Source organism: Pararhizobium sp. DWP3-4 (assembly GCF_049898205.1).
Taxonomy (GTDB): Bacteria; Pseudomonadota; Alphaproteobacteria; order Rhizobiales; family Rhizobiaceae; genus Pararhizobium.
In genome coordinates this window covers 111383-169053 of the sequence record NZ_JAFCXF010000007.1, presented here as the reverse complement: position 1 = coordinate 169053, position 57671 = coordinate 111383, and the positions used below count along the sequence as shown (strand labels likewise).

Genomic DNA, 57671 nt, shown 5'->3' with positions numbered 1-57671 from the left:
CAAGCGTCGGTGAAACACGGACCTGCTCGCCGTAGGATTTGCGCAGGCGTTCCAGCTGGTCGGCCGAGAAGTTGTAGGCGAGGTCCATTTCCTTGGCTTCGAAGCGGCGGACGGAGGCTGCCTGGTCGTCGATCGGGTAGAAGATCACCTTGTCGATCTTGACGTTGGCCGCGTCCCAATAGGACGGGTTCTTTTCGGTCGTCAGGCTGTCGTTCGGCGTATGGGCGACAAGCTTGTAGGCTCCATTCGACACCATCACGCCCGGCTTGACGAAATCGGCGCCGTTCTTTTCGAAGCTGGCTTTGGAAACCGGCAGGGCGGTCTGGTGGGCGAGAAGCTCAAGGAAGAACGGAGTCGGGCGCTCAAGAGTGATTTCCAGCGTCTTGTCATCGATGGCCTTCAGGCCCAGCTGATCGACGGGCACTTCGCCCTTATTGACCTTTTCGGCGTTCTTGATCGGGAAAAGGATGTTGGCATAACCGGCAGCCGTCTTTGGATCTTCAACGCGCTGGAGCGAGAAAACGAAGTCCCCGGCTGTGACCGGAGAGCCATCCGACCACTTGGCGTCGGCGCGAAGCTTGAAGGTGTAGACGAGATTATCGTCTGACAGATCCCAGGTTTCGGCGGCACCGGGAACGACCTTGCCGGCTGCATCATAGATCGTCAGGCCTTCATAGAGGTCCTTCAGAATAAATTCTTCGATGTTGATCGAGGTATGCGCCTGGTCGAGCGTCTGCGGTTCGCCGGCATTGCCGCGATGCAGAACGGTTTCTGCAAGCGCAGGGCTGGCGCCGATGAGAATTGATCCAAGCAACATCGCTGCGCGGAGGTTGATTTTTGCCAGTGTCATTTTGTTATCCGTCCCCTTTTTTTAGGTTGTGAGGCGGCGATAGAATGCCAAATCTTTTCCAGTGGCAAGGCTCTTTATGTCGCCCATGGTGGCGCCATGTCGCTCGCTGACAGGTAATACTAGCGCCGTGGTTGCATTTCAATCTCGCCATTTTCTAATTAAGTTGTGTTGTGTGGTGTTGTTCCCGAAGGTCTCCCGGCAGCGTCCGCGCAAGCTTCCCAATTATTTCCGGCGGTTTACGTAATATGCGTGCGTGAGAGGCCGTCTTGCGAAAGTGATTGTGCACAACACCATCTTTGAGGGTGCGACCGCTGGTCGAGGATCACGCACGCATGACCCGCGTGCGACGATTCTATTTCAATCTCAGATTGCTTTGTTCGGTTCAGCAAAAAAATACAGGATAAATTGTCCGCAGCACTCGACCTGTAACGTTTCCGGATGCTCAACAATCGCATTTCCGCCGCTACAGCGGTTGCCAAACCCGGATCATCAATTATGGTGCCCTGGAAAATCCACCCTCATTCGCCAGGAGGCCTGGTCGCGATACCAGTTGGCTTTTGTGGGGAGCACTTCTGCTCACGCGGAGAATAAGGTGCGCATATCGTCCTCAGGAACGATGCGCTGAGACAATGGGAGACTTCTGACTATGGCATTGATCACCTTGCGGCAGCTATTGGACCACGCCGCTGAAAACAATTACGCGCTGCCCGCGTTCAATGTGAACAATCTGGAATATATCCAGGCCGTGATGCGCGCGGCCGATGCCACGGATTCACCGGTCATCCTGCAGGCAAGCCGTGGCGCTCGCGCCTATGCCGGCGACGCTTTCCTGCGTCATCTGATCCTCGGGGCCACCGAAGAATATCCGCATATCCCGGTCTGCCTGCATCTCGACCATGGCGACCAGCCCTCCACCTGCATCTCGGCAATCACCAACGGTTTTACCTCGGTGATGATGGACGGCTCGCTTCTGGCAGACGGCAAGTCGATCGCGTCCTATGAATACAATGTCGGCGTCACCGCCGAAGTCGTGAAGATCGCCCATGCCGCCGGCGTTTCCGTCGAAGGTGAACTCGGCTGTCTCGGCAACCTGGAAACGGGCGCCGGCGAAAAGGAAGACGGCCACGGCTTCGAAGGCAAGCTGTCGCGGGAGGAACTGTTGACCGATCCGGAACAGGCCTTCGACTTCGTCGAAAAGACCGGCGTCGATGCGCTCGCGGTCGCCATCGGCACCAGCCACGGCGCCTATAAGTTTACCCGTGCACCGGACGGTGAAATCCTGTCGATCGACACCATTGCCCGAATCCACAAGCGCCTGCCGAACACCCATATGGTCATGCACGGTTCGTCCACCGTTCCGCAGGATCTGCAGGACCTGTTCAACGAGTTCGGCGGCCAGATGAAGCAGACCTGGGGCGTCCCGCTCTCCGAAATCCAGAAGGCCATTCCGCTGGGGGTCCGCAAGGTCAATATCGACACCGACCTGCGCCTCGCCTTTACCGGTGAAATCCGCAAGCATCACCTGCAGAACCCGGACAATTTCGACCCGCGCAATTACCTGAAGCCGGCGACGGCCCGCATGGTCGATGTCTGCAAGGAGCGCTTCATTGCCTTCAACACAGCCGGCCAGGCATCGAAAATTCGCGTCAAACGCCTGCCCGATATGGCAAAGGCCTATTCAAAGGTCGCCTGAAGACGCATTGTGGCGGAAGCTTCTTCCGCCACATCCCGCTTCGAGGGCAATCGCATGAGCTTTCCGCTGTTTGACCTGGCCGGCCGGCGCGCACTGATCACCGGCTCCAGCCAGGGTATCGGTTTTGCCCTGGCGGAGGGCCTTGCGGCCCACGGCGCCGAGATCGTCGTCAACGGCCGTGATATCGACAAGGTCGAAGCGGCAGTCTCCGCTCTCAGGGACAGCGGCCATGTTGCCAATGCCGCCGCCTTCGACGTGACCAGCAGGGACGCCGCTGCCGAGGCTGTTGCCATCGTCGAGAGCGAAATCGGCGCAATCGATATCCTGATCAACAATGCCGGCATGCAGTTCCGTTCGCCGCTGGAAGATTTTCCGGCGGACAAATGGGAGCAGTTGCTGGCAACGAATATTTCCAGCGTCTTCTATGTCAGCCAGGCCGTTGCCCGTTTCATGATCGGCCGGGGGCGGGGCAAGATCGTCAATATCGCCTCGGTCCAGAGCGAACTCGCCCGGCCTGGGATTGCGCCCTACACGGCGACCAAGGGCGCGGTCAGAAACCTGACGCGCGGCATGTGTGCCGACTGGGCCCGGCACGGATTGCAGATCAATGCGATCGCGCCAGGTTATTTCCGGACACCACTCAATCAGGCGCTGGTCGATAATCCGGAGTTTTCAGACTGGCTGGAAAAGCGTACACCCGCAGCGCGCTGGGGAAATGTCGAAGAGCTGGTCGGCTCCGCGGTTTTCCTGGCCAGCAACGCTTCTTCTTTCGTGAACGGACACACGCTCTATGTCGATGGCGGCATCACAACCTCTCTCTGAAAACCCGGGCCTGCCGGTAATCGTCATGGGTGTCAGCGGCTGCGGCAAGACCTCGGTCGGCGAGCGGCTGGCACAAGCGCTGAACTGCCGGTTCATCGAGGGCGACAGCCTGCATCCGGCTGCCAATATCGGGAAAATGTCGGCCGGCATTCCCCTTGGAGATGACGACCGCTGGCCGTGGCTCGATATCATCGGCGGCCTGATCGGCGAGAGTGTCGCGCAGGGCGAGCGGGTCATCGTTTCGTGTTCGGCGCTGAAGAAAGCCTATCGTGACCGGTTGCGGACTGAAGCCGGTGGCCGTCTGGCCTTCGTTTTCCTGGAGGGATCGCGCGCCGTTTTCGACAAGCGCATGCAGGCCCGCGCCGGTCATTTCATGCCGGCATCGCTGCTGGACAGCCAGTTCGCGACGCTGGAGCCACCAACCGGCGAGCGCGATGTGGTGACCGTCGACGTTGACCTGACCGTCGATGAGATCGTCACGAAAGCCGTGGCCGGACTACAAGATTTGCTGACGCGCTGAGGTCAGTCCAGGGGCAAAAGCACTTTACATCGCCGCCTGCCTTTGATCTGTCAGACGGCAAGATTGTCTGGATTTCAAGGGAAGAGGAAAGATGAAACTTTTGCGCTACGGGCCGTTTGGGTCTGAAAAGCCGGGCGTCCTCGACAAGGACGGCCAGATTCGCGACTTGAGCGGCATCATCGCCGATATCGGCGGCGACGCGATCAGCGACATGGGCTGGGCGAAGGATCTCGATATCGACAGCCTGCCGGTGGTTGGCGGCAGTCCGCGTCTCGGCGCTTGCGTTACGGGCACCGGAAAATTCATCTGCATCGGCCTGAACTATGCCGACCACGCCGCCGAAACCGGTGCCACGGTGCCGCCGGAGCCGGTGATCTTCATGAAGGCGACCTCGGCGATCGTCGGCCCGAACGATGACGTCCTCATCCCGCGTGGTTCGGAAGCGACCGACTGGGAAGTCGAGCTGGGTGTGATCATTGGCAAAAAGGCCAAATATGTTTCCGAAGCGGATGCACTGGAGCATGTCGCCGGCTATTGCGTCATCAATGACGTTTCCGAACGCGATTTCCAGACCAAGCGTTCCGGCCAGTGGACCAAGGGCAAATCCTGCGACACGTTTGGCCCGACCGGCCCGTGGCTCGTGACCAAGGACGAGGTTATGGATCCGCAGAACCTGAAGATGTGGCTGACGGTCAATGGCGTCAGCAAGCAGAACGGGTCATCCAAGACCATGGTCTATGGCGTCGCGCATGTGGTCAGCTATCTCAGCCAGTTCATGACGCTGCATCCCGGCGATATCATCTCGACGGGAACGCCGCCCGGCGTCGGCATGGGCTTCAAGCCGCCGCAATATCTGAAGGCCGGCGATGTCGTCGAGCTGGGCATCGAGGGCCTGGGCACGCAGAAGCAGACCTTCGTCGCCGACGTCTGATTGCTGTCATACATTAGGGGAGGGCGCGTGCTGCGGCATCGCGCCCTTTTTCGTACCGTCAGGTTTCGAGCTTCAGCTTGACGCGGTCGGCGGCAAAACGGGTGCGGGAAAACTGCACAGGAACCCCGTCCGGATCGGCATTGATCGCCGTTGCGGCGATGACGATGGCGCCGGGCGAAAGCCGGAGCAGCGCCAACTCGTCGGCATCGGCGTGGCGGGCGACAAGCTCGGTTGAGACCCGCACGTAGTCGGCCAGGCCCTGCGCTGCGAAAGCCTTGGTGATCGAGCCGAGCCTTTCGAACTGTTCGGCCATCTGCCCGAAGCGTTCCATCGGGAAATAGCTGGTCGAGCAGGATACCGGGCGTCCATCGGCGCTGCTGACGAGATCCAGCTGAACACAGGCCGTTCCCGCCGCGATCTGCAATCCGGCCGCGACGTCTCCTGAAGCTGGCAAGGTGGCGTGGGCGAGCAATTTGGCTTCGATATCGCGCGCCTGATCGCCAAGCCCTTGCGAAAAGCGGGTACGCCGCGAAATCGGAAAACTCAGCCTCTCCTTCCGCTGGATGATCGTGCCGCGGCCCTGGATGGCTTGAACAAGGCCTTCATCGGCAAGAGCGGCAAGGGCGCTGCGCACCGTGTGACGGTTGACGCCGAACTGCGCGGCCAGCACAGTTTCGGGGGGAACCATGCCTGTCTGGTCGTGATCGCCATTGCTGATCGACAGCCGTATCAGATCGGCGATCTGCCGCCAAAGTGCGACACCGGTCTGCCGTTCGACTGTCTTTTTCGCATTCATGTCACAAGCCCGTCACGTTGTGGTTCTAGAAGAAAACATCAGATGTATGGTTGTCTAGCGTAATAGACATTTCGGACGGAAGCAATGGACGCGATCAAACAAAATACCGGCGCGGCGGTGAACGGGCGCAAACGGATCATGGGCCTTCTGGCCCGAGCCTCCGGCGAGGAACTGCAAGCGGGCTGGCTGGCCATCGAGCCAAAGCCGGATGTGCATTCGGTGCGTGGTCCCGAAACCGGCCTCGTCATGGTGCGTGGACGCGTCGGGGGCGGCGGCGATCCGTTCAATCTCGGAGAGGCGACCGTCAGCCGCGCCACAGTGCGGCTTGGCTCCGGCGAAATCGGCCATGGCCAACTGCTCGGCAATGACCGGGAGAAGGCGCGTCTCGCCGCCATCTTCGATGCGCTTCACCAGCGGGTGGAACATCGCGGTACCATCGATCGGCTGATCGATGCGGTGGAAAGCCGCATCGAAGCCGAAGACCGCAAGCATGCCGAACAGACCGCAGCAACACGGGTCGATTTCTTTACCATGGTCCGGGGAGACAACTGATGGGTGCTCACACCGAAATCCACGCCAGCGCCTATGCCGGCGCGTTCACCGATCCGGTTTTCCAGTCGCAGTCGGTTTTCCGCGCACTGATGGATGCCATGGCCCGGCCGGGCACGATCATGCCGCTCGGCGCCTCTGCCACGCCGCCTGCACCGCTCGGGGCCGGTGCTGGTGCGATTGCCCTCACGCTCTGCGATGACGGTACGCCCGTATGGCTGACGAGTGCGCTCGCTCAATCCTCCGTTCCCGCCTGGCTGTCGTTCCATACCAGCGCACCGGTGACGAGCGTCAAGCCGGAGGCCCGCTTCGTTTTCATCGAGGTTGGCGGCATTGTCCCCGGTTTCGATCAGTTCGCGCTCGGGACGCAGGAATATCCCGACCGCTCGGCGACGCTGGTGATCGAGATCGCTTCGCTTAACGGCGGACCAGAATTCGTGGCCGCCGGCCCGGGCATCAAGGACGAGATCGTCGTTGCCCCTCAAGGCCTGCCGGACATTTTCCTGACTCTTTGGACCGAAAACCGGGGTCTGTTTCCCCGTGGCGTCGATCTGATCCTGGTTGCCGGCACGGACGTCCTGTGCCTGCCGCGCACCACAAAACTTCGCCGCCGGGAGGTCTGATCCATGTATGTTGCTGTCAAAGGCGGCGAAGCCGCTATCGCCAATGCGCACCAGCTCCTCGCCGATCGCCGCCGCGGTGACAGGTCACTGCCGGCCATCTCGATCGACCAGATCGTCGCCCAGCTCGGCCTGGCGGTCGATCGGGTCATGGCGGAAGCCTCGCTCTACGATCGGGAACTCGCAGCCCTTGCCGTTCGCCAGGCGCGCGGCGACATGATCGAGGCGATCTTCATCTTGCGTGCCTATCGAACCACCCTGCCGCGTTTCGGCATGTCGGTTCCGGTCGATACTGTGAAGATGAAGATCGAACGCCGCATTTCGGCGACCTACAAGGACCTGCCGGGCGGCCAGCTACTCGGCCCGACCTTCGACTATACCCACCGCCTGCTCGATCCGTCGCTGCTGACCGACGAGCCGGTTGCCGAGCCGCTGCGCCGGACGGCAGATGAAAGCTCGATGATGCGGGTCTCCGACATCCTCGCCGGCGAAGGCCTGATCGAGGGTGACGGCCAGATGCCGGAGGATCATGTGCCGGGCGACCTGACCCGCGAGCCACTGGAATTTCCGCTGAACCGCGATCTGCGTCTGCAGGCCTTGGCGCGGGGCGACGAAGGCTTCCTGCTGGCGCTCGCCTATTCCACCCAGCGCGGCTATGCCCGCACCCATCCTTTCGTCGGTGAAGTGCGCATCGGCGAGGTCGAAGTGGAGCTCGATATTCCCGAGCTTGGTTTTTCGGTGTCGCTCGGCCCCATCCAGGTGACCGAATGCCAGATGGTCAACCAGTTCCAGGGTTCGGCCAAGAACCCGCCGCAGTTTACCCGTGGTTATGGCCTGGTCTTTGGCCAGAGCGAGCGCAAGGCGATGGCGATGTCGCTGGTTGACCGGGCGTTGCGTGCCGAGGAATTCGGCGAAGATATCGTCGCACCGGCGCAGGACGAGGAATTCGTCATTTCGCATTCCGACAACGTCCAGGCGACCGGCTTCGTCGAGCATTTGAAGCTGCCGCACTATGTCGACTTCCAGGCCGAGCTCGATCTCGTCCGTCGCATGCGCGCCGAATATGATGCACGGAACGGAGTGGAGAAAAACGACGCCATTCGGGACGCGGCCGAATGATCGAGGACCTCTCCCATATCACCTTCGTCGTCAGCGACCTTGAGCGGATGACCGACATTCTGCAGACGGTCTTCGGCGCGAAGCAGGTCTATGCCAGCGACGAGATGCAGTTTTCGCGTACGGCGGAAAAGTTCTTCACGATCGGTGACCTGTGGATCGCCATCATGCAAGGCGAGAGTCTGAGCGAGCGCACCTACAACCACGTCGCGTTCAAGATCCGCGACGAGGATGTCGACATCTATCTGGAGCGCATCCAGTCGCTGGGCCTCGACCTCATGCCGCCGCGTCCGCGCGTCGAAGGCGAGGGCCGCTCGATCTACTTTCACGATGCCGACAACCACCTGTTCGAGCTTCATACCGGCACCCTTGCCGAGCGGCTCAAAACCTATTCCCGTTTGAAGGAGGCAGCCGAATGACGGACCTTGCCACATACAACTTCGCTTATCTCGACGAGCAGACCAAGCGGATGATCCGCCGGGCAATCCTCAAGGCTATTTCGATACCCGGCTATCAGGTTCCCTTCGCTTCGCGCGAAATGCCGATGCCCTATGGCTGGGGCACCGGCGGCGTTCAGGTGACGGCGGCGATCCTCGGACCCAAGGATGTGCTGAAGGTCATCGACCAGGGCGCTGACGACACGACCAATGCCGTGTCGATCCGCGCCTTCTTCCAGAAGGTCGCCAATGTCGCTGTTACCACCAAGACCCGCGAAGCGACGATCATCCAGACGCGACACCGCATTCCGGAGGAGGCGCTGACCGCCGGTCAGACGCTGGTCTATCAGGTACCGATCCCCGAACCCCTGCGCTTCCTCGAGCCGCGCGAGACCGAAACGCGAAAAATGCATGCGCTGGAAGAATACGGCCTGATGCATGTGAAGCTCTACGAGGATATCGCCCGCAACGGCCATATCGCCACGACCTATGCCTATCCGGTCAAGGTCGAGGGCCGCTACGTCATGGACCCGTCGCCGACCCCAAAATTCGACAATCCGAAAATGCACATGTCGGAAGCGCTGCAGCTGTTCGGTGCCGGCCGTGAAAAGCGCATCTACGCGGTGCCGCCCTATACCGACGTCGTCAGCCTCGATTTCGAGGATCATCCGTTCGAGATCCAGCACTTCGACAAGCCCTGCGCGCTGTGCGGTGCCGAGCACGTTTATCTCGATGAAGTCGTTCTCGACGACAAGGGCGGACGCATGTTCGTCTGCTCGGATACCGACCATTGCGAAGATCGCCGCGAGCATGGGCATGCGGGCGAGATGCTGGCACGGCAGGAGGCGGCGGAATGAGCGGTCTGGCAGATAGCCTTACCCTCCCCTTGAGGGGGAGGGTCGGACCGCAGGTCCGGGGTGGGGTGATCCTTTTTCCGTCCCTGACCATCACCCCCACCCGCCGCTTTGCGGCGACCTCCCCCCTCAAGGGGGAGGTAGATGCGAGCCCGCAGCCATTTTTAAACATGGAAACCGCCCCATGACCCAGACACCGCTTCTCAAAGTCAACGACGTCTCGAAATTCTACGGCAGCCGTATCGGATGCCGCAATGTGTCCTTCGAGCTGTGGCCAGGCGAAGTGCTTGCCATCGTCGGCGAATCCGGCTCCGGCAAGACGACGTTGCTGTCCTGTCTCTCCACTCGGTTGATGCCCAGTTCGGGCGTTGTCGAATACCACATGCGCGACGGCCAGTACCGCGATCTGGCCCGCCTGGGTGAAGCCGAGCGTCGCTTCCTGATGCGCACCGACTGGGGTTTCGTGCACCAGAACCCGGCCGATGGCCTGCGCATGACGGTGTCGGCCGGCGCCAATGTCGGTGAACGGCTGATGGCGGTCGGCGACCGGCATTATGGCAATATCCGCGCCACGGCAGCCGACTGGTTGCGCCGTGTCGAGATCGAGGAAGACCGCATCGACGATCAGCCGCGCGCCTTTTCCGGCGGCATGCGCCAGCGCCTGCAGATCGCCCGCAATCTGGTTACGTCCCCGCGTCTCGTGTTCATGGACGAGCCGACCGGCGGTCTCGATGTGTCGGTTCAGGCCCGTCTGCTCGATCTGGTGCGCGGCCTTGTCCATGACCTCGGCCTGTCGGCGATCATCGTTACCCACGATCTTGCCGTCGCCCGGCTTCTGTCGCACCGGATGATGGTGATGAAAGACGGTCTGGTGATCGAGCATGGGCTGACCGACCGGGTTCTCGACGATCCGCGCGAGCCCTACACCCAGCTCCTCGTTTCCTCGATCCTTCAGGTGTAACCATGGCCACTCCCCTCGTTGTTTCCGAAGTCGCCAAGAGCTTCACCATGCACCTGCGCGACGGTATCCGGTTGCCGGTCGTCAATGGCGTGTCGTTCTCCGTCAAGAAGGGTGAATGCGTCGTGCTCGGCGGTCCGTCCGGGGTCGGCAAGAGTTCGATCCTGAAGATGCTCTACGGCAATTACGGCGTCGATGCCGGCCAGATCCTGATCGAGCATCAAGGCCATCTGGTCGATCTCGCCAAGGCAGCACCCCGCGCGGTGCTGGAAGTCCGGCGCGATACGCTGGGTTATGTCAGCCAGTTCCTGCGCGTCGTTCCGCGCGTGTCGGCGCTCGATGTCGTTGCCGAGCCGCTTCTGGCGCGCGGGGTCGATCAGGCTGTCGCGCGTGAAAAGGCGGCTGAGCTGCTGGCGAAACTCAATCTGCCGCGCGAACTCTGGCAGTTGCCGCCGGCCACTTTCTCGGGTGGCGAGCAGCAGCGCGTCAACATCGCCCGCGGTTTCATTACCGACCATGCAATCCTTCTGCTCGACGAACCGACGGCGTCGCTGGATGCGACGAACCGCCGGGTGGTGGTCGAGATGATCGCCTCCAAGAAGGCTGAAGGGGTTGCCCTGCTCGGGATTTTCCACGACGAGGAAGTCCGCGATGCCGTCGCCGACCGCATCCTCGACGTCTCCGCCTTTTCGCCGCGAAAGGCTGCCGCATGAGCCAGAAACTGAGTGTGGAACCGACGATCCACCCGACCGCCACCGTCAATCAATCGACCCTTGGGCGGTATACGGAAGTGGGCGATCGTTGCCGCCTCGACGAGGTCGAGTTCGGCGACTATTCCTATATCGAGCGCGACGGGATGATCTGGTGTGCGACGATCGGAAAATTCGCCAATCTGGCGGCATCCGTTCGCATCAACGCCACCAACCATCCGACCTGGCGGGCAACGCTTCACCATTTCACCTATCGCGCTTCGAACTACTGGCCGGATGCCGATGTGGAGCAGGACTTCTTTGCCTGGCGGCGTGAAAACCGGGTCGTCATTGGGCACGATGTCTGGATCGGCCACGGGGCGACGGTGCTGCCCGGTGTCACGATCGGCAACGGCGCGGTCGTCGGCTCCGGGGCGGTCGTCTCCAAGGATGTGGCGCCCTACACCATCGTCGGCGGCGTTCCGGCCAAGCTGATCCGCGAACGTTTCGGCAAGGAGATTGCCGGCCGTTTCGAGAAGCTGGCCTGGTGGGATTGGGATCACGCCAAGCTGCGCGAGGCCCTCGACGACTTCAGAATGCTCGATGCAGACGCATTCCTTGCCCGTCACAATGCCTGAGTTTTGGCACGCCAATCCCCGCCTTTGCGGGGATTGTGGACTGTAACAAAAACAACATCAAACTGACATTCCCCTTTCATCAACCGCCATTATGGCAAGGGCATACCGGTAACCGGTGCCACTGCCAGAGGACGACTGCCCATGTTTCAGCTGAAGAATGTAACCCGTCAGTTCGGCAAGAAGATTGCCGTCAACTCGGTTACTTTCAACATCCCGCAGGGCCAGATGGTCGGCATCATCGGCCGGTCCGGTGCGGGCAAGTCGACGTTGCTCAGGATGATCAATCGTCTCAACGATGTTTCGTCGGGCTCCATCCATTTCGGTGATCTCGAAGTATCGTCGCTGCGCGGTGCAGCCCTTCGCAACTGGCAGCGCGATTGCGCCATGATCTTCCAGCAGTTCAATCTTGTGCCGCGTCTCGACGTTTTGACCAACGTGCTGCTCGGCCGCCTCAATCACCGCTCGACGGTTCTCAGTATCCTCAACATGTTCACCCGCGAAGAGCGGATCATGGCGATCGGCGCGCTGGAACGTCTGGGTATCGAACAGACGGCGCTGCAGCCGGCCGGCACCCTGTCCGGCGGCCAGCAGCAGCGTGTCGCGATTGCCCGCGCCCTGATGCAGCAGCCGAAGATGCTGCTCGCCGACGAGCCGATCGCTTCGCTCGACCCGCTGAATGCCAAGATCGTCATGGACGCTCTGCGCGATATCAACGAGCGCGACGGCATCACTGTCGTCACCAACCTGCACACGCTGGATACGGCGCGCAATTACTGCGAGCGCATCATCGGCATGGCGCATGGAAGCGTTGTTTTCGATGGGCCGCCGCAGGAACTGACCGCGGCAGCGGTTGCCGAAATCTACGGTTCGGGCGCCGAGCTTGATGAATCGATGACGTCGACCAGCATCAATATTCCGGCTGCGCAGGACAACACGAAATCCGCCGGCGTCAAGCCGCTGGCACTGGCCGGGCTCTAGAGAGCGAGCCGGGATCGAAAGCCCGCGTCAAGGGCAGACGCTTTGCAACCGAATGTGAACCGGCGCCGCCGGGATAACAGGAGAAGACCCTTATGTTGAAGAAAGCACTTTTGAGCGCTGTTGCGCTCTTTGCCCTCGTTGGCCACGTTCAGGCTGAAGACCTCAAGGAATTCCGCGTCGGCATCATCGGTGGCGAAAACGAAGCCGACCGCCTGCGCAACTACCAGTGCCTCGGCGATCACCTGAAGACGGCGCTGAATGTCGAGAAGGTTTCCTTCTTCCCGGCCGCCGACTATGACGGCGTTATCCAGGGCCTGCTCGGCGGCACGCTCGATTATGCCGAACTCGGCGCGTCCGGTTATGCCAAGATCTTTCTCGCCAAGGCTGACGCCGTCGAGCCGATCCTGACGACCGAACAGTCCGACGGCTCGACCGGCTACTACTCGATCATGGTTGCCCGCAAGGACAAGGGCTATGCCAGCGTCGCCGACCTCAAAGGCAAGAAGCTCGGCTTTGCTGATCCGGACTCGACTTCGGGCTACCTGATCCCGAGCGTGACGCTGCCGGAGACGATCGGCATGCCGGTCAAGGAATTCTTCGCTGAAACCGGTTTCGGCGGCGGCCATGAAAACCTCGTTCTCGAAGTGCTCAAGGGCACTTTCGATGCGGGCACGACCTTCGGCTCGGGCATCGGCGAGTTCAAGGACGGTTACACGTCCGGCAACCTGCACAAGATGGTCGAAAAGGGCGTTCTCGACATGAACGACCTGGTCGAACTGTGGCGCTCGCCGCTGATCCCGAACGGCCCGATCGTCGTTCGCACCTCGATGAACAATGACATGAAGGCCAAGTTCAAGCAGTTCATGCTCGATCTGCCGAAGACCGATGCAGCCTGCTTTGCCGGCGTCATGGGCGGCGACTTCAAGGGCTTCGTCGAAGTCAACTCCGACTTCTACAAGCCGATCATCGACGCCCGCAAGTCGACCATCGGCGGCTGATATCGTCAAAATTCAAAGCGCTGGCCGGCCATTCCGACCAGCGCTTCCTTGTTTAAGCAGTCTCGGGGCATGACGCCCAGCGAGGCCTCGTGTTTGCCGGAGACTTCATGGCCACGTCAGCGCTTCCCACGACCTTGAGCGACAATGGCGCCGTGGTCGAACGCCACTGGCAGGAGCTCAATCTCCGCCGCCGCACCTACACGTTTCTTGGTCTTGCGCTCTTGGCCGTGGCTCTGTCCGGATCGCTGTGGTTTGCCAATGCGACCAATGCCGGCAAGTTCTTCGATCGCCTGCCCTATTTCTTCGATTTCGTCGGCGACCTCGTGCCCCGCGACGGTGCGGAAATCGGCCGGGCGATGTTCGATCTGCCCTCGCCCTATGACGACGGCAGCCTGAAATACAATTATCCCGAAGGCCGGATGTATCTGACCGACAGCATTTACGTGCCCGAATATTTCTACAAGATGCTGGAAACGCTGAATATCGCCATCTTCTCGACCATCTTCGGCATGTTCTTCGGCTTCATTCTCTGCTTCTTTGCCGCCCGCAACCTGATGCCCAACCCGTGGGTTCGCGGCTTGGCCCGGCGTGTGATGGAAATCCTGCGAGCCTTTCCGGAAGTGGTGATCGCCGGCTTTTTTCTCGCGATCCTTTCCCTAGGACCGATCCCGGCGATGATCGCCGTGTCGATCCATACGGTCGGTGCGCTCGGCAAGCTGTTCTTCGAGGTCGTCGAAAATGCCGACATGAGGCCGGACGAGGGTCTTCGGGCTGCCGGCGGCAACTGGTTCGAGCGGGTCTGGTTCGGCATCGTGCCGCAGGTGCTGCCGAATTTCATGAGCTATTTCCTGCTGCGTCTTGAAATCAACGTACGCGCCTCGACCATCATCGGAGCCGTCGGCGGCGGCGGTATCGGCGAGCCGTTGCGGCTGTCGATCAGCCAGGGGCATGAGGCTAAGACCTTGGCGATCATCATCCTGTTGTTTTCGACGATCATCGCCGTCGATCAGTTTTCCGCATGGCTGCGCCGCCGTCTCGTCGGCGACCAAGCCTTCCAGCTGGCGCAATAGGAGGCGGACCATGACCGTGAACACGATGATGAACACCGCGCAGATGGACGCGATCGCTGCCCGTCACCCGCACCTACTGCAGGGCTCGACCAGCAAGCGCATCCGGTCCATCCTGATCTTCGCCGGTATCGCCCTCTATATGATCTACAGCTGGTGGTTTTTCTCGATCGGCCAGGTTCTGGTCAATGCCAATTGGGGCATTGCCGGCACCTACCTGGCCGACTGGGTGTCCTACGAGGTCCGGCCCGACATCAAGATCGCCACCGACGGCACGATGCAGGTCGTTTATCCGCGTTATTCGCCGCTCGGTCCCGATGCCAAGCCTGAATGGGTGAAGATCGAGACGAAGATGGTGGCTCGCACCATCGATGTCCCGGCCGTGACGCAGCAGGCGGCTCCGAAAAAGAGTTCGAGCTTCAGCTTCATGGCGCCGAACTCGGCTGTTGGCAGCAGCGCCGAGGCGGGTGCCCGCACGGAGACGCGGACGGAGGAAGTCGTCAGCCGCGCCACCGTCAATTTCAACAGCACGACCAGCATCGCCGTTGCCGACGGCAAGGTCTCTGCCACCCATGCCGGTGAAACCCTGCTGATCGATCTCGAAAATTCCGCAGGCGTGACGCCGGAGGGTACCCTGCCGAAATGGGCGACACAGAAGCGGGTGGGCGAAAAGATCACGCTTGCCTTCGGCAGGACCGGCTGGGCCGATGTCGACAAGGAAAAGGTCAGCATCCACAACCGTTTTCCCGGCTGGGCCAACTTCATCTTCGATACCAATTCGCCCTTCTTCAACAAGTCGCTCAGTGAGGTCGCAAACCTGATTACCAGCGGCGACCGTCTCGATCCGAGCCGCTCCAACCTGTCGCTCGCCTGGAACAACATCCTCTACAATTCCGAATGGCAGCATCTCGATGTCTGGACCAAGCTGCTGCAGACCATCGTCATGGCCTTCGTCGGCACGCTGTTTGCCTCGATCATCGCCTTTCCGCTGTGCTTCCTTGCCGCGCGCAACATCACCCGCAATGGTGTGCTCAACCAGGTCATAAAGCGGTTCTTCGATTTCTTGCGCTCGGTCGATATGCTGATCTGGGCGCTGTTCTTCACCCGCGCCTTCGGCCCTGGGCCGCTCGCAGGCATGTCGGCGATCTTCTTTACCGATACCGGTACGCTCGGAAAGCTCTATGCCGAAGCGCTGGAGAATATCGACGACAAGCAGCGCGAGGGTGTGAAATCGGTCGGTGCCGCGCCGCTTGCGGTGCAACGCTTCGGTGTCCTGCCGCAGGTCCTGCCGGTGTTTGCCAGCCAGGCGCTGTATTTCTGGGAATCCAATACCCGCTCGGCGACCATCATCGGCGCCGTCGGCGCCGGCGGCATCGGCTTGAAACTCTGGGAAGCGATGCGGACGAATTCCGATTGGGAAAACGTCTGCTATATGGTTATCCTGATCCTCATCGTCGTCTTTATTTTCGACAGTGCCTCCAATTTTCTGCGCTCACGTTTGATGGGCCAGAAAACACATTGAACTATGCTGGTGGATCACCACCACGATCACGATAATGTCACGAAGAGCGCGTAGCGACAGCGTCAGTTCGGCTGTCCCAACCGCTCCAGCGGCATTTCTGCAGGGAATGACCAGTGCGCTACGCATTCTATATTTCGCCCGATGAAGACGATCCGCTGACGGCTGCTGCGGAGCGGTGGCTCGGAGCGAACCCGTTTACCGGTGGAACCCGCGACCTTAAGCCGGCCGGTGATTTCAGTGCTGCGGAACTGACGGCCCTGACGGCAGACCCGCGCCGCTACGGCTTTCATGGAACCCTGAAAGCGCCATTCACGCTTGCCCCCGCCGTCAGCGAATCGCAGCTTCTCGATGCGTTCACCACCTTTACCGAAGAGCGTGTTTCGTTCGACATCCCAAAAATGGTCCTTGGCCAGCTGGGGCCGTTCTTCGCACTGGTGCCGGCTGCCGATTGTCCGCAATTGCAGGATTTGGCTGATGAGACGGTGCGGCGCTTCTCAGCCTTCCGGGCGCCTTTGTCCGACGCCGATATCGCCCGCCGCAAACCTGAAACGCTCGGCTCCGTGATGCGAAGCAACCTGTTGGAATGGGGATATCCCTATGTCTTCGAGAGCTTCCGTTTTCACATGACGCTCACGGGTCCAGTCCCCGTGGACCGTCAGCCTGCCATGAAGGCTCTGCTGGAGCAGGCCTTTGCGCCGTTTATCGGCAAGCCGTTTCCGGTGACATCGCTGGCGCTGTTCACCGAGCCAGAACGCGGCGCGCCCTTTACAATTCACTCGCTTTTGCCGCTCGGCGGCACGTCCAAACGAAAGATGGCATGACATGACCGTTGAAACCGTTCTCTCAAACGCCCGAGTCGTCCTTGAGGACCAAATTCTTCACGGCTCGGTCCTCATCCGCGACGGCAAGATCGCCGACATTTCGGAAGGTGCCAGCCGTACCGGCGAGGATTTCGAAGGCGATTACCTGATCCCCGGCCTGGTCGAGCTGCACACCGATCATCTGGAAGCCCATTACTCACCGCGCCCCGGCGTTCGCTGGTTGAAGATGGCGGCGATCCAGGCGCATGACGCACAGATCGTCACGTCGGGCATCACCACCGTCTTCGACTGCCTGCGCATGGGCTCGGACGAGGATGGCGGTTTCGAGCAGGGCGAGATGCGCGACATGGCAAACGCGCTGGCCCAAGCGGCTAAGGAAAATCGCCTGCGCGCCGATCATCGCATTCATCTGCGCTGCGAGGTCTCGACCGACAACGTGCTTGATCATTTTCTGGAATTCGAAAACGACCCGCAGGTCGGTCTCGTTTCCCTGATGGATCATGCGCCGGGTCAGCGCCAGTTCCAGACGATGGAGCAGTACACGCTCTATTACAAGAAAAAGCGTGGCTTGTCCGACGAGGCTTTTGCCGCATTCTGCGCCCGTCAGCAGGCGTTGTCGGCCAAATATGCCGGACCGCATCGCACCGAGATCGCCAGGGCCTGTGCCGAGCGCGGCATCGCAATTGCCAGTCATGACGACGCCACTTTGGCGCATGTCGAGGAATCGGTTGGTTTTGGCATTCGTCTTGCGGAGTTCCCGACCAGTTTCGAGGCGGCCGAAGCCTCGCATGCGGCTGGCCTCAGCGTGCTCATGGGTGCGCCCAACATCGTCCGCGGCAAGTCGCATTCCGGCAATATCGCCGCGAAGGACCTTGCAGAGCGAGGCGTCCTCGACGTGCTGTCGTCCGATTATGTTCCGTTCAGCCTGATCCAGGCGCCGTTCGTTCTGTCCGATGAGCTGGAGAGCGTTAGCCTGCCCCAGGCGCTCGCCATGGTCACCGCGACCCCCGCCCGCACCGTCGGTCTTAACGATCGCGGCCGCATTGCCACCGGCCTGCGTGCGGACATCGTCCGGGTTCAGCGCCAGGACGGTATCCCGATCGTTCGTTCGGTCTGGCGCGAAGGCAGGCGGGTCGCCTGATGCACGGACAGGGCCAGACGGGCGCGATCATCGTGGTGGTCGGCCCCAGCGGTGCAGGCAAGGACAGCGTCATCGGTTTCGTGGCACAGCACTTTGCCGATCGCGCCGATATCGATTTCGTCCGCCGGGTCATCACCCGGCCGTCCGATGCCGGTGGTGAGGATCACGAAAGCATTTCCGGCGATGTTTTCGATAGCCGACTATCAGCCGGGGATTTCGCCGTTGCCTGGCAGGCGCATGGGTTGAAATACGGAATTCCCAAGGACGCGCTTGAAAAGGTTCGGGCCGGCCGGATTCTGATCGCCAATGGCAGCCGGGCGGTGCTCGGTCAGTTCCGGCAGGCCTTTCCGAGGGTGGCCATCGTCAACATCACCGCCTCGCCGCAGGTTCTAGCGAGCCGCCTCGTCGCCCGAGGCCGCGAGAGCGAGCAGGATATTCTCAACAGGCTGAAGCGGCAGGTGCCGGATATTTTCGATGAGCCCGATGTGACGACGATCGACAATAGCGGGCCGCTCGAGATTGCGGGGTCGCGATTTGCCGCGCTTGTCACTGAGTTGCATGGAACAACGCCCGCCGCCGGTTAGGCGTCATAGCGCGCTGTCGAGAAAATACCATTGGTCGAGATGGGCGCGGGTGATGGGTTCGATGATCGAGTTCAACAGAACTATGTCATCGATTATGCCGTCGTCAGTATTCTCCCTGGGCGGAAGAACAAGCGAGGGGAGGGCGAAAGCCTCGAAGTTCGCCCCGCTCGTGCGCAGGATGTACCCGGGGCAGATCGTTGCCCCTGTCATCCTGGCGAGACGCACGACAACTGCCAAATTGCCTTCCAGATGCGGAGGCCGACCCAGGAAGGGACCGCGAATTTTTCCGGCAAACCCTTCGTCGCAGAAGATCGAGATCACGCCGCCATTCCTCAGAATTTTGATCGCCGGACGTATTCCGTCCTTGCCCGGTGGCATCAGGCGGTATCCCAATTTCACCCGGAGGCGGTCGGCGATCCAGGCGCGCGCGCGTCCACTCGGCGGCGTATAGTTGGCGGATGGTTCAAAGCCGAGTTCCACCAGTTTTGGACCCAGGACCTCCCAGTTTCCCAGATGCAGTCCGACCATGATGACCGGGCCATTCTTCTTGGCGTCGATAACCCTCTCCAGATTGTGCCAGACAACACGCTTGGACAGCCGGCCGATGATCGAAAACTCGGTCATGATACGGCCCTGGCTCTGCCAGTTGCGCCTGAGGACGGCCTCGCGTTCTGCTTCGGTTGCGTCTGGAAGCAGTTGCAGCAGATTTTGCCGTGCCTTGCAGACTGCTCCCTTGTGCCAGCGCGGAATGGCAAAGGTGCCAAGCCAAGCGCCGATGTTCGAGCAGGTGTCGATCGGGAATGCTTTCAGTCCGAAATGGACGGCAAGATCCAGCGCGTTCTGGATGTTTCCGGTGACATGATAGCGAAAGGCTATGCGCCGGCGCTCGGCACCCGCAAACAGATCCCACAGGGGTGGCGAGGGCGGTCTCTGATAAATCCAGGCTTGGCGCTTCTTCGGTTCAACTTGCTGCTCGGCCATGCCATCATATCCTTTCGCGCCGGTGAAGCGTCACCGGCAGGCCGCCGCGCGGCCGCAGCGTTAGCCGGCTCTGCGGTTCAACTTTGGTCCCGTCGGCCACCCGCACCTTGAAGCGCTGGGCAAGGATCGCCAGGCACAGGATCGCCTCCTGGAGCCCGAATTGCAGGCCGGGGCAGACGCGGGGGCCGCTGGCGAAGGGGATGTAGCTGTAGGGTATGGCCTTGCCGCCGTTCATGAACCGCTCGGGCTTGAAGAGGTGGGCGTCCTTGAAGAAGGCTTCCGTCCTGTGCAGAAGCCAAGGCACGATCAGGACGAGTGACGCCGGCTTGACGTCGATATCGCCGATCCTGTCCGCTTCCTTCGCCTGGCGGGCAAGGATCGGCACCGGCGGATAGAGACGCAGCGTCTCCTCGATCACAGCACGGCACCAGTCCAGTTGCGGAATGTCGTCGAGCGTCGGGACGCGATTACCGCAAACCTGGGCGATTTCCTCATGCAGCGATTTTTCCACCCATTGCGCCCGTGACAGCAGATACCAGGCCCAGGTCAATGTCGCTGCAGTAGTCTCGTGGCCGGCCATGAAGATGGTGGCAGCCTCGTTGCGGAGCGCGACTACATCGAGCTTCAGTTCCGGATTGCGCTTCTGGCGGCGAACCAGAAGCTCGACCATCGAATTGTCGTCGCCGCGCCCGGCCAGATGGTCTTCGACCACCTTGTCGATGATCTGATGGATACGTGAGACCGACCGGCGCAGCTTGGCTGTCCGCAACACGGGCAGGCCGTCGTCGAAGCCGAGGAAATAGCCGATATTCACCGAATCGATCAGTGACTGGTAGCTCTCGAAACCCTCGCTGACACTCTTTGCACCCTCTTCGCCCAGATCGTTGCCGAACACGGCGCGGGAAATGATTTCCGCTGTCAGACCGGCCATTTCGAACAGCGCGTTGACAGGCGCACCGTCGGGAAGGGATTCCCAGCGGCGCACCAGTTCGGCCGTGGTGTTTTCCATGATCTTGCCGAAGGCCGGCACGCGGTTCTTATGGACGATGTCGTTGACCAGCGGGCGGCGCTGTTTCCAGGTTTCGCCGTCGGAAATGAACAGCCCGTCGCCAAGCAAGAATTCCAGCGCGCGCCGCATCTGCGGCGTCTTGCGCTCGAAATTTTCGTGGCGCTTGGCAACGACGTAGCGGATCGCGTCCGGTGAATTGACCACGACGATCTGCCGGCCGAAGATTTTCGTGACGTTTACCCGGTCGGCATAGTCGCCTTTGCGCCAGACCGAGAGAAAGTCTTGGCGGGCTTTCAGAATGAGACTGAGCGGGCGGCCGGGCTTGCCCTGGTAATAGTCGGCATGGGCGGGTTCGAATGAATTCTCCCGCAGCTTTTCAATGATATCCGTCGATTGCCGTAAACTGGAGAACATGCGCCGGCTGCCCCTGTCTTTATCCGGTGACGGCACCATGAGTGCTGTTGGTTGCAATTACCGGATAGCAGCAATTTCGGGCGCCGCAAAATTCTTTCGGCAGAGAAAACCCCGCCGTCGCAAACGGCAGGGCTGACCTTCATCGTGACTTTAACAGAAGGATCGAGGGGCTTTACCGCAAAGCGGCGCAAGCCTTGGCAATTCGCTCCAACGCTTCGCGCAATTCCGCTTCGGACGTCGCATAGGAGATGCGGAAAAACGGTGACAGACCGAAGGCTGACCCCGGCACGACGGCGACGTGGGCATCGTCGAGAAGATAGGCGCAGAAGTCTACATCGGTCTCGATCCGTTTGCCGCCGGGCGTGGTCTTGCCGAGTACGCCGGCACACCCGGAAAAGGTATAGAAGGCGCCCTCGGGTGTGCGGCAATCCAGACCATCGATGGCGTTGAGCGCGGTGACGACCAGATCGCGGCGATGCTGGAAGCTGGCGGTGCGTTCTTTCAGGAAATCCTGCGGGCCGTTCAGCGCGGCGACCGAGGCGGCCTGGCTGATCGAGGAGGGGCAGGAGGTTGCCTGGCTTTGCACCACGGCCATCGCCTTGATCAGCTCGCGCGGGCCGCCGGCATAGCCGATGCGCCAGCCGGTCATGGCATAAGCTTTGGAGACGCCGTTGACGGTCAGGGTCCGGTTCTTCAGGGCCGGCTCAAGCGCTGCCGGAGTGACGAACTTGAAGCCGTGATAAACGATGTGCTCGTACATGTCATCGACCAGCAGCCAGACATGCGGATGCTTTAGAAGCACGTCGAGCAGCGGGCGATAATCGTCAGCGCTATAGGCGGCGCCCGACGGGTTCGATGGCGAGTTCAGCATCACCCAGCGGGTCTTCGGCGTGATCGCCGCTTCCAGCTGCGCGGCCTTCAAGCGAAAGCCGGCTTCGGCATCGCAGGCGATCAGGACCGGCTTGCCTTCTGCGATTTCAACGATATCGGAATAGGAGGTCCAGTAGGGCGTCGGGATGATCACTTCGTCGCCGGGATTCAGCGTCGCCATCATGGCGTTGAAGAGGATCTGCTTGGCGCCGGTTGCCACCGTGATTTCGTCGAGTTCGTAGGAAACGCCATTTTCGCGAGAGAACTTGTCCCGGATCGCCTGCTTCAGCTCGGGCGTACCGTCGAGTGCGGTATATTTGGTCTTGCCGCTCTGGATCGCCTCGCAGGCGGCCTGCTTGATGTGATCGGGCGTGTCGAAATCCGGCTCGCCGGCGCCCAGAATGATCACCGGCTTGCCGTCGCGTTTCATAGCCTGTGCTCGAGCTCCGATCTTCAGGATCTGCGAGACGCCGATCGTGGAGATCCGCGAGGCGGGCGCAAAGCCCGCCTCCTCAACCTTGGTATTGATGGTCATGACCGATCCTATCAATTATTCGATGTCGAAAGAGACGCCCTGAGCCAGCGGCAGGGCCTTCGAATAGTTGATCGTGTTGGTGGCGCGGCGCATGTAGGCGCGCCATGCGTCCGAGCCGGATTCGCGGCCGCCGCCGGTTTCCTTTTCGCCGCCGAACGCGCCGCCGATTTCAGCGCCGGATGTACCGATATTGACGTTGGCGATGCCGCAATCGGAACCGTCAGGCGACAGGAAGCGCTCGGCTTCCTGCAGGTCGAGCGTGAAGATCGACGAGGAGAGGCCGGCGCCGACAGCGTTGTGATCGGCAACGGCAGCGTCGAAATCGCTGTACTTCATGACGTAAAGGATCGGTGCGAAGGTTTCTTCGGTAACCGGGCCATCCTGCTTCGGCATTTCAACGAGAGCCGGCTTGACGTAGTAGCTGTTGGCATGGCCGAGGTCGACACGTTCGCCACCGGTGACGGAGCCGCCGTGGGCTTTGGCCTCGCCAAGTGCCTTCTGCATGTTGTCGAAGGCGGGCTTGTCGACCAGCGGGCCAACGAGGGCGGTGGATTCCAGCGGATTGCCGACCGAAACGCTCGAATAGGCCTTCTTGAGGCGCGGAACGAGCTGGTCGTAGACGCTTTCATGGACGAACAGGCGGCGCAGGGTCGTGCAACGCTGGCCGGCCGTGCCCATGGCACCGAAGGCGATGGCGCGCAGCGCCATGTCAAGATCGGCAGACGGGCAGACGATGCCGCCATTGTTGCCGCCGAGTTCGAGGATGGCGCGGGCAAAACGCTTGGCAAGGCGCGGGCCGACATCGCGGCCCATACGGGTGGAACCGGTCGCCGAAACCAGCGGGACCTTCGGGTGATCGACCATGACTTCGCCGATGGTGCGGTCGCCGATCAGGACGTGCGTCAGGCCTTTCGGTGCATCGCCGAAGCGAGCGATAGCGCGATCAAGGATCGCCTGGCTTGCAAGTGCGGTGAGCGGGGTCTTTTCCGACGGCTTCCAGACGACGGCATTGCCGCAAACGAGAGCAAGTGCCGAGTTCCAGGCCCAGACGGCAACCGGGAAGTTGAAGGCGGAGATGACGCCGATAACGCCGAGCGGATGCCAGGTTTCCATCATGCGGTGGCCGGGGCGTTCGGTGGCGATGGTCAGACCGTAGAGCTGGCGGGAGAGACCGACGGCGAAATCGCAGATGTCGATCATTTCCTGGACTTCGCCGAGGCCTTCCGAAGTGATCTTGCCGGCTTCGATCGACACCAGACGGCCGAGATCGGCCTTGCTGGCGCGCAGTTCTTCGCCGAGCAGGCGGATCAGTTCGCCGCGTTTGGGTGCCGGCACCAGGCGCCAGGCGCGAAACGCTGCATCGGCCTTTTCGATCTTGGCGGCGGCTTCAGCGGCGGAGACCGTCTTCAGGCTGGCAATCTGTTCGCCGGTGACCGGCGAGAAGGAGGCCATGTCGCCGCCCGTGTAGAGATCCTTGGAGACGCCGAGCTTCTCCAGAAGGGCGGCCGTTTCCTGAACGACATTCACCGACTTCGTTGCAATGTTCATGATGAGCAAACTCCCGTTTTCTTGGTCAAAGGACTATCCGAAGCGCACCGCACCGAGTTCTCCCGGCGAGGTGATGGCTTTGAGGCCTTGGGCCATGTCCTTGATTTTCTGTTGCGTATAAAGGTCGTAATAGGCCTGGTTCTTGCGGCCGATGGCATGTTCGGCACTGAAACTGCCATTGAAATCCTGGACGGCGATGGCAAACACCCAGTCGCGCAGCCGCCGCTCGAAATTCGCGTCGGACGCCGAAGCGCTGTCCTTCGGCACGACGAGATTGAAATGCACACCGCCATCGCCGATATGACCGAAATCGCAGATCGTCACCTCCGGAAAGGCTTGCGGCATATCGGCCTTCATGCGGTCGCAGAAGGCCATGATATCACCTCTGCGGAAGGAAAGATCGAAGGCGATCAGTTTTCCCGAGTGCTTGACGCCTTCCGATAGGGCATGACGCAGCGACCACATTTCATGGGCAGGACCGACGAAGGCATCGGCAAGCGGCGCTTCTTCCGTTTCCCAGATATCGGCAAGCACCGTTTCCAGCACCGCATCGAGCGACTGCTCACCCTCGCGCGGTTCCCAGGTGCGGGAAATCTCGGCGAGGATCACATAGTCCGGCACATTGCCGCCCTGGAAGGGATTTTTCAGCGACGGCACATGATCGAGCGCCGCTGCAATGGAGTTTTTCGAGATGCCCTCGAAGGCAGAGAGGTAAGCGCCGAGCTTGTCTTCCATGGCCCGCAGCAGCGGCATGACATGGGCGCCGGTGGTGGGCACCAAATAGGCGGTTGCCACCTGCTTGGGTAGCGGCTCTAGATTAACAACGCATTCGGTAATGATGCCGAAGGCGCCTGATGTGCCGATGAAGATCTGCTTCCAGTCGATGCCGGTGTTGTTCTTGCGTAGTTCAGATGTCAGGTCGAGGATCGTGCCCTCCTCGTCGGCCAGAACCACCTTGATGCCCAGCGTGTTGCGGCGCACGTCGCCATATTTCAGGAAGCGCGAACCGCCGGTATTGGTGGCCAGCATCCCGCCGAGACGTGGATCGGCACCAAGGTCGATCGGGAAGAAAAGGCCGTGTTTTTCGAGCTTCTGGTTTACGTCGGAGAGGCGGAAACCGGCATCGGCACGCAGCGATCGGTTGTCGAGGTCGAGATCGAAGCGCTTCGTCATCCGGTCGAGGCTGAGGACCGCCTGCGAGCCTGTCGTATCCGGGGTCGAGCCGGAAACAAGACCGGTGTTTCCGGATTGCGGAATGACAACGATGCCGTTCTTCACGCAATAGGAAACCGCCGCCGAGACCTCTTCGGTGGTCTGCGGACGCAGGACGATGGCGGCGCGGCCCTGGTCATAGCGCGCGCCGGTCTGGTAGGTCGCCACATCACTGCCTTCGGTGACAATGCCCTTGTCACCGAGGAGTGCGGTCAATGCTGCGACGTGGTTCTGGTCGATCATCGTTTCAGCTTTACTCCGCTGCCTGCGCAGACGAAAGCATCTGTCTGATATCGGCGATCGAAGCCTGTTCTATACCGGCATAGTGATCGAACTCGTTCAGCACCCTGGCACCGAGATCAAGCTCGAACCGCTGCTGGTTGGGGCTTGCAACGAATTCCTGGGCAGCGTCGTCGCCGAGATTGGACTGGAAGATGCCGGCGGCGCTGACGGGCAGGAAGTCTTCGTAGACGATCGGGTCGAACTGAACGAGGCCGTCAGCGATCAGGCTGTCGAGGCTCCTGGACGTGTCGGCCTTTGCCTTGCGGCCCCTGGCGGTCAGCGAATAGGCGAAATAACCGAGGCCTTCGGCACGGATGCCTGCCCATGTATCGGGGAAGGGGATGAAGGCATCCGAAAGCGCCTTTTCGTATTCCGCCGCATTCGAGCCGTCGGCCGCCGGGCGGACGATCTTGCGCGACGCGTTGAGCAGGTCGTCGTAGAGCGTCCGGCCCTTCGGGGTCAGGGCAATGCCGCGCTGTTCGATCTCGCCGAAACGGGCGGTATGCGAGCCCTCATGCCAGCTGCCATCGGCAGCCTGGAAGGAAACCGGTTCTTCCAGCGCCTTGAACGAGGTCTGGCGCAGAAGCATGGCGCATTTGCGGGTCGGCGGGCCTTCGATCGTCGCCTTCGGGGCGATCGCGTAATCGGGCATGCGGGCCTGGACGGCATCGATATCCAGCGTGCGCGGCGTCAGATGGTTGATATGCGGGCCCTTGAACGAGACGACATCGGCGATCAGCCGGTGAGCGTCATGCAGCCGGTGGTACATGTCGGGGCTGACATTGGCCTTGTCGTGCCAACGGAAGGTTTCCAAGGCCTCGGCTACGAAACGCTCGGCATCGGCCTTATCAAGGCCGCCCTGCTTTTCCGCCTTCTCCGTCAGCGCGATGGCGCCGTCGGTGAAAATCTGGCGCCGAGACAAAATCTGTTCGGCTTCATTGCGCAAAGCTGCATCGGCGATCAGATCAAGCCGCAGCAGCGATGTGAAGACGCGAAAAGGGTTTTTCTTCAAGGCGGCATCGCCGACCGGGCGGAAGGCCGTCGAATGGACCGGCACGCCGGCGGTCGACAGATCGTAATAGCCGACCGGCAGCATGCCCATGATGGCAAAGACGCGGCGCATCATCGACAGCTCGGCAGGCGTGCCGAGCCGGATTGCGCCGTGGCGCTCTTCGGAGATGCGTTCCAGCGAATCCGTGTCGTCGAGACGGGCCTGTAAATCCGGGTCGGCAGTCAGCGTTTCGGCGTTCACCTTGCCCACCAGTTCCATCAATGTGCCATAGGCCGGCACCTCTGTGCGGTACATGGCCGACATCGCCGCGGAAAAGGCCGAGCGGATAAGGTCGGTGGATACGAAACTATTCTCTTTCACGGCAACGCGCCTCGCAGTATGGAAGGGATAATGGTGATCATTCTCATTTCGTATCATATATGGTGCGAAGGGGCATTGATTGCGACGGTTATGACTATGATCATGCGAGGCTGGAATGAAGTTGAGCAGAAGACTGGTCCCGGACGTCACCACGCTGCAAGCATTCGAATGTGCTGCGCGTCACGGCAGTTTTACGCAGGCCGCCGCAGAGCTGAACCTGACCCAGAGCGCCGTCAGCCGCCAAATCAAGGACCTCGAAAGCCAGATCGGCGTGCTCCTGTTCGAGCGCATCCGCCAGCGGGTCATTCTATCCGATGCCGGCCAGAAATTCCTGCCCGAGGTGCGCCGGCTGCTGACCCAGTCAGAAGAACTGATGGTGCGCGCCATGGCCTCTGCCCGCTCCGAATCCACCCTCTCCGTCGCATCGCTGCCGACCTTCGGCAGCCGCTGGCTGACACCGCGCCTGCCGGACTTTCTCAACCAGCATCCCGGCACGGTGATCAATATCGCCTCGCGATCGCAACCATTCGACTTCGAAGAACAGAATTTCGATCTCGCCATTCACTACGGCCAGCCGGTCTGGGCGCATGCCACCTGCAGCTATCTCTGCAGCGAGATCATCGTGCCGGTGGCAAGCCCGGCGCTTCTGTCCCTTAACCCGATGCAGGAGCCGGGCGAACTGGAGCACAAGCCGCTGCTCCACCTCGCCACCCGGCCGAAGATGTGGGCGCAATGGTTCGAGAGCAATGGTGGCGAGATGAAATCGGCTTATCGCGGCAATCGGTTCGATCAGTTCTCCATGGTCATCGAAGCCGCCATCGTTGGTCTCGGCTTTGCACTGTTGCCGCGTTATCTGATCGAGCAAGAGTTAGCGGCCGACCGGCTGCGTGTCGTCTTCGACCGGCCGATGCAGACGGAAAACAGCTATTATCTTGTGGTGCCGGAGGGAAAGCTGGAAAATCCGATCAGTCAGGCGTTCCGGGCCTGGATCGTCAGCCAAGTTGGTTGACGCGAGCGGGCGACGCCTTGCTGCAATGCAATATGAAGGCTGGAACATTTTCCGGCCGGATGCGTTGCGATCTGGATGAAAAGCCTCAAAGACACAGTTGCGAATGATTTCCCGGCATTGATTGAGACGAAAAAAGTGTATGCTGCGCTTTCATTTGCGCGGCACACGCGAATTCGCCCCGAACGTTGGCCGCGCTTCTTGCAACATATTGGCACTACGGCTAAAAAATGCCAATTTCTTGCACCACGCAGCCTTGTTAGCGAAGCGACTGTCGTCTTCACACCTTCCAAAGCCCGTCCGGGCAATGCCAAACTCTTCGGTTTCCCGTGCGCGCGAGACCCAGCGGCTTTCGGCAGAGCGCAAACGGACAGCTAGGATCGTGGCAGCGCAGAACCACAAATCAGGGCAGCAGCCCATCCGGCACGACCACCGGACCCTTTAACACCGCCTGGATCCAGAACCCGTACCCATGCCCCTTCATAACACGCCGTCCACGCCTCCGCACGAAGCCGAGATCAAGCCGATCGATTACAACGATTCGATCCGCTCGACCTATTTCACCATCGACGAGCTTCATGAATGCGGTGCAGCGCTCGCCCGTGACGGCGTTTCGTCCCTTCCGGGGTTCTTTCCTTTCGAGTTTCGCCAGCGCCATCGGGAAAATGAAGACGAGATTTTCCGCGTCTACAAGGTAACGGCCACCGATGTCGAAGCCGGCGCGTCGATCACGCCTGCTGCCGAATGGCTGCTCGATAATCACTATCTGGTCGAGGAATCGATCCAGGAAGTGCGGCGCGATTTTCCGCGCAAATTCTATCGTCAGCTGCCCACCCTGCCGGTGGCGGGCGCAACGATCCCGCGCACGATGGCGCTTGCCTGGCTGTATATAGCCCATACCCACAGCACGGTTTCGCGTGAAAGCCTGACGGCCATGGTTGCCGGCTTCCAGGAGCATGAGACCTTAAAGATCGGCGAATTGTGGGCGCTGCCGTCGATCGTCCGGTTCGTGCTGATCGAAAACCTGCGGCGCATCGCCATTCGCGTCGACCGGTCGCGCAACATGCGCAACAAGGCGAACGACGTTGCCGACCAGATCGTCCGTCTCGGGTCGCCTGAGAAATTCAAAGCGGTGCTGGCGGAAGCAGAGCAGCTCTGTGCGGACAACACCTTCGCCGCCCAGCTGCTGTACAGGCTGCGTGACGGATCGCAGACCTCCGGCTTCGTCATCACCTGGCTGGAAGACCAGCTGGAAAAGCGCGGCAGCGACGTCGAGGAGGCTTTGGTCGCGGAGCAGAACCGGCTGTCGTCGGGCAATGCGACGATGAGCAACATCATCCGCAGCCTGCGTGAAATCGACGACAATGACTGGGCCGTCTGGTTCGAAAGCGTCAGCAAGCTGGACGGCGCTTTACGTGAGGGGTCGGATTATTCCGCCCTCGATTTCGGATCGCGCAACAAATATCGCAACACCATCGAGCGGCTTGCCCGCCGCTCCGGCAGTTCCGAGCTTGAAGTCACGCAGATCGCGCTTGCAATGGTCAAGGCCGATGCCAGCACGATCGATATGCCGCATGAGCCGAATGTCGGGGGCTTTCTCGTCGGCAAGCAGCGCCGCCTGCTCGAGGAAAAGATCGGCTATCGTCCGTCCGTCCTGCAGACCATTATACGCCTTGGCCGCAAGCTCGACTGGCTTGCCATTGCCGGTCCGAATATCTTCCTGACCATCCTTGCGATGATCGCCGTCTACGTTTTCGTCAGCCCGATGGCGATTCCGACGGGTGCCAAGCTGATCATGCTGTTGTTGTTCGCTCTTCCCGCCTCGGAAGGTGCTGCCGGCCTCTTCAACACGCTGGTCACGCTCTTCGTGACGCCGTCGCGGCTGGTCGGTTACGAGTTCCTCGAGGGGATACCGGAGGATGCGCGAACGCTCGTCGTCGTCCCCTGTCTGATTTCCAAACGCGACCATGTCGATGAACTGGTGCGCAATCTCGAAGTTCACTATCTCGCCAACCCGAAGGGCGAAATCTATTTCGCACTGGTCAGCGACTGGGTCGATAGCCTAGAGGAGGAAACTGCGGCCGATCTCGAAGTGCTGGAATATGCCAAGGCCGAGATCGAAACGCTGAGCGCCCGTTACGCCCATGATGGACGCACGCGCTTTTACCTGCTGCATCGCCGCCGCCTCTACAACGAGGCCGAAGGCGCCTGGATGGGCTGGGAGCGCAAGCGCGGCAAGCTGCATGAGCTGAACCTGCTTCTGCGCGGCGACAGCGATACCAGCTTCCTTGCCGGCGCCAACACGGTTCCCGAAAACGTTCAGTATGTCATGACGCTCGATTCCGACACGCGCCTGATGCGCGATGCGGTGACCAAGCTGGTCGGCAAACTCTATCACCCGATCAACCGCCCGGTCGTCGATCCGGTCACCCAGAAGGTCACGGCCGGTTACGGCATCCTGCAGCCACGCGTCACCCCCTCCTTGACCACCGGCAGCGATGCGTCGGCGTTCCAGCGCATCTTCTCGGTCAATCGTGGTATCGACCCCTATGTCTTCACGGTGTCCGACGTCTATCAGGATGTCGCCGGCGAAGGCACGTTTACCGGCAAGGGCCTCTATCACGTCGATGCCTTCGAGGCTGCCCTGAAGGGCAAGATCGAGGAGAACGCGGTGCTCAGCCACGATCTGCTCGAAGGCTCGCTGGCGCATTGCGCGCTGGTCAGCGATGTCGAGCTGGTCGAGGATTTCCCGATCCGCTACGAGGTCGAGATGTCGCGCCAGCATCGCTGGGCACGCGGCGACTGGCAGCTCCTGCCATATATGTTCAATCTTTCGAACGGCGTCAGCATGCTCGGCCGCTGGAAGATGTACGATAACCTGCGCCGTTCGCTGATCCCCTGTGCCTGGCTGATCGCCTCGGTCATGGGATGGTACTATATGGAGCCGACACAGGCGCTGGTCTGGCAGTTCGTGCTGATCTTCAGCCTGTTCGTCGCGCCCACTCTGTCGCTGATTTCCGGCATCATGCCGCGCCGCAACGATATCGTCGCGCGCGCTCACCTGCATGCCGTCCTGTCCGAAATCCAGGCGGCCAATGCACAGGTCGCCTTGCGTATCGTCTTCATCGCCCACTCGGCCGCGATGATGATGGATGCGATCGTGCGCTCGATCTACCGGACCTTCGTCAGCGGCAAGCTGATGCTGGAATGGCGCACGGCCGCGCAGGTGCAAAGTTCGGCCGGCGGCAGCATACTCGACTATTACCGGTCGATGTGGATCGCACCGGTCCTTGCGGTCATTTCGCTGCTGCTGGCGGCAATTTCCGATACCGGTCTTCCCTTCATCGGCATTCCATTTGCCTTGCTCTGGGCCTTGTCACCCGCCATTGCCTGGTTTGTCAGCCAGTCCGCCGAAACGGAAGACCAACTGGTGGTAGCGGATGAGGTCGTCGAGGAATTGCGCAAGATCGCCCGGCGGACCTGGCTCTATTTCGAACAGTTCGTCACCGCCGAGCAGAATTTCCTGCCGCCGGACAATTTCCAGGAAATCCCGCATCCGATCCTGGCCGAGCGCACCTCGCCGACGAATATCGGTGTCTATCTGCTGTCTGTCATGTCCGCCCGAGATTTCGGCTGGATCGGTTTCGAGGAAACCATTCGCCGGCTGGAAGAAACAGTCGCCACGGTCGATCGCATGCCGAAATATCGCGGCCATCTGTTCAACTGGTACAAGACCGACACGCTGGAAACGATGGAGCCGAAATATGTCTCCGCCGTCGATAGCGGCAATCTCGCCGGCCATCTGATCGCCGTATCCTCGATGTGCCGCGACTGGGCCGAAGCCCCGTCCGCGCATGTACAGGGCAATCTCGACGGCATCGGCGACGTCGCTTCGATCCTGGCCGAAATTCTGGCGGATCTGCCGGATGACCGCAAGACCGTGCGGCCGCTGCGCCGCCTGATGGAAGAGCGGATCACCGGCTTCCAGAACGCACTTGCCGCCGTTAAGCGCGAGCGTGAGTTCGCCTCTATCCGGGTGATCAACCTGGCCGTTTTGGCGCGCGACATTCACAAGCTCACCGTCAATCTCGACCATGAGGTGAAGAGCGCCCAGAGCGGCGAAGTGACGAAATGGGCAACCATGCTCGTCAACACCTGCGAAGCCCATATTGCCGATGGCGTGTTCGACCTCGGCGCTATCGAAGCGCTGCGCCAGCGCCTGATCGTCATCCGCGACCGGGCCCGCGACATCGCGTTTACGATGGATTTCAGCTTCCTGTTCCGGCCGGAGCGGCGTCTGCTGTCGATCGGTTACCGCGTCAACGCCAACGAGCTGGACGAAGCCTGCTACGACCTTCTGGCATCTGAGGCCCGTCTCACCAGCCTGTTTGCCATTGCCAAGGGCGACCTGCCGACGGAGCACTGGTACAAGCTCGGCCGTCCGATCGTGCCGATCGGTGCGCGTGGCGCGCTGATCTCCTGGTCGGGATCGATGTTCGAATACCTGATGCCGCCGCTGGTCATGCAGGAGCGCCAGGGCGGTATTCTCAACCAGACCAACAACCTGATCGTTCAGGAGCAGATGAACCATGGCCGCCGGCTCGGCACGCCGTGGGGCATTTCGGAAGCAGCCTTCAATGCCCGCGACCATGAACTGACCTATCAGTACACCAACTTCGGCGTGCCGACGCTGGGTCTGAAGCGAGGTCTCGGTCAGAACGCCGTCATCGCCCCCTATGCCTCGATCCTTGCCAGCATGTACGATCCGAAAGCGGCGATCGCCAATCTGGAGCGTCTGCGTGGCCTTGGCGCGCTCGGGGCCTACGGCTTTCACGATGCCGTCGATTTCACCCCCACCCGAGTGCCGGAAGGCAAGACTTGCGCCGTCGTGCGCAACTACTATGCCCACCATCACGGCATGTCGATCGCGGCCGTCGCCAACGTTGTCTTCAATGGACGTCTGCGCGAGTGGTTCCATGCTGATCCGGTCATCGAAGCCGCCGAACTTCTGCTGCAGGAAAAGGCACCGCGCGATATTCCGATCATCAACACCAAGAAGGAGCCGGAATCGCTTGGCAAGGGCCAGGAAGATCTGCTGCGCCCCGAAGTCCGCGTCATTACCAATCCGCTGGCCAAGGACCGCGAGACGGTGTTCCTGTCGAACGGCCACTATGCCGTGATGCTGACCGCGACCGGTTCGGGCTATTCCCGCTGGAACGGCCAGACCGTTGTCCGGTGGAAGGCCGATCCGACCGAAGACCGCTCCGGCACGTTCATCTTCCTGCGCGACACGACCACCGGCGACTGGTGGTCGGCAACGGCGGAACCGCGCCGCGCCGAAGGTGAAAAAACCACGACCCGCTTCGGCGACGACAAGGCCGAATTCATCAAGACCGTCGGCGATCTCACCAGCGAAGTCGAATGCATCGTCGCCACAGAGCATGATGCGGAAGGTCGCCGGGTGATCCTGCTCAACACCGGAACAGAGGATCGCTTCATCGAAGTGACATCCTATGCAGAACCGGTTCTGACCACCGATGATACCGACAGCGCCCATCCGCTGTTTGCCAAGATGTTCCTGAAGACGGAAGTCGATCCGAAGGGTGACGTCATCCGCGTCACGCGCAACAAGCGCAGTCCCGGCGAACCGGATATGCAGGTCGCGCATCTGATCGTCGATAATGCCGCCAGCACCCGCCATACCGAAGCAGAGACGGACCGCCGCCGCTTCATCGGCCCGGGCCGCACGCTGGCCGAAGCGCAGGCTTTCGATACCGATGCCAAGCTTTCCGGCTCGGACGGCTATACGCTCGATCCGATCGTGTCGCTACGCCGCGTCGTGCGCGTACCGGCCGGCAAGAAGGTCAGCGTGATCTTCTGGACCATCGCTGCGCCGAACCGTCAGGATATCGACAAGGCTGTCGATCGTTATCGCCATCCCGACAGCTTCAACCATGAGCTCATCCACGCCTGGACACGCTCGCAGGTGCAGATGCGCCATGTCGGCGTGACCTCGCAGGAAGCCGCAAGTTTCCAGATGCTCGGCCGCTACCTTGTCTATCCCGACATGCAGTTGCGCGCCGATACCGCTACGGTGCAGGCCGGTCTTGCCCCGCAATCGGCACTCTGGCCGCTGTCGATCTCGGGCGATTTCCCGATCTTTGCCGTCCGCATCAATGACGACATCGATCTTGGTATCGCGCGGGAAGCCTTGAGGGCGCAGGAATATCTGCGCTCGCGCGGCGTCACCGCAGACCTGGTGATCGTCAACGAGCGCGCCTCGTCCTACGCGCAGGATATGCAGCACACGCTCGACGCGATGGCGGAAAACCTGCGCCTGCGTGGCCTGTCGGACGGCCCGCGCCAGCATATCTTCGCGGTTCGCCGCGACATCATGGAACCGCAGACCTGGTCGGCGCTTTTGTCCGCATCCCGTGCCGTGTTCCATGCCCGCAACGGCAAGATCTCGGACCAGATTTCGCGTGCTGAAAATCTCCTGGCAAAACCGTCGCGGAAGGAAGTTATTCCTGCTGCGCCGTTGCTGGCGGTCATTCCAGAGGACAGCAGCGCCAAAAGCGTCGACATCACCGGTGACGGGCTGGACTTCTGGAACGGCTATGGCGGTTTCTCCGCCGACGGCCGCGAATACGTGACGCGACTGCGGGGGGGCGAAGCGACGCCGCAGCCGTGGATCAATGTGATTTCCAACGAAACCTTCGGTTTCCACGTTGCCGCCGAAGGCTCCGCCTTCACCTGGGGCCGCAACTCGCGCGACTATCAGCTGACGCCCTGGACCAACGATCCGGTCATCAACCGTCCGGGCGAAGCCATCTTCATCCGCGACATGAACAGCGGTGCTGTCCTGTCCCCCTATGCTACCTTGTCCCGCCGCAAGTCGGTCGCGTTCGAGACGCGGCATGGTCTGGGCTATTCCGTGTTCAAGAGTGTTCAGGATGGGCTGGAAATCGAGGTCGGCCAGACTGTTCATCGCACCGCGCCGGTCAAGTATCTGCGGCTGCGGTTGAACAACACCACCAACGAAGCCCGTAGTCTGAAAATCTACGGCTATGCCGAATGGGTGCTCGGCAACAATCGGGCAAAGACGGCACCTTTCATCCTGTCGCATCGGGATGAGGCGAGCGGGGCCGTGCTGGCGACCAATCCCTACAGCATCGACTATTCCGGCCGTACCGCATTCCTCGCGGCGAGCGACATGCCTTCGGGGTTCACCTCCAGCCGGCGCGAGTTTCTCGGCCAGGGGGGTAGCATCTACGCGCCGCAGGCCGTGCTTGGCGGCGGTGCGTTGTCAGGTGCCGTCGAAGCCGATGGCGATCCCTGTGCGGCGATCGTTGTCGATGTGATGCTGGCGCCGGGTGCCAACCGCGAACTGACGTTCTATATCGGCGATTCCGACAATGCCGGGCAGGCCCTCGAGCATCTGACGGAGGCTCGCAAGAGCACGTTCGAAACGGTTCTCGAAGCGTCCAACAGCTACTGGCAGGACTTTACCGGTGTGCTCCAGATCGAAACGCCCGACAAGGCGTTCGACAACATGGTCAATGCCTGGCTCCCCTATCAGAGCCTTGGCTGCCGGATCCTGGCACGCTCGGCCTTCTACCAGGCAAGCGGCGCTTTCGGCTTCCGCGACCAGCTGCAGGATACGCTCGCCTTCATCGTGCACCGGCCGGAGCTTGCCCGGGCGCAGATCCTCAACGCCGCCGGGCGGCAGTTTATCGAGGGCGACGTGCTGCATTGGTGGTTGCCGAACACCGGCGCCGGCGTGCGCACGCTGATTTCCGACGATGTCGTCTGGCTCGGCCATGCCGTGCAGCACTATTGCTCGGTCACCGGAAACAAGGACATTCTCGACGAGCAGATCGCCTTCATCGAAGGGGCGGCTCTGGAGCTTGGCCAGCACGACAGCTTTTATCAGCCGACCGTATCGGAGCGGCGTGCCAGCCTCTATGAGCATTGCGCTCTGGCACTCGACCTCGCCATCGCCCGCAAGGGCGAGAACGGCCTGCCGCTGATCCTCGGCGGCGACTGGAACGACGGCATGAACCGCGTCGGTATCGAAGGCCGCGGTACCAGCATCTGGCTCGGCTGGTTCCTTGCATCGACGCTGCGCTCCTTCCTGGTCATTGCGCGCGAGCGTGGCGACACCCAGCGGGTTTCCGCCTGGGAGGCGCATCTTGACAGCCTGAAGAAGGCGCTTGAAACAGCCGGTTGGGATGGCAACCACTATCGGCGCGGTTACTATGACGACGGCACGCCGCTTGGTTCTGCCGAAAGCAGCGAGTGCCGGATCGATTCGATCGCCCAGTCCTGGAGCGTGCTTTCCGGTGAAGGTGATGCTGCCCGCTCGGCCGAGGCCATGGATGCGGTGCTGGCAGAACTGGCCGACGGCGATCACCAGATCATCCGCCTGTTCACCCCGCCGCTGTCGGGAACCGCGCAGGACCCAGGTTATATCAAAGCCTATCCGCCTGGTGTTCGCGAAAACGGCGGACAATATACCCATGCGGCGACCTGGGTGGTGCTGGCGCTGGCGGCACAGAACCGGAGGGAAGACGCCTGGCGCGCCTTCGAGATGCTCAATCCGGTCAATCATGCGAAGGACCGCGAAAGCGCCGATCACTACCGGGTCGAGCCCTATGTTGTCGCCGCCGATATCTATGGCGACGGCATCCTGACCGGACGTGGTGGCTGGACCTGGTACACAGGCTCTGCGGCCTGGCTCTACCGTGCCGCAGTCGAAGGTATTCTCGGCATCCGCCGGCAGGGTGACAAGCTGATCGTCCAGCCGGTCCTGCCGGAGGACTGGGATGGGTTCTCGGCAACGTTGACCATCGACGGCAAGGCACATGTAATTTCCGTGACAAAAAATGCGGAAAACGGCGAGCCGATCGTCAGCGTCAATAATACTGTCACAAAAAACGCGCATGAAGGCGTTTTGCTGTAGCTGCCGGCGTCATACCAAGGATTGAAACCGGCTTTGCACCAGAAGGCGCAAAGCCGGTTTTGTTTTGATCGCCTGCATCGATATCGCGTCAATGGGGGCAGGGGCACTGAACTCGGACGAGACCATTCTGAATGCTTCAAAAGCTGCAATTCCAGGCATCTCGCGGTGATGGACAGGTGGGAGAAACCCAGACTGTCTCCTCCCAGCGCGACACCCGCCTCGACGTCTTTCGGGCGCTTTGCCTGCTGACCATCTTCGTCAATCATGTGCCGGGACAATATCTCGAATATCTGACCACCAAGAATTTCGGCTTTTCGGACTCGGCCGAGGCATTCGTGCTGATCTCGGGACTGTCCGCTGGGCTGGCCTATGGCCGGAAGTTTACGATCGGCAACCGCCTCGCGCTGAGCCTGAAAATCTGGCGGCGCGCGTTCACCCTCTACATCGCGCATATCATGACCAGTATCATCACGCTGGCGATCTTTGCCGGCGGAGCGCTCTATTTCGGCCGGCAGGACCTGATCAGCGAGATCAATATCCGCCCGCTGGTCGATCATACCGAGCAGGGATTTGTCGCCATGGTTCTGCTCGGACATCAGCTGGGCTATAACAACATCCTGTCGATGTACGCGGTCGTCTTCCTGCTGTTACCCGGAATGCTCTGGCTGCACGGGCGCAGCCCCTTCCTGCTGTTCATGGCATCTGCGGCACTGTGGCTTGCGGCCGGCATCTTCACGATCGTGCCGATCAACTTCCTCGACGAGGGCTACTGGTTCCTCAATCCGTGGTCGTGGCAGTTCCTGTTCGTCATCGGGATGATCTGCATGATGCGGTCGCGTACCGGAAAGCCGATCGTGCGTCATCCGGCACTCGTGGCGATCTCAGGCTGCTATGTGACGGTATCGCTGTTCTGGGTGCTTCTGTCCTGGTGGAACCTTGATTTTTCCTACGGCTTGCCGGCGGTCCTGACGGGGTTCGACAAGACCTTCCTCTCTTTGACACGCTTGCTGCATGTTCTGGCGCTCGGATATCTGCTTGCGGTCTTTCCAGTCTTCAGCCGGATGACGCGCCTGCGCATCGATCACCCGCTCGTCCTGATCGGCCGGCATTCGCTGCCGGTGTTCATCTTCGGCACGATTCTGGCGATGGTCGGGCAGGTGCTGCTGTTCGTGACGGGGCGCGATCCTCTCTGGGGCGCTCTGTTCGTGCTGGCCGGTATCGGGCTGCACTTCGCCTATGCCCGCTACCTCGACTGGATCGGCGGCCTCTCCCGGCCCACTGCGGCACAGGCATAAAAAAGGCCCCTGTGCGGGGCCTTTTCTTGTTGACTGGGTCGGTCTGTTATCAGGCTGCGGCGTGGCTCATACGGACATCTTCGTCCGTCAGAATGCCGCTTGCGCGCAGAAGCGAGGCAAACCGGCCATTGCTCTGGCTCAGTTCGTGGAAGCCACCCATCTCGACGATCCGGCCATGATCCATAAAGATCACCAGATCGGCTTCACGTACCGTCGACAGGCGGTGGGCGATGATGAAGGTGGTGCGATCCTTGCGCAGATTGTCGATCGCAGCCTTCACCCGGTTCTCGGTCTCGACGTCGAGCGCGCTGGTTGCTTCGTCGAGCACGAGGATCGGTGCGTTCTTCAGGATCGCCCGGGCAATGGCGATACGCTGGCGTTCGCCACCGGACAGCCGGTTGCCACGTTCGCCGACGCGGGTATCGTAGCCACCCTGGCGGCCTTCGATGAAATCGCCAGCAGCGGCAGCTTCGGCCGCAGCCATCACTTCGTCGAGCGATGCATCCTCACGGCCGAGACGGATGTTCTCGCAGATCGACCGGTTGAGCAGGCCCGCATCCTGGAACACGGTAGCGATCGAGCGGCGCAGCGACTTGCGGGTGACGGTCGAGATATCGACGCCATCGACAAGGATCTGGCCACCAGCCGGCTCATGGACACGCTGCAGGAGGTTGACCAGCGTCGTCTTGCCGGCGCCGGTCGGGCCGACGATGGCGATCGTCTGGCCGGCCTTAGCGGTGAACGACACGTTGCGCATACCTTCGGTCGAATTGGCGAAGTTGAAGGAGACGTCGCGGAATTCGACTTCGCCACGAACATTGTTCAACTCGCCGGCATCGGCAGGCTCTTCCCGTTCACGCACCGAGTCTTCCAGAACGAAGAAGTCTTCAAGCTTGGCACGGGCTTCGAAAATCTGCGTCACGAAGGCTTTCATCTGGTCGAGGCGGCCGATCAGCAGTCCGGCAAAGCCGATGAAGGCAATGACGTCGCCGATGCCGAGTTCGCCCCTCTGCACCAGCACGGTGCCGATGACGAGGATGGCCATCATCGAGATGGTTGAGGCCATACGGTTCAGCGCGCTGGCCAACGCCCACCAATCGAGGACCGGCAGCTGGGCAGAGATCAGCTTCTGCGTAAAGTTCTTCAGTTCGCGGGTTTCAGCTTCGATACGGTTGTAGCTGTGAACGACCGAAACGTTGCTGATCGAGTCGGAGACGTGCGAGAAAACCGTGTGGTAATGGTCCTCGACCGAAGCCTGACCTTCCTTGGTCCGGGTCATGACGAACTTGCCGACGACGACATAGAGAACGCCGAGGACGACGAGAACCAGCGACAGGCGAACGTCCATGGCAAAGGCTGTCGGGATCAGCAGCGTCAGCGCCACGGCGGTCGCTAGATGCTGGCGCATGAATTCGAGCCAGAGGCCGAACAGCGTTTCACAGGCACGCAAAAGGGTGTGCAGCGCATTGGAGGTGCCGCGCTGGGTATGCCACGAAAGAGGCATCGAGATGATGCGGCCGAAGGCTTCGGTGATCAGCGTCGAACGGCGCGTATGCGCCAACCGGTCTGCCTCACGGGCAACCAGAACAAACGCTACCGTATTGAAGACGCCAAGGCCCGCCCACATCAACAGCAAGGGCGTGACGGTCTGCTTGGACGTGATCGCGTCGATGATGCGCCCGAACAGGATGGGTTCGGCGATCGTGATAACGGCCAAAACAACGTTGGCGACCACGATGGCCGAAACACGGAGCTTGTGGACGGCAAGATACTGAAGTGCTCGTATATAGACCTGGAACAATGACACTGTCTTATCCCTCTTGGGCAGTTGGTTTGCGGTGCAATGAAAAAGCAACTGGGCATTTGCATCGCGGGAAATGGTCTGGGAGGAAAAGAACTGATTTAAAACTATTCATTCTCTCATCTTTGGCTGATGGAATGAAAATTCCAAAACTGAACGTCTTCTTCCCTCCATCTTTATTGTCGTGAATCACGGATGCCGAAAACCAACTTTTTACTTCGCCGCGCAAACTTGGTTATGCTAAACCGGCGATGTGACTGGAAATTCCAGGCGCCGTAGGCTCAACATTCATAGCTCGCTATTTTTCGCGCCTTGCAGTTCGTTGACGATGCGGTGTTAGGTGCTTCCGTGACTGATGGGGGGATTATCGCGCTTGCAACATGAATGGGTGCTGAACGACACGATCATGTTGCGGCGCGGTAGAGCGGTCAGAGACTGAAAGCAACTTTTTGAAGGGGTGTTTATGAATATTACTTTGCTGGTGCAATTTTTGGCACTGATTGACGAGATGCGCAGCAGGGACGAGATCGTTCAGGAATTTGAACGGGTTCTCGACCGCTACGGTTTCGACTTTTACGGAATTGTCCGCCAGCCGAAGCCCGACGAAAATCCGCTGAGCCTTCTCCTTGCCGGGCGGTGGCCGGACGGCTGGCCGCAAATATATATCAAGAAAAAATACGTCATCATCGACCCGACCATCCGCTATCTCGGACATGCGCAACGCGGCTTCCGCTGGCGCGAGACGCTGGTAGCCTTCCGCTCCGACCCGCATCGCAAGCGCATGGAACGCATGATGGTCGATGCGCGCGGCCATGGCCTCCATGACGGGTATATTTTTCCTGTCCACGGAAGGCGCGGGCTGCTCGGCAACATGACATTGGGCGGTCGCGTTGTTGATCTCAGTTCCGTGGAAATGAACATTTTCGACGGCATTGCCAAGAAGTTGTTCTGGCGCCTTCTGGAACTGGCCGATCCGAGCGTGCTTGCCGATATGGTTTCCAACGTCGATGTGCAAATGACCCGCCGCGAGATGGAAGCGCTACATTACCTCGCAGATGGCATGACCTCCAACGAGATCAGCAAGATTCTCGAAATCTCCACCCACACCGTCGATTGGTACATGAACGGCATCCAGGACAAACTGAACGCGAAAAATCGCCATCATGCGGTGGCGCTGTCTTTCCGTCTCGGACTGATTTCCTGAACGAAAATGAATCTTGCTTCCGCATCACTCTGAAATTGAACTTCAAGTCATGAAACGCTAATAATTCTTTTCGCGGTGCAGCATTACCGTGTTTCAAGTCTTGAGGAGTCCGACTTGCCCATTTCGAAGATCCTTGTCGCCAACCGTTCTGAAATTGCCATTCGCGTTTTTCGCGCTGCAAACGAACTGGGAATAAAAACGGTTGCGATATGGGCGGAAGAGGACAAGCTGGCGCTCCACCGCTTCAAGGCGGATGAGAGTTATCAGGTCGGGCGCGGGCCGCATCTGGCCCGCGATCTCGGGCCGATCGAAAGCTATCTGTCGATCGAGGAAGTCATCCGGGTTGCCAAGCTCTCGGGGGCCGATGCCATCCATCCCGGCTACGGCCTTCTGTCCGAAAGCCCGGAATTCGTCGATGCCTGCAAGGCTGCCGGTATCATCTTCATCGGGCCGACCGGCGATACGATGCGCCGGCTTGGCAACAAAGTTGCTGCGCGCAATCTTGCCATCGAAATCGGCGTTCCCGTCGTTCCGGCCACCGAACCGCTTCCAGACGACATGGCTGTGGTGGCAAAGATGGCCGAGGAGATCGGCTATCCGATCATGCTCAAGGCCTCTTGGGGCGGCGGCGGCCGCGGCATGCGGGCAATCCGCGACCCGAAGGATCTGGCGCGTGAAGTGACCGAAGCCAAGCGCGAGGCGATGGCTGCCTTCGGCAAGGACGAGGTCTATCTCGAAAAGCTGGTCGAGCGTGCCCGTCACGTCGAAAGCCAGGTTCTGGGCGATACTCATGGCAATGTGGTGCATCTGTTCGAGCGCGACTGTTCGGTACAGCGCCGCAACCAGAAGGTCGTCGAGCGCGCGCCGGCACCGTATCTGACGGAAGAGCAGCGTCAGGAACTTGCCCATTATTCGACGAGCATTGCCAAGGCGACGAACTATATCGGCGCCGGCACAGTCGAATATCTGATGGATATGGACTCGGGCAAATTCTACTTCATCGAAGTCAACCCGCGTATCCAGGTCGAGCACACGGTCACCGAAGTCGTCACCGGCATCGATATCGTCAAGGCGCAGATTCATATTCTCGACGGCTTTGCCATCGGCACGCCGGAATCCGGTGTACCAAAGCAGGAAGACATCCGCCTCAACGGCCACGCGCTGCAGTGCCGCATTACCACGGAAGATCCGGAGCAGAACTTCATTCCCGATTACGGCCGCATCACCGGCTATCGTTCGGCTTCGGGTTTCGGTATCCGGCTGGACGGCGGCACGGCCTATCCGGGCGCCGTCATCACCCGCTATTACGATCCACTGCTGGTCAAGGTTACCGCATGGTCGCCGAGCCCACAGGAGACCATCGCCCGCATGGACCGCGCGCTGCGCGAGTTCCGTATCCGTGGCGTCGCCACCAACCTGACCTTCCTTGAAGCGATCATCACGCATCCGAAATTCAAGGACAACACCTATACGACCCGGTTCATCGACACGACGCCGGAACTGTTCCAGCAGGTCAAGCGCCAGGACCGCGCCACCAAGCTGCTCACCTATCTCGCCGACGTCACCGTCAATGGCCACCCGGAAGCCAAGGGGCGGCCGAAGCCGAGTGCCGACGCGGCAAAGCCGGTCATTCCGCGCCTTCAGGGCGAGATCGCCGATGGTACCAAGCAGAAGCTCGATGCGCTCGGCCCGAAGAAATTCGCCGAATGGGTACGCGCCGAAAAGCGCGTGCTCCTGACCGATACGACCATGCGTGACGGCCACCAGTCTCTGCTTGCCACCCGCGTGCGCACCTATGATATCGCCCGCATCGCCGGAACCTACGCGCGTGCATTGCCGAACCTGTTTTCGCTGGAATGCTGGGGCGGCGCCACGTTCGACGTTTCGATGCGCTTCCTGACAGAGGACCCATGGGAGCGTCTCGCCAAGGTGCGCGAGGATGCGCCGAACCTGCTGCTGCAAATGCTTCTGCGCGGCGCCAACGGCGTCGGCTACAAGAACTATCCCGATAATGTCGTCAAATACTTCGTCCGCCAGGCGGCCAAGGGCGGCATCGACGTTTTCCGCGTGTTCGACTGCCTGAACTGGGTCGACAATATGCGTGTCTCGATGGATGCGGTGGCCGAAGAGAACAAGATCTGCGAAGCGGCGATCTGCTACACCGGCGACATCCTGAATTCGGCCCGTCCGAAATACGACCTGAAATACTATACCGCGCTTGCTGCCGAACTGGAGCGGGCCGGCGCCCACATGATCGCGCTGAAGGACATGGCCGGTCTGTTGAAACCGGCGGCAGCCACCGTGCTGTTCAAGGCGCTACGCGAAGCGACCGACCTGCCGATCCATTTCCACACGCATGATACATCTGGCATTTCCGCTGCGACGGTTCTGGCCGCTGTCGATGCTGGTGTCGATGTCGTCGATGCGGCGATGGATGCTTTCTCCGGCAATACCTCGCAGCCCTGCCTCGGTTCGATCGTTGAGGCGCTGCGCGGTTCCGAACGCGATCCGGGCCTCGATCCGGAATGGATCCGCCGCATCTCGTTCTACTGGGAAGCCGTGCGCAACCAGTACGCGGCCTTTGAAAGCGACCTCAAGGGACCGGCGTCCGAAGTCTACCTGCATGAAATGCCGGGTGGCCAGTTCACCAACCTCAAGGAACAGGCCCGGTCACTCGGCCTTGAGACCCGCTGGCACCAGGTGGCGCAGGCCTATGCCGACGCCAACCAGATGTTCGGCGATATCGTCAAGGTGACGCCGTCTTCCAAGGTGGTCGGCGACATGGCGTTGATGATGGTCTCCCAGGACCTGACGGTTGCCGATGTGAAGAACCCGGCCAAGGATGTCTCTTTCCCGGAATCTGTCGTGTCGATGCTCAAGGGCGATCTCGGCCAGCCTCCGGGCGGATGGCCAAAGGCGCTGCAGGAAAAAGCGCTGAAGGGCGAAAAGGCCTATACGGAACGTCCGGGCTCGTTGCTTGCCGATGCGGATCTCGATGCCGAGCGCAAGGCGATCGAGGAAAAGCTGGAACGCACGGTCAGCGATTACGAGTTCGCCTCGTACCTGATGTATCCGAAGGTCTTCACCGACTACGCGCTGGCCGCCGATACCTATGGTCCCGTCAGCGTGCTGCCGACACCCGCCTATTTCTACGGGCTTTCGGCCGGCGAAGAACTGTTGCCGGAACTCGAAAAGGGCGTCTCGCTGGTTGTCCAGCATCAGGCCATGAGCGAGCCGGACGAGCAGGGGATGGTCAAGGTGTTCTTCGAGATCAACGGCCAGCCGCGCCTGATCAAGGTTCCGGATCGCAACCGCGCAGCTTCCAGCACGGCCCGCCGCAAGGCCGATCTCGGCAATGCCGCACATCTCGGCGCGCCGATGCCCGGCGTCATCTCGACCGTGACGATATCGGCCGGTCAGACGGTGAAGTCCGGCGACGTGCTGCTCTCCATCGAAGCGATGAAGATGGAGACGGCGCTGCACGCGGAAAAGGACGGCACGATCGCTGAAGTCCTCGTCAAGACCGGCGACCAGATCGACACCAAGGATTTGCTGATCGTCTATGGGGCGTGAGGACTTGCTCTCCGAATGAAAAATGGCCGGGCAAAACCCGGCCATTTTCATGTTCAAATATCGTAGCTATTCCCAGCGCTCAGCGACGAGATGAACTTCTTCGTCCGCTCCCGCTCAGGCGTCTGGAAGATGTTCCGGGGCGCGCCGCTTTCGACGATCAGGCCACCGTCGAGGAACAGGACCTGATCGGCGACTTTCGAAGCCAGTCGAAGGTCGTGGGTGGCCATGATCATCGTCGTGCCTTCGGCAGCGAGACGGTTGAGGACCTCGACAACTTCTTCAGCCAATTCCGGATCGAGCGCCGAGGTCGGTTCGTCGCAGAGCAATACGCGCGGGGAGGGGGCAAGCGCCCGGGCGATGGCGACGCGTTGCTGCTGGCCGCCCGAGAGCGTCGATGGCCAGGCGTCGGCCTTGTGCGACATGCCGACCTTTTCAAGCAATTCCTGCGCCCGCGCTTTCGCTTTCTCCTTCGGCCATTTCAGGACCGTGACCAGTCCCTCCATGACGTTTTCAATGGCGGTCTGGTGCGGGAAGAGCTGGAAATTCTGGAACACCATGCCGGTCTGACGGCGCAGGCGCTGGATGGCATCCCAGCCGGTTTTCTTGTTGGGTTCGAAGGTGATCTTTTCCTCGCCCAGCCGGATCGTGCCGGCGGTCGGGATTTCCAAAAGATTGACGCAGCGCAAGAGCGTGCTCTTGCCGCCGCCGGACGGGCCGACCAGTGCGGTCACGGTGCCTTCAGCGATCCGCACGCTGATATCCTTCAACACGACATTGTCGCCGAAGCGTTTCTCGATGTGGGTGAGCTCGATCATGTGCGCGCCTCCAGGAAGCCGCCATAGCGGGCGAAGCGTTTTTCCAGCCTCACCTGCAACGACGAGAGGACCGAACTCAGCGCCAGATAGAGCAGCGCCGCCTCGATATAGAGGATCAGCGGCTCATAGGTGGTGGCGACGATGCGCTGGGCTGTCTGGAACAGTTCCGGCACCGTGATGGCGGCGGCAAGCGAGGTGTCTTTTACCAGCGAAATGAACGTGTTCGACAAAGGCGGCACGGCGACGCGGGCTGCCTGCGGCAGGATGGTGCGGCGCATTGCCTGGCTCCAGCTCATGCCGATCGAATAGGCAGCCTCCCACTGGCCGCGGGGCACCGAGGAGATCACCGCCCTGATGATCTCGGAGGTATAGGCGCCGATATTGAGCGTGAAGCCGATCAGGGCGGCCGGGAAGGCATCAAGCAGGATGCCGAGGCTCGGCAGGCCGTAGAAGATGACGAACAGCTGGACGAGCAGCGGCGTGCCGCGGATGACCCAGACATAGAACCGTGCCACCGCAACCAGCGGCTTTGGCCCGAACAGCCGTGCGACTGCGGTCAACAGACCCAGCCCCAGGCCCAGCGTGAAGGACAGCAGCGTCAGCGGAATGGTGAAGATCAGCCCGGCGCGGATGAGCGGCCAGAGCGAATCGAGCATGAGTTGGAGCCAGGGGGGCACGGCTTTTCTTTCGTGGGGTTCATGACGGCGGGTGGCAGAATACACTTCCACAGCGACAGAGATACCCCTCCCCAACCCCTCCCCACAAGGGGGAGGGACTTATTCGCGGCGCCCCCTTTTTCAACAATGAGGCCGGGCGGATGGTAGTTTAAAGATTGCAGATGGTACGGCATCGGAACCCCTCCCCCTTGTGGGGAGGGGTTGGGGAGGGGACTTTAGCAGCCAGCAGATAATTACTTCGAAACGTCTGCGCCGAAATACTTCTGCGAGATGGCCTCATAGGTGCCGTCGGCCTTGATCTCCGTCAGCGCCTTGTTGATGGCTTCGAGAAGTTCAGGTTCGCCCTTGCGCACGATGATGCCGGAATAGTCGGCATTGGCCTGTTCGGCAGCGATCTTGACCGGCGCATCCGGCTTCTTCTTCTTGAAGTCGAGGAAGGACAGGCTGTCGTTGATCGTTGCATCGGCACGGCCGGTCAGAACCAGCTGGATCGACTGGTCGAAGCCGTCGGTGCCGATCAGTTCAGCGCCGGAAGCCTGGGCCAGCTTGCCGAAATTGCTAGTCAGCGACTGGGCGGAATTCTTGCCCTTCAGGTCCGGGAAATCCTTGATGTCGGCATTGTCCGACTTGACGATCAGAACGGCCTTCGAAGCGATATAGGGCTCGGAGAAATCATACTTCTTCTTGCGCTCTTCGGTGATGCCGACCTGGTTGATGACGGCATCGTAACGGTTGGCGTCAAGGCCGGCGATCAGGCCGTCCCACTTGCCTTCGAGGAATTCGGCCTTGACGCCAAGCTTCTTGGCCACGGCTTCGCCGATTTCGACGTCGAAGCCGACGAGCTTGCCGCTTTCATCGTGATAGGTGAACGGGGCGTAGGTGCCTTCCGTGCCGATCTTCAGCGCGCCAGCCGACTTGACGGCTTCGAGGTTTTCACCGGCTACGGCCGAGCCGAACGATACCAGCTGGGCAAAGGCGGCAGCGGCGAGAAGTGTGGGAACCCATTTCATTTTGTTTTTCCATCTTTTTTGGTCCGGCCCGTCTGCCGGTGTGAGGACACAATCGCATAACACTCGACGCATGGCAGCGCACAAAACTTCAATTGCGCACTGCAACAGCGAAGGTTTTTCTCAAATTCCTGCCATTTCAATGCAAAATTGGCGCCGGACGGCTAAAATCAAGGCGGAGCGCCGATTTTTACGGCAGAGCAGTCGCTATTTTCGATAAACAACACATGAATCGATTGAAATCGCTACTGCAGCGGGTTATGCACGTTTATGCCGATTTGCACTCATTCATGCGTGATTTGATTTTCCCATGCAGACAGAACTCCTTTTACGACAGAGACAAAGCCTGATTCAGGATCGCCTGCGGACATCCGGCCGCGTGCTTGCGGTCGATCTGGCGCAAGAATTCAACGTCTCCGAGGATACGGTCCGAAGGGACTTGCGCGAACTGGCGGCCGCGGGCCTGTGCGAGCGGGTCTATGGGGGTGCGCTACCGATCGCCCCTGGCGGTACGACGCTTTCGCAGCGCGTCGGTGAAGCGCCCGAGCGCAAGGCAGCCCTTGCCGCCGCAGCCCTACCCTTCATTGCCCCGGGCATGACCGTCTTTTTCGATGCGAGCTCGACCAATCTCGCGATCGCACAGGCGCTTCCTGCCGGGCTGGAGCTGACGGCGGTGACCAATACGCCGCTGATTGCGGCCGTGCTGATGGAAAAGCCGGGTATCGATCTCATCCTGATCGGCGGCAAGGTCGACCGGCTGGTCGGGGCTGCCATCGGCGCCAGGGCACAGCGTGATGTTTCGATGCTGCGGCCGGATCTCTGTATTCTCGGGGTCTGTGGTGTCGATCCCGATGCCGGGCTGACAGCCATTGAATATGAGGACGCGGAGTTCAAGCGGCTTGTCGCCCGCAACAGCGCTGCCGTTCTGGCGGCAGTGACCAACGACAAGCTGGGCACATCGGCGCCACACGCGGTCATTACGGCACAGGAATGCAAGACGCTGATCGTCGAGCATGATGCGGCCCGCAACACCGCCGATCTCTACACCAGCCAAGGCATCACGGTCGTTTACGCAGAAGGAACAAGATCATGAGGATCGCCCATGTCGCACTCTGGACCACGGACCTTGATCGCCTCTGCCGCTTCTGGGCGGACATCTTCGGCGCTACCGTGGGCGATCTTTATGAAAGTGCCCGGCGCCCCGGGTTTTCTTCACGGTTTCTGTATTTGAAGGACGGGCCGTCGATCGAGCTGATGCAAGGCCCGTGGATCAGCGGGCAGGACGAGCAGACCGAGCGCCAGGGTTACGCGCATCTCGCCTTGTCTCTCGGTAGCCGCGAGGCTGTCGATGCCTTGGCAACGAAGGCCGCCGCATTGAGCATTCTTATGTCACCCGCCCGCATGACGGGCGACGGCTTCTACGAGGCGGTCCTCAGCGATCCCGACGGCAACCCCATCGAAATCACGGCCTGACGCCGCCACCGAATTCTACAGGAAAAAACCATGGATCAGCATACCATAACCCCGCCGCAGGCCGCTGTCCGGCAAGGCTATATGCCCAAAAGCCGGCTCGCCGTTTCGCTGCTGTTCCTGATGAACGGCTTCGTCACCGGGAGCTGGGCGCCGAAAATCCCGGAATTCAAGGACAGGCTCGGCATCAGCGAAAGCGTGCTGGGTCTGCTGATCCTCGCCTTCGGTCTTGGTTCGCTGATCCTGATGCCGATTGCCGGTGGTTTCATCGCCCGGATGGGGTCGCAGAAGGTGGTCAAGGTCACGGCGATCCTGTTGTCGCCGATGCTTCTGCTGTTGACGCTTCTTCCCAATGTCTGGACGGCGGTGATCGGCATGCTGCTGCTTGGCGGTTTCGTCGGCGCCATGGACGTGGCGATGAATGCCAATGCGGTCGAGGTGGAAAAATCGATGCGCCGGGCGATCATGTCGTCCTGCCATGCCTATTGGAGCCTCGGTGGTTTGATCGGTGCTGCGAGCGGCGGTCTGATCATGGCGCATTTCGGCGTCTATGTGCATGTCATCCTCGTCACGCTGGTCTGCCTTTCGGTGCTGGCCGTCGCGTGGCCGATGATCCTTGCCGATCAGCCGCATCCGGATACCGCCAAGCAGAAGCTGCGGCTGCCGTCCAATCCGCTGCCCTGGCTGATCGGCCTGGTGGCGCTGTTCTCGATGGTGCCGGAAGGCACGGTGCTGGACTGGGGCGCGCTTTATCTGCGTAACGAACTCGGTGCTTCCGTGGCTATGTCCGGCTTCGGCTTTGCCGCCTTCTCGGCCACGATGGCGATCATGCGTTTTGCCGGCGACCATGTCCGCGACCGCTTCGGTGGCGTGAGAACCCTGCGGGTCTGCACGCTGACCGCATTGGTCGGCCTCGTGCTTGCCGGTCTGGCACCCAATGCGCCGCTTGCCATTCTTGGCTTTGCCCTTGCCGGTGTCGGTATTTCCAACATGGTGCCGATCGCGTTTTCGGCCGCCGGCAACATGCCCGGCCTGGCTCCCGGCATCGGTTTGTCGGTCGCAACGTTCATGGGTTATTCCGGCATGCTGTTTGCACCGTCGCTGATCGGCTTCGTCGCGGAGCATACCGGTTTCTCGATCATCTTCACCTGCGTGCCGATCCTGTTCATCGTCGTTCTGGCGCTGTCGCATCACGCCGTGCATGCCGATCCGAAGGGGCACGACTGAGCTGCGTTGACGGCGGCCTGTCATCAATTCGCCGTCAAACCATGAATGTTGCCGTTGACAAGGCGGCTTTCCTCATCCACCTCAGGGAAAGTCGCCGCAACAGCACGTGCAAGGGGCTTTCATGTCTTCCGCCTTCGATTACGAACCGCAACCCCGCAGGGCCTCCGTTGCCGTCGATGTTGGCGGGGTGATCGTCGGAGGGGCCGCGCCCGTGGTCGTCCAGTCGATGACCAATACCGATACCGCCGACATCGATGCCACTGTCGCGCAGGTTGCCGCCCTTCATCGGGCCGGCTCGGAGCTGGTGCGCATCACCGTCGATCGTGACGAAAGTGCCGCTGCCGTGCCGAAGATCCGCGAGCGCCTCGAGCGCCTCGGCCTCGATGTGCCGCTGATCGGCGATTTCCATTATATCGGCCACAAGCTGCTGGCCGACCATCCGGCCTGCGCCGAAGCTCTCGCGAAATACCGCATCAATCCCGGCAATGTCGGCTTCAAGGCCAAGAAGGACAAGCAGTTCGTCGAGATCATCGAACGTGCCATCCAGTTCGACAAGCCTGTGCGCATCGGCGTCAACTGGGGCTCGCTCGACCAGGAACTTCTGACCCGCCTGATGGATGACAACCAGGCTAAGGGCTTTCCGCTGACGGCGCAGCAGGTGATGCGCGAAACCATCGTCCAGTCGGCGCTGATTTCGGCGGAACTGGCGGAAGAAGCTGGCCTGCCGCGCAACCGCATCATCCTGTCGGCCAAGGTGTCCAACGTGCAGGATCTGATCGCCTGCTACTCGATGCTGTCTTCGCGCTCCAACCACGCTTTGCATCTGGGCTTGACCGAAGCCGGCATGGGCTCGAAGGGCATCGTTTCGTCTGCAGCCTCGCTCGGCATTCTCATGCAGCAGGGCATCGGCGATACGATCCGGATTTCGCTGACGCCCGAGCCGGGCGGCGACCGCACCCGCGAGGTGCAGGTGGCGCAGGAACTGCTGCAGGTCATGGGTTTCCGTCAGTTCATTCCGGTCGTTGCCGCCTGTCCCGGCTGCGGGCGCACCACCTCGACGGTGTTCCAGGAGCTGGCGCAGAAGATCGAGGCCGATATCCGCCGCAACATGCCGGTCTGGCGCGAGAAATATCCGGGTGTCGAGGGCCTGAAGGTCGCGGTGATGGGCTGCATCGTCAATGGCCCCGGCGAAAGCAAGCATGCCGATATCGGAATTTCGCTGCCCGGCACCGGCGAGCTGCCCGCCGCTCCGGTCTATATCGACGGCAAAAAGGCGCTGACCATTCGCGGCACCAACATCGCCGGTGATTTCGAGACGCTTGTCGGCGAATATATCGAAAGACGTTTTGGCCAGGGTCAGGCTGCGGCCGAATAGACTAGATTTTTGCTGTCAGAAGCTTCAGGCCGGCAAAGGCGAAAAAGCCGGCCATGGCGCCTTCGATCCAGCGGCGGGCTTTTCTGTAGCCCCGGTGTACGGGCTCGATGGAAAATAGCAGTGCAAAGCCCATGAAGATGATGACGCCGAGCAGCATACAGCCGCCGATCAGGATGGGCATGACCTGCGGCGCATCCTGCGGCGTGCCGAGCGAAACCAGCGTCAGCCAGGAAAAGATCGCCTTCGGGTTGGTCAGGTGGATGCCGAGACCCTTGAAGTAGAGACGGCGCAGCGAGGGCGGCTGCTTGTCGAGCGGTACTGCTGCTTCGCTTTCCTTCCGCATCGCCGATTTCAGCGCCTTGAACGCCAGCCAAAGCAGATAGAGCCCGCCGGCAATCTTCAGTATGAACAAGGCGTTGCCATAGGTGCGGATCAGCGCCGAAAGTCCTGCGGCCGCCAGCATCGCCCAGGTATAGGATCCCGTCAGGACGCCAAAGGCCAGTGCCAGCCCGGCATTGCGGCCCCGGCTGATGGCCGTGGAGATGATCGCGACGACAGCCGGCCCCGGCGACGCGGTGGCGATGACATAGGCACCCCAGGCGACCATCAGCTGCGGCAGGTAGGGCAGAAGGGTGGACATGCGCAATCTCCGGTGCCGCGCATTCAAACGCGGTAGGGTGCCATGATGCCGACTGCGCCCGGAAAGAAAATGCGCTTTCTTGTTGCGGTGACAATTTTTGCCTTTTGCGGCGGGCTGGGTGTCAGGCGCAGATGCACCGCATCTGCCCTCCCTGCTTGCCAAGGTTGGCAGGACCGCTGCCGTGAACACGAAGAGGAGCGAGCGGAAAGTTCCGTTGTTCCACCTCATGTCTGCGGGGAGAGAGTTAGGGTGGGGGCCGGCATAGCCGTGCGGCTGTTAATGGCTGCGGTTGGCGATAAAGCGGGCGGTTTGGTTGAGAATATCCGCACGAGAGCCAAAAGGATCGAGCAGAACGGCAGCATCTGCGACCAGCGCTGCCAGCCGGCTTTCCGCCCAGGCCTGCCCGCGTAGCGAGATCAGCGTGCCCTTGCCCCGGGCGGCGTCCTTACCGGTCGCCTTGCCCATCGTCTCGGCATCCGCCGTCAGGTCCAGCAGATCGTCGGCAAGCTGGAAGGCAAGGCCGATGGTTTCGCCATATCGGCGCATCAGCTGCCGGTCACTGGCACTGCCGCCGGCGATGATGGCGCCGGCTTCGCAGGCAAAGCGGATCAGCGCGCCGGTCTTCATTGCCTGCAGCGTGACGATTGCCGCCTCATTCGGTGCCGATGTTTCGGCAGCCAGATCCAGCGCCTGCCCGCCGGCCATGCCGCCGATGCCGGAGGCGCGCGCAAGAGCGAGCACCAATTCGGTTTTTTGCCGGTCAGTGAGGTGCGTTTCCGGTGCTGCGATGACGTCGAAGGCGAGCGTCAGAAGGCTGTCGCCGGCAAGGATCGCATTGGCCTCGCCATGGGCGATATGGACCGTCGGCTGGCCGCGCCTGAGATCATCGTCGTCCATCGCCGGAAGGTCGTCATGCACCAGCGAGTAGCTGTGCACGCACTCAAGCGCTGCACCGACACGCAGGGCCGCTTGCCTGTTGCCGCCAAGGAGGGCGGTGCTTTCCATGACCAGAAAGGGGCGCAGGCGTTTGCCGCCGTTCAGGAGGCCGTGGCGCATCGCGGCGATGAGGGATGCCGGCCGTGCGATCTCGTCTGCCTGCGGTTCTTCGTGGAGGATACCGATGAGGCAGGCCTCGACCTCTGTGGCGCTGCTCTTCAGGCGAATTTCGAAGGGTGTCTCGCTCATGCGGCGTTGTTTGGCATGACTGCGCGCCCGCTGGCAACGGGATTTTACCATATCGGCGTCCGGTGGCGCGGCTTGCTGTGCGTTACCGAGAAAACCGTTCAATTTTAGCCGCGCTTGTTCTATGAAAATTGAATGGATCATCAGGCGGGCGTTTCAGGGGTGGACATTGTACCGGAAACTCGGGAGGAGCAGGACGTGTCTTCCAGCCGTTCGCGGGGATGGGGTCAGGCCCTGCGCCGGCGCTGGCGCAAGATTCTGCTGATCGCGGTGGCGATTGCGATCCTGCCTTACGTGCTGATCGTCCTTTATGCGCCAAGCTTCATCCATCCGATTTCGACGCTGATGCTGCGCGATCTGCTGCTTTTCCGTGGTTATGACCGCCAATGGGTCGCCTTCGAGGATATATCGCCCAATCTGGTGCGATCGGTGATGATGTCGGAGGATGGCCAGTTCTGCATTCACGACGGTGTCGACTGGGTGCAGATGCGTGGCGTCGTCACCGATGCACTGGAGGGTGAAGCGACCCGGGGCGCCTCGACGATCCCGATGCAGACAGCCAAGAACCTGTTTTTGTGGAACGGCCGCTCCTTCATTCGCAAGGGGATGGAATTGCCTTTGGCGCTGGCAGCCGATTTCGTCTGGAGCAAGCAGCGGATGATGGAACTCTATCTCAACGTCGCGGAATGGGGGCCTGGCATCTACGGAGCAGAGGCGGCAGCAAAACACCATTTCGGCGTTCCTGCTGCAAAGCTGACCCGGCGGCAGGCAGCCCTTCTTGCCGTATCCCTACCCAATCCGATCGAGCGCAATGCCGGCAAACCGGGCCGTGGCCTGCGCAGCCTGGCCTCGCTGATCGAGCGCCGTGCCAGCCGGTCGGGCGAATATATCAAATGCCTTTATGAGTGAGATCAGGTCTTTTCATTAGAGCCTCTCCGGGAACGGTGTCATACTGGCGTTGTGAAACTCTGCCATCCGGGCCTCATTCCTATCCTTGAAAAGGCTCGATTGTCCCATGGTCCCGATTGATTCATCCCTTATCGCGTTTGCGCGAAGTGCCAACAATATCCCGCCACGGCATTTGGGAATCCGCTACGATGCTGAAGGCCGCTTTCTGCACGAGCCTGGCAACACCGTCGTTTCCCATGTTGCTGCAGGGTCGTCTTCGCATGATGCCATCCTGACGGTGCGCGACCGATTGATGGCGATGCCGGAAGCCGATCAGTTCGCCTTCACGCATGCGTCCAGCCTGCACATGACCATCTTCCAGGGCATCATAGAATATCGTCGCAATCCGCCCTATTGGCCCACGGATATGCCCCTGGACACGCCGATCGATGCGATGACGGCCCACTTTCGCGACAAGCTGAAGAATTTTCCGCCGCCGTCGCCCTTCCGTGCGCGTATTACCGAGGTGACGCCGCTTGGGCTGACGCTTGAAGGTGACAGCGTTGATGACCGGCGGTGCCTGCGGGAATGGCGTGATGCCTTGGCGGGGGTTTTTGGCTATCGTCATCCGGACCATGACGATTACGTGTTTCACATCACTTTCGCCTATATGATCGATTGGCTCGCTGACGCGGCGCTGCCGCGCTGGCAGGAGATGCTGGCGGAAACGCTGGCCTATCTCAAGGCGCGGTCGCCCGTCGTCGATCTCGATCCTCCGGCTTTCTGCTCGTTTGAAGACATGAACCATTTCGAAGAGCTGATTGTCTTCGGATGCTCACCAAAGACAGTAAGGAATGCGCCATGACCCAGCTGACGCTCTATATCGGTAACAAAAACTACTCCTCCTGGTCGTTGCGGCCCTGGCTTGCGCTGGAGGCTTGCGGCATCCCGTTTGAGGAGGTGCTTATCCCCTTCGATTTTCCGGCCGGTAACCCGAAGTTCAAGGATATTTCCCCGACAGGACAGGTTCCCGTCCTGCATCACGGCGACGTGCGTGTCTGGCAGTCGCTGGCAATCATCGAATATGCCGCCGAACTTTTCCCCGATTCCGGGCTCTGGCCCAAGGATCCGGCAGAGCGGGCGGTGGCGCGGGCCTATTCGATGGAAATGCTGTCCGGTTTCCGGGCGCTACGCAATGCCTGCCCGATGAACATCCGCCGGGAAAAGCGGGCGATCGATCTGCCGGATGGTGTGATGGACGACGTCGAGCGGATCGAGACGATCTGGCGCGAGGCGGTGGCCCGCTCCGGCGGTCCGTTCCTGTTCGGCAGTTTTACGGCTGCCGATGCGATGTTTGCCCCGGTGGTCAATCGTTTCGAGATTTATGACCTCACCCGCAATCCCGGCTCGCTGGAATATATGGATGCGGTCAAGACCCATCCGGCCTTCCGCAAGTGGCAGGAGGCTGCTCTCCAGGAAACCTGGATCGTGCCGGAGGACGAGGCGTGATGCTTTTCCTCGCCGGGGTTTGCGAAAAAATGCCTGCAGGGACTGGTCAAACGCCTGTTGGGCATGTATAAGCCCGACAAATTCCGAGATTGACATCTGTTTTTCCCGGCCAACAGACTGGCTGCGAAACAGAGTTTTGCCCGATAAGTGGAGTATGAAATGGCTGTACCTAAAAGAAAAACAAGCCCGTCCAAGCGTGGCATGCGCCGCTCCGCCGATGCGCTGAAGACACCGACCTACATCGAAGACAAGAACTCCGGCGAACTGCGTCGTCCGCACCACATCGACCTGAAGACAGGCATGTACCGCGGCCGTCAGGTTCTGACCCCGAAGGCTTCCGCTTAATCAGCGGGCCGTCAGGCTGTGATTGGAAGGGCTGGCTTTTCGCCGGCCCTTTTTCTGTTGTCCGTTGCGAGCGGCGCGGTGCGTGTACCTTTTCACACGCACCATAGTTTCCCCAAATCCTTACGCTATCTGCCAGCCGCAGCCGTTTTGTTGACGCTTGCTGCGCCGTAAGGCATATCGATCAATGCCCGGCCGGAGAGGCTGGCGCGAGAAACTGGGAGCCGTTGCTGATGATTGCCGCCATTCCATTGCTGATCTTGCCGTTCATTCTCTACAATCTCGGAATGATGGGCGTCTTGGGAAGCGGCGGTGTCGCAGTTTTCGAAAACACCGTTTTCTCGATGACTATGCTGTCCGGTGCCGTCTGGACGATGAGCATGGGCGACTTGATGATCGTCATCGCTCTGATGCTGCTTTTCGTCGAAATCCTCAAGGCAACCCGCATCAGCTCCAAGGCGCTGATGGATCACCTTTTGTCGATGGTTCTGTTCATCGTCTTCTTGGTGGAGTTCCTGCTGGTCGCCAATGCCGCGACCCACGTCTTCTTCATCCTGATGACGATCTGCTTCATCGACGTCATCGCCGGCTTTTCCGTGTCGATGCGCACGGCCGGGCGGGATGTTTCCATCGGGCTCTGACGGAGCCCTGGAAGGGTGCCGCAGGCCGTTCAAGACGACAGCGCGGCACGAAGGCTTGTCAGCCGAGATTTTCCAGCTTGGTCTGCAGGGCGCGCAGCTGTTCCTTCAGTTCATCGATGTCCTTGGCTTCCGCCTTGCGCGGTTCCTTGGCCGCGGGCGTTGCCGCCATGAAGGGCGAAAACATCTGCATGGCCTGATGGAAAAGGTCGGTGTTGCGCTTGACCTGTTCTTCCACCAGTTGCAGCGGAACAGACAGGTTCTTGCCGAGCGGCGTATCGCCGAAGGCCTTGTTGATCTGCTCGCGCATCGTCACCTGCTGGTCGGTGAAGGCCTGCATCGAATGCTCGAGATAGCTCGGAACCACCATCTGCATCTGGTCGCCGTAAAACGAGATCAACTGGCGCAGGAAAGAGATCGGCAAAAGCGTGTTGCCGGTCTTGGATTCCTGTTCGAAAATGATCTGGGTGAGTACCGAATGAGTGATGTCATCACCTGACTTCGCGTCCTGGACGGTGAATTCTTCTCCCTTTTTCACCATCACCGCGAGATCATCGAGCGTCACATAGGTGCTTGTTCCGGTATTGTAGAGCCTCCGGTTGGCGTATTTTTTGATTACGATCTGACCGTCGTGTTTAGCCATCTGGGTCTCCTCCCCATGCTCCCGTCTTTATTACGTTTTTCAGAGTACCCGTAAAAAACGGGTTCTGACAATCTCTTTGTGCGATGCGTGGACGCAGGTGCAAAATTTTGCCGCCTGCGCGGATTACGGAATGAAACGGCAGCAGGCGCATCAAGGTGTTTGACTTGCGCGGTGACCTTTGCCAGTCTTCAGCAATTGCGAAAAAAAGAACGAGGAAATATCTGATGAGCACTCCCTCCATCGTTATCGCCAGCGCCGGCCGAACCGCCGTCGGGTCGTTCAACGGCTCCTTTGCCAACAGTCCGGCCCATGAACTTGGCGCAGCTGTCATCAAGGGCGTACTTGAGCGCGCCGGTGTCGAGGCCGCCGAAGTCGATGAGGTCATCCTCGGTCAGGTCCTGTCGGCCGGCGAGGGCCAGAACCCGGCCCGCCAGGCGGCGATGAAGGCGGGTATCCCGCAGGAAGCGACGGCCTGGGGCATGAACCAGCTCTGCGGCTCGGGCCTGCGCGCCGTCGCGCTTGGAATGCAGCAGATTGCAACCGGCGATGCCAAGATCATCGTTGCCGGCGGCATGGAATCGATGTCGATGGCGCCGCACTGCGCGCACCT

General features: G+C 60.7%; 49 protein-coding genes (2 of these 49 running past the window's edge). 34 read left to right on the top strand and 15 right to left on the bottom strand.

Annotated elements, in window-relative coordinates; genetic code table 11:
* Positions 1 to 850: the 5' portion of a peptide ABC transporter substrate-binding protein gene (locus tag ACP7E6_RS19230; protein ID WP_426231325.1), read on the bottom strand. The gene continues 749 nt to the left of window position 1, outside the view; 850 of the gene's 1599 nt are visible here — the first part of the coding sequence; the start codon lies at positions 848 to 850; its stop codon lies beyond the left edge, outside the window.
* A gap of 646 nt (positions 851 to 1496) precedes the next feature.
* On the opposite strand from ACP7E6_RS19230, the gene fba reads away from it, so the two are divergent.
* The 4 genes from fba to ACP7E6_RS19210 all read left to right on the top strand — a co-directional run bounded on the left by fba (position 1497) and on the right by ACP7E6_RS19210 (position 4816).
* A complete protein-coding gene (fba, locus tag ACP7E6_RS19225) occupies positions 1497 to 2543 on the top strand; it encodes a class II fructose-bisphosphate aldolase (protein ID WP_426231324.1) in 1047 nt (348 codons plus the stop codon).
* Positions 2544 to 2597: 54 nt separating this feature from the next.
* On the top strand, positions 2598 to 3365 hold the full coding sequence (locus ACP7E6_RS19220) for an SDR family oxidoreductase (protein ID WP_426231323.1): 768 nt from the start codon (positions 2598 to 2600) through the stop codon (positions 3363 to 3365).
* Positions 3334 to 3885 (top strand): gluconokinase, encoded by a 552-nt coding sequence (locus ACP7E6_RS19215; RefSeq protein ID WP_426231322.1) that lies wholly within the window; start codon positions 3334 to 3336, stop codon positions 3883 to 3885. The genes ACP7E6_RS19220 and ACP7E6_RS19215 overlap by 32 nt, the downstream gene beginning before the upstream one ends.
* 91 nt (positions 3886 to 3976) lie before the next feature.
* Positions 3977 to 4816, top strand: coding sequence for a fumarylacetoacetate hydrolase family protein (locus ACP7E6_RS19210; protein ID WP_426231321.1), 840 nt, complete (start codon positions 3977 to 3979; stop codon positions 4814 to 4816).
* Between the two features lie 58 nt (positions 4817 to 4874).
* Here the strand turns inward: ACP7E6_RS19210 and phnF are convergent, their stop codons facing one another.
* A complete protein-coding gene (gene phnF / locus ACP7E6_RS19205; RefSeq protein WP_426231320.1) occupies positions 4875 to 5612 on the bottom strand; it encodes a phosphonate metabolism transcriptional regulator PhnF in 738 nt (245 codons plus the stop codon).
* 84 nt (positions 5613 to 5696) lie between these two features.
* Here phnF and phnG point away from each other — a divergent pair, with 84 nt between their 5' ends.
* From phnG to phnN, 15 genes are all read left to right on the top strand, one after another.
* Entirely contained in the window at positions 5697 to 6164 is a 468-nt protein-coding gene (gene phnG / locus ACP7E6_RS19200; RefSeq protein ID WP_426231319.1) for a phosphonate C-P lyase system protein PhnG, read from the top strand.
* Positions 6164 to 6784 carry a phosphonate C-P lyase system protein PhnH gene (phnH, locus tag ACP7E6_RS19195; RefSeq protein ID WP_426231318.1) on the top strand — a complete coding sequence of 207 codons (621 nt, stop codon included), beginning with the start codon at positions 6164 to 6166 and terminating at the stop codon, positions 6782 to 6784. Before phnG ends, phnH begins: the two co-directional genes overlap by 1 nt.
* A 3-nt stretch (positions 6785 to 6787) precedes the next feature.
* On the top strand, positions 6788 to 7900 hold the full coding sequence (locus ACP7E6_RS19190) for a carbon-phosphorus lyase complex subunit PhnI (protein WP_426231317.1): 1113 nt from the start codon (positions 6788 to 6790) through the stop codon (positions 7898 to 7900).
* Positions 7897 to 8316 carry a FosX/FosE/FosI family fosfomycin resistance hydrolase gene (gene fosX / locus ACP7E6_RS19185; protein ID WP_426231316.1) on the top strand — a complete coding sequence of 140 codons (420 nt, stop codon included), beginning with the start codon at positions 7897 to 7899 and terminating at the stop codon, positions 8314 to 8316. Before ACP7E6_RS19190 ends, fosX begins: the two co-directional genes overlap by 4 nt.
* Positions 8313 to 9191 carry an alpha-D-ribose 1-methylphosphonate 5-phosphate C-P-lyase PhnJ gene (locus ACP7E6_RS19180; RefSeq protein WP_426231315.1) on the top strand — a complete coding sequence of 293 codons (879 nt, stop codon included), beginning with the start codon at positions 8313 to 8315 and terminating at the stop codon, positions 9189 to 9191. The genes fosX and ACP7E6_RS19180 overlap by 4 nt, the downstream gene beginning before the upstream one ends.
* A 181-nt stretch (positions 9192 to 9372) precedes the next feature.
* Positions 9373 to 10149: a phosphonate C-P lyase system protein PhnK gene (gene phnK / locus ACP7E6_RS19175; RefSeq protein ID WP_426231314.1), complete on the top strand. Its 777-nt coding sequence runs from the start codon at positions 9373 to 9375 to the stop codon at positions 10147 to 10149.
* 2 nt (positions 10150 to 10151) lie between these two features.
* A complete protein-coding gene (gene phnL, locus ACP7E6_RS19170; RefSeq protein ID WP_426231313.1) occupies positions 10152 to 10859 on the top strand; it encodes a phosphonate C-P lyase system protein PhnL in 708 nt (235 codons plus the stop codon).
* Positions 10856 to 11473 carry a DapH/DapD/GlmU-related protein gene (locus tag ACP7E6_RS19165; RefSeq protein ID WP_426231312.1) on the top strand — a complete coding sequence of 206 codons (618 nt, stop codon included), beginning with the start codon at positions 10856 to 10858 and terminating at the stop codon, positions 11471 to 11473. The genes phnL and ACP7E6_RS19165 overlap by 4 nt, the downstream gene beginning before the upstream one ends.
* Before the next feature lie 141 nt (positions 11474 to 11614).
* Positions 11615 to 12451, top strand: coding sequence for a phosphonate ABC transporter ATP-binding protein (gene phnC / locus ACP7E6_RS19160; RefSeq protein WP_426231311.1), 837 nt, complete (start codon positions 11615 to 11617; stop codon positions 12449 to 12451).
* 92 nt (positions 12452 to 12543) lie between these two features.
* Positions 12544 to 13449 (top strand): phosphonate ABC transporter substrate-binding protein, encoded by a 906-nt coding sequence (gene phnD / locus ACP7E6_RS19155; protein WP_426125779.1) that lies wholly within the window; start codon positions 12544 to 12546, stop codon positions 13447 to 13449.
* Positions 13450 to 13556: 107 nt separating this feature from the next.
* Entirely contained in the window at positions 13557 to 14519 is a 963-nt protein-coding gene (gene phnE / locus ACP7E6_RS19150) for a phosphonate ABC transporter, permease protein PhnE (protein ID WP_426231310.1), read from the top strand.
* 10 nt (positions 14520 to 14529) lie between these two features.
* Positions 14530 to 16038 carry a phosphonate ABC transporter, permease protein PhnE gene (phnE, locus tag ACP7E6_RS19145; RefSeq protein WP_426231309.1) on the top strand — a complete coding sequence of 503 codons (1509 nt, stop codon included), beginning with the start codon at positions 14530 to 14532 and terminating at the stop codon, positions 16036 to 16038.
* Positions 16039 to 16151: 113 nt separating this feature from the next.
* Positions 16152 to 16859, top strand: coding sequence for a DUF1045 domain-containing protein (locus ACP7E6_RS19140; RefSeq protein WP_426231308.1), 708 nt, complete (start codon positions 16152 to 16154; stop codon positions 16857 to 16859).
* Between the two features lies 1 nt (position 16860).
* Positions 16861 to 18000, top strand: a complete 1140-nt coding sequence (locus ACP7E6_RS19135; RefSeq protein ID WP_426231307.1) for an alpha-D-ribose 1-methylphosphonate 5-triphosphate diphosphatase — start codon at positions 16861 to 16863, stop codon at positions 17998 to 18000.
* On the top strand, positions 18000 to 18584 hold the full coding sequence (gene phnN, locus ACP7E6_RS19130; RefSeq protein ID WP_426231306.1) for a phosphonate metabolism protein/1,5-bisphosphokinase (PRPP-forming) PhnN: 585 nt from the start codon (positions 18000 to 18002) through the stop codon (positions 18582 to 18584). Before ACP7E6_RS19135 ends, phnN begins: the two co-directional genes overlap by 1 nt.
* Before the next feature lie 3 nt (positions 18585 to 18587).
* Here the strand turns inward: phnN and ACP7E6_RS19125 are convergent, their stop codons facing one another.
* From ACP7E6_RS19125 to hglS, 6 genes are all read right to left on the bottom strand, one after another.
* On the bottom strand, positions 18588 to 19565 hold the full coding sequence (locus ACP7E6_RS19125) for a lysophospholipid acyltransferase family protein (protein WP_426231305.1): 978 nt from the start codon (positions 19563 to 19565) through the stop codon (positions 18588 to 18590).
* A gap of 4 nt (positions 19566 to 19569) precedes the next feature.
* Positions 19570 to 20988, bottom strand: coding sequence for a cytochrome P450 (locus ACP7E6_RS19120; RefSeq protein ID WP_426231304.1), 1419 nt, complete (start codon positions 20986 to 20988; stop codon positions 19570 to 19572).
* 172 nt (positions 20989 to 21160) lie between these two features.
* Positions 21161 to 22393: a pyridoxal phosphate-dependent aminotransferase gene (locus ACP7E6_RS19115; RefSeq protein ID WP_426231303.1), complete on the bottom strand. Its 1233-nt coding sequence runs from the start codon at positions 22391 to 22393 to the stop codon at positions 21161 to 21163.
* Between the two features lie 15 nt (positions 22394 to 22408).
* A complete protein-coding gene (locus tag ACP7E6_RS19110; protein ID WP_426231302.1) occupies positions 22409 to 23941 on the bottom strand; it encodes an aldehyde dehydrogenase family protein in 1533 nt (510 codons plus the stop codon).
* 33 nt (positions 23942 to 23974) lie between these two features.
* The gene (locus ACP7E6_RS19105) at positions 23975 to 25396 is read right to left on the bottom strand and encodes an FAD-binding oxidoreductase (RefSeq protein ID WP_426231301.1); all 1422 of its coding nucleotides are present in this window, start codon (positions 25394 to 25396) and stop codon (positions 23975 to 23977) included.
* A gap of 10 nt (positions 25397 to 25406) precedes the next feature.
* Positions 25407 to 26807, bottom strand: a complete 1401-nt coding sequence (gene hglS, locus ACP7E6_RS19100; RefSeq protein WP_426231300.1) for a 2-oxoadipate dioxygenase/decarboxylase HglS — start codon at positions 26805 to 26807, stop codon at positions 25407 to 25409.
* Positions 26808 to 26922: 115 nt separating this feature from the next.
* On the opposite strand from hglS, the gene ACP7E6_RS19095 reads away from it, so the two are divergent.
* From ACP7E6_RS19095 to ACP7E6_RS19085, 3 genes are all read left to right on the top strand, one after another.
* Positions 26923 to 27816 carry a LysR family transcriptional regulator gene (locus ACP7E6_RS19095; protein WP_426231299.1) on the top strand — a complete coding sequence of 298 codons (894 nt, stop codon included), beginning with the start codon at positions 26923 to 26925 and terminating at the stop codon, positions 27814 to 27816.
* A gap of 469 nt (positions 27817 to 28285) precedes the next feature.
* The gene (locus ACP7E6_RS19090) at positions 28286 to 36775 is read left to right on the top strand and encodes a GH36-type glycosyl hydrolase domain-containing protein (protein ID WP_426231298.1); all 8490 of its coding nucleotides are present in this window, start codon (positions 28286 to 28288) and stop codon (positions 36773 to 36775) included.
* 131 nt (positions 36776 to 36906) lie between these two features.
* Positions 36907 to 38070, top strand: a complete 1164-nt coding sequence (locus ACP7E6_RS19085) for an OpgC family protein (protein WP_426231297.1) — start codon at positions 36907 to 36909, stop codon at positions 38068 to 38070.
* Between the two features lie 49 nt (positions 38071 to 38119).
* Here ACP7E6_RS19085 and ACP7E6_RS19080 read toward each other — a convergent pair whose 3' ends face one another.
* Positions 38120 to 39877: a glucan ABC transporter ATP-binding protein/ permease gene (locus ACP7E6_RS19080; RefSeq protein WP_426231296.1), complete on the bottom strand. Its 1758-nt coding sequence runs from the start codon at positions 39875 to 39877 to the stop codon at positions 38120 to 38122.
* Between the two features lie 457 nt (positions 39878 to 40334).
* Between ACP7E6_RS19080 and ACP7E6_RS19075 the strand changes: the two genes are divergently transcribed.
* On the top strand, positions 40335 to 41075 hold the full coding sequence (locus ACP7E6_RS19075) for a LuxR family transcriptional regulator (RefSeq protein WP_426231295.1): 741 nt from the start codon (positions 40335 to 40337) through the stop codon (positions 41073 to 41075).
* 114 nt (positions 41076 to 41189) lie between these two features.
* Positions 41190 to 44648, top strand: a complete 3459-nt coding sequence (gene pyc, locus ACP7E6_RS19070; protein ID WP_426231294.1) for a pyruvate carboxylase — start codon at positions 41190 to 41192, stop codon at positions 44646 to 44648.
* Between the two features lie 53 nt (positions 44649 to 44701).
* Here the strand turns inward: pyc and ACP7E6_RS19065 are convergent, their stop codons facing one another.
* The 3 genes from ACP7E6_RS19065 to ACP7E6_RS19055 form a co-directional block, all read right to left on the bottom strand.
* Entirely contained in the window at positions 44702 to 45463 is a 762-nt protein-coding gene (locus ACP7E6_RS19065; RefSeq protein ID WP_426231293.1) for an amino acid ABC transporter ATP-binding protein, read from the bottom strand.
* Positions 45460 to 46140, bottom strand: a complete 681-nt coding sequence (locus tag ACP7E6_RS19060) for an ABC transporter permease subunit (protein WP_426231292.1) — start codon at positions 46138 to 46140, stop codon at positions 45460 to 45462. Before ACP7E6_RS19060 ends, ACP7E6_RS19065 begins: the two co-directional genes overlap by 4 nt.
* Before the next feature lie 233 nt (positions 46141 to 46373).
* The gene (locus ACP7E6_RS19055; RefSeq protein WP_426231291.1) at positions 46374 to 47150 is read right to left on the bottom strand and encodes an amino acid ABC transporter substrate-binding protein; all 777 of its coding nucleotides are present in this window, start codon (positions 47148 to 47150) and stop codon (positions 46374 to 46376) included.
* Positions 47151 to 47457: 307 nt separating this feature from the next.
* Here ACP7E6_RS19055 and ACP7E6_RS19050 point away from each other — a divergent pair, with 307 nt between their 5' ends.
* The 4 genes from ACP7E6_RS19050 (at position 47458) to ispG (ending at position 51219) form a co-directional block, all read left to right on the top strand.
* Positions 47458 to 48240 (top strand): DeoR/GlpR family DNA-binding transcription regulator, encoded by a 783-nt coding sequence (locus ACP7E6_RS19050; protein ID WP_426231290.1) that lies wholly within the window; start codon positions 47458 to 47460, stop codon positions 48238 to 48240.
* Positions 48237 to 48620 (top strand): VOC family protein, encoded by a 384-nt coding sequence (locus ACP7E6_RS19045; protein WP_426231289.1) that lies wholly within the window; start codon positions 48237 to 48239, stop codon positions 48618 to 48620. Before ACP7E6_RS19050 ends, ACP7E6_RS19045 begins: the two co-directional genes overlap by 4 nt.
* Positions 48621 to 48650: 30 nt before the next feature.
* Positions 48651 to 49844: an MFS transporter gene (locus ACP7E6_RS19040; protein WP_426231288.1), complete on the top strand. Its 1194-nt coding sequence runs from the start codon at positions 48651 to 48653 to the stop codon at positions 49842 to 49844.
* 121 nt (positions 49845 to 49965) lie between these two features.
* Complete coding sequence (ispG, locus tag ACP7E6_RS19035) at positions 49966 to 51219, top strand: flavodoxin-dependent (E)-4-hydroxy-3-methylbut-2-enyl-diphosphate synthase (RefSeq protein WP_426231287.1); 1254 nt, start codon at positions 49966 to 49968, stop codon at positions 51217 to 51219.
* A 1-nt stretch (position 51220) separates the two neighbouring features.
* Here ispG and ACP7E6_RS19030 read toward each other — a convergent pair whose 3' ends face one another.
* Entirely contained in the window at positions 51221 to 51859 is a 639-nt protein-coding gene (locus ACP7E6_RS19030) for a LysE family translocator (protein WP_426231286.1), read from the bottom strand.
* Between the two features lie 276 nt (positions 51860 to 52135).
* Positions 52136 to 53044, bottom strand: coding sequence for a polyprenyl synthetase family protein (locus ACP7E6_RS19025; protein ID WP_426231494.1), 909 nt, complete (start codon positions 53042 to 53044; stop codon positions 52136 to 52138).
* A gap of 159 nt (positions 53045 to 53203) precedes the next feature.
* Here ACP7E6_RS19025 and mtgA point away from each other — a divergent pair, with 159 nt between their 5' ends.
* From mtgA to ACP7E6_RS19000, 5 genes are all read left to right on the top strand, one after another.
* Complete coding sequence (gene mtgA / locus ACP7E6_RS19020; protein WP_426125863.1) at positions 53204 to 53950, top strand: monofunctional biosynthetic peptidoglycan transglycosylase; 747 nt, start codon at positions 53204 to 53206, stop codon at positions 53948 to 53950.
* Between the two features lie 106 nt (positions 53951 to 54056).
* A complete protein-coding gene (locus ACP7E6_RS19015) occupies positions 54057 to 54794 on the top strand; it encodes a DUF1868 domain-containing protein (protein WP_426231285.1) in 738 nt (245 codons plus the stop codon).
* On the top strand, positions 54791 to 55438 hold the full coding sequence (locus tag ACP7E6_RS19010) for a glutathione S-transferase family protein (RefSeq protein ID WP_426231284.1): 648 nt from the start codon (positions 54791 to 54793) through the stop codon (positions 55436 to 55438). Before ACP7E6_RS19015 ends, ACP7E6_RS19010 begins: the two co-directional genes overlap by 4 nt.
* Before the next feature lie 159 nt (positions 55439 to 55597).
* A complete protein-coding gene (gene rpmF / locus ACP7E6_RS19005) occupies positions 55598 to 55783 on the top strand; it encodes a 50S ribosomal protein L32 (RefSeq protein ID WP_037097119.1) in 186 nt (61 codons plus the stop codon).
* 230 nt (positions 55784 to 56013) lie between these two features.
* Entirely contained in the window at positions 56014 to 56421 is a 408-nt protein-coding gene (locus tag ACP7E6_RS19000; RefSeq protein WP_426231283.1) for a hypothetical protein, read from the top strand.
* Positions 56422 to 56479: 58 nt separating this feature from the next.
* Here the strand turns inward: ACP7E6_RS19000 and phaR are convergent, their stop codons facing one another.
* The gene (phaR, locus tag ACP7E6_RS18995; RefSeq protein WP_113312996.1) at positions 56480 to 57061 is read right to left on the bottom strand and encodes a polyhydroxyalkanoate synthesis repressor PhaR; all 582 of its coding nucleotides are present in this window, start codon (positions 57059 to 57061) and stop codon (positions 56480 to 56482) included.
* A gap of 224 nt (positions 57062 to 57285) precedes the next feature.
* Between phaR and ACP7E6_RS18990 the strand changes: the two genes are divergently transcribed.
* Positions 57286 to 57671 carry the start of an acetyl-CoA C-acetyltransferase gene (locus ACP7E6_RS18990; RefSeq protein ID WP_426231282.1) on the top strand. It continues 796 nt past the right edge of the window, so the window shows 386 of its 1182 coding nt (coding positions 1-386); it begins with the start codon at positions 57286 to 57288; the stop codon falls past the right edge of the window.

What these genes read in the sequence shown, in the direction of transcription:
- fba (WP_426231324.1), top strand. Translation starts at nt 1,497, where the DNA reads ATGGCATTGATCACCTTGCGGCAGCTATTGGACCACGCCGCTGAAAAC.
- ACP7E6_RS19220 (WP_426231323.1), top strand. Translation starts at nt 2,598, where the DNA reads ATGAGCTTTCCGCTGTTTGACCTGGCCGGCCGGCGCGCACTGATCACC.
- ACP7E6_RS19215 (WP_426231322.1), top strand. Translation starts at nt 3,334, where the DNA reads ATGTCGATGGCGGCATCACAACCTCTCTCTGAAAACCCGGGCCTGCCG.
- ACP7E6_RS19210 (WP_426231321.1), top strand. Translation starts at nt 3,977, where the DNA reads ATGAAACTTTTGCGCTACGGGCCGTTTGGGTCTGAAAAGCCGGGCGTC.
- phnF (WP_426231320.1), bottom strand. Translation starts at nt 5,612, where the DNA reads ATGAATGCGAAAAAGACAGTCGAACGGCAGACCGGTGTCGCACTTTGG.
- phnG (WP_426231319.1), top strand. Translation starts at nt 5,697, where the DNA reads ATGGACGCGATCAAACAAAATACCGGCGCGGCGGTGAACGGGCGCAAA.
- phnH (WP_426231318.1), top strand. Translation starts at nt 6,164, where the DNA reads ATGGGTGCTCACACCGAAATCCACGCCAGCGCCTATGCCGGCGCGTTC.
- ACP7E6_RS19190 (WP_426231317.1), top strand. Translation starts at nt 6,788, where the DNA reads ATGTATGTTGCTGTCAAAGGCGGCGAAGCCGCTATCGCCAATGCGCAC.
- fosX (WP_426231316.1), top strand. Translation starts at nt 7,897, where the DNA reads ATGATCGAGGACCTCTCCCATATCACCTTCGTCGTCAGCGACCTTGAG.
- ACP7E6_RS19180 (WP_426231315.1), top strand. Translation starts at nt 8,313, where the DNA reads ATGACGGACCTTGCCACATACAACTTCGCTTATCTCGACGAGCAGACC.
- phnK (WP_426231314.1), top strand. Translation starts at nt 9,373, where the DNA reads ATGACCCAGACACCGCTTCTCAAAGTCAACGACGTCTCGAAATTCTAC.
- phnL (WP_426231313.1), top strand. Translation starts at nt 10,152, where the DNA reads ATGGCCACTCCCCTCGTTGTTTCCGAAGTCGCCAAGAGCTTCACCATG.
- ACP7E6_RS19165 (WP_426231312.1), top strand. Translation starts at nt 10,856, where the DNA reads ATGAGCCAGAAACTGAGTGTGGAACCGACGATCCACCCGACCGCCACC.
- phnC (WP_426231311.1), top strand. Translation starts at nt 11,615, where the DNA reads ATGTTTCAGCTGAAGAATGTAACCCGTCAGTTCGGCAAGAAGATTGCC.
- phnD (WP_426125779.1), top strand. Translation starts at nt 12,544, where the DNA reads ATGTTGAAGAAAGCACTTTTGAGCGCTGTTGCGCTCTTTGCCCTCGTT.
- phnE (WP_426231310.1), top strand. Translation starts at nt 13,557, where the DNA reads ATGGCCACGTCAGCGCTTCCCACGACCTTGAGCGACAATGGCGCCGTG.
- phnE (WP_426231309.1), top strand. Translation starts at nt 14,530, where the DNA reads ATGACCGTGAACACGATGATGAACACCGCGCAGATGGACGCGATCGCT.
- ACP7E6_RS19135 (WP_426231307.1), top strand. Translation starts at nt 16,861, where the DNA reads ATGACCGTTGAAACCGTTCTCTCAAACGCCCGAGTCGTCCTTGAGGAC.
- phnN (WP_426231306.1), top strand. Translation starts at nt 18,000, where the DNA reads ATGCACGGACAGGGCCAGACGGGCGCGATCATCGTGGTGGTCGGCCCC.
- ACP7E6_RS19125 (WP_426231305.1), bottom strand. Translation starts at nt 19,565, where the DNA reads ATGGCCGAGCAGCAAGTTGAACCGAAGAAGCGCCAAGCCTGGATTTAT.
- ACP7E6_RS19120 (WP_426231304.1), bottom strand. Translation starts at nt 20,988, where the DNA reads ATGTTCTCCAGTTTACGGCAATCGACGGATATCATTGAAAAGCTGCGG.
- ACP7E6_RS19115 (WP_426231303.1), bottom strand. Translation starts at nt 22,393, where the DNA reads ATGACCATCAATACCAAGGTTGAGGAGGCGGGCTTTGCGCCCGCCTCG.
- ACP7E6_RS19110 (WP_426231302.1), bottom strand. Translation starts at nt 23,941, where the DNA reads ATGAACATTGCAACGAAGTCGGTGAATGTCGTTCAGGAAACGGCCGCC.
- ACP7E6_RS19105 (WP_426231301.1), bottom strand. Translation starts at nt 25,396, where the DNA reads ATGATCGACCAGAACCACGTCGCAGCATTGACCGCACTCCTCGGTGAC.
- ACP7E6_RS19095 (WP_426231299.1), top strand. Translation starts at nt 26,923, where the DNA reads ATGAAGTTGAGCAGAAGACTGGTCCCGGACGTCACCACGCTGCAAGCA.
- ACP7E6_RS19090 (WP_426231298.1), top strand. Translation starts at nt 28,286, where the DNA reads ATGCCCCTTCATAACACGCCGTCCACGCCTCCGCACGAAGCCGAGATC.
- ACP7E6_RS19085 (WP_426231297.1), top strand. Translation starts at nt 36,907, where the DNA reads ATGCTTCAAAAGCTGCAATTCCAGGCATCTCGCGGTGATGGACAGGTG.
- ACP7E6_RS19075 (WP_426231295.1), top strand. Translation starts at nt 40,335, where the DNA reads ATGAATATTACTTTGCTGGTGCAATTTTTGGCACTGATTGACGAGATG.
- ACP7E6_RS19065 (WP_426231293.1), bottom strand. Translation starts at nt 45,463, where the DNA reads ATGATCGAGCTCACCCACATCGAGAAACGCTTCGGCGACAATGTCGTG.
- ACP7E6_RS19055 (WP_426231291.1), bottom strand. Translation starts at nt 47,150, where the DNA reads ATGAAATGGGTTCCCACACTTCTCGCCGCTGCCGCCTTTGCCCAGCTG.
- ACP7E6_RS19050 (WP_426231290.1), top strand. Translation starts at nt 47,458, where the DNA reads ATGCAGACAGAACTCCTTTTACGACAGAGACAAAGCCTGATTCAGGAT.
- ACP7E6_RS19045 (WP_426231289.1), top strand. Translation starts at nt 48,237, where the DNA reads ATGAGGATCGCCCATGTCGCACTCTGGACCACGGACCTTGATCGCCTC.
- ACP7E6_RS19040 (WP_426231288.1), top strand. Translation starts at nt 48,651, where the DNA reads ATGGATCAGCATACCATAACCCCGCCGCAGGCCGCTGTCCGGCAAGGC.
- ispG (WP_426231287.1), top strand. Translation starts at nt 49,966, where the DNA reads ATGTCTTCCGCCTTCGATTACGAACCGCAACCCCGCAGGGCCTCCGTT.
- ACP7E6_RS19030 (WP_426231286.1), bottom strand. Translation starts at nt 51,859, where the DNA reads ATGTCCACCCTTCTGCCCTACCTGCCGCAGCTGATGGTCGCCTGGGGT.
- ACP7E6_RS19025 (WP_426231494.1), bottom strand. Translation starts at nt 53,044, where the DNA reads ATGAGCGAGACACCCTTCGAAATTCGCCTGAAGAGCAGCGCCACAGAG.
- ACP7E6_RS19015 (WP_426231285.1), top strand. Translation starts at nt 54,057, where the DNA reads ATGGTCCCGATTGATTCATCCCTTATCGCGTTTGCGCGAAGTGCCAAC.
- ACP7E6_RS19010 (WP_426231284.1), top strand. Translation starts at nt 54,791, where the DNA reads ATGACCCAGCTGACGCTCTATATCGGTAACAAAAACTACTCCTCCTGG.
- rpmF (WP_037097119.1), top strand. Translation starts at nt 55,598, where the DNA reads ATGGCTGTACCTAAAAGAAAAACAAGCCCGTCCAAGCGTGGCATGCGC.
- ACP7E6_RS19000 (WP_426231283.1), top strand. Translation starts at nt 56,014, where the DNA reads ATGATTGCCGCCATTCCATTGCTGATCTTGCCGTTCATTCTCTACAAT.
- phaR (WP_113312996.1), bottom strand. Translation starts at nt 57,061, where the DNA reads ATGGCTAAACACGACGGTCAGATCGTAATCAAAAAATACGCCAACCGG.